At 52.4% G+C, this 57,671-nt stretch carries 37 protein-coding genes and 1 tRNA gene (2 of these 38 running past the window's edge); 31 read left to right on the top strand and 7 right to left on the bottom strand.

Features of this window, described 5'->3' with window-relative positions:
• The 3 genes from ACMV5H_RS00975 to ACMV5H_RS00965 form a co-directional block, all read left to right on the top strand.
• Window positions 1-171, top strand: the final stretch of a protein-coding gene (locus ACMV5H_RS00975) for an SDR family NAD(P)-dependent oxidoreductase (RefSeq protein ID WP_414821315.1). The gene continues 594 nt to the left of window position 1, outside the view; only the last 171 of its 765 coding nucleotides appear in the window; its start codon lies beyond the left edge, outside the window; the stop codon is at window positions 169-171.
• 91 nt (window positions 172-262) lie between these two features.
• Entirely contained in the window at window positions 263-688 is a 426-nt protein-coding gene (locus ACMV5H_RS00970) for an RbsD/FucU domain-containing protein (RefSeq protein WP_021806801.1), read from the top strand.
• Between the two features lie 130 nt (window positions 689-818).
• On the top strand, window positions 819-1,391 hold the full coding sequence (locus ACMV5H_RS00965; protein ID WP_098929790.1) for a type 1 glutamine amidotransferase family protein: 573 nt from the start codon (window positions 819-821) through the stop codon (window positions 1,389-1,391).
• Between the two features lie 32 nt (window positions 1,392-1,423).
• Here the strand turns inward: ACMV5H_RS00965 and ACMV5H_RS00960 are convergent, their stop codons facing one another.
• On the bottom strand, window positions 1,424-2,203 hold the full coding sequence (locus ACMV5H_RS00960; protein ID WP_179251941.1) for a helix-turn-helix domain-containing protein: 780 nt from the start codon (window positions 2,201-2,203) through the stop codon (window positions 1,424-1,426).
• A 115-nt stretch (window positions 2,204-2,318) separates the two neighbouring features.
• On the bottom strand, window positions 2,319-2,639 hold the full coding sequence (locus tag ACMV5H_RS00955) for a FaeA/PapI family transcriptional regulator (protein ID WP_115159720.1): 321 nt from the start codon (window positions 2,637-2,639) through the stop codon (window positions 2,319-2,321).
• Window positions 2,640-3,401: 762 nt separating this feature from the next.
• Here ACMV5H_RS00955 and ACMV5H_RS00950 point away from each other — a divergent pair.
• The 13 genes from ACMV5H_RS00950 to ACMV5H_RS00890 all read left to right on the top strand — a co-directional run bounded on the left by ACMV5H_RS00950 (window position 3,402) and on the right by ACMV5H_RS00890 (window position 35,491).
• Window positions 3,402-3,938, top strand: coding sequence for a fimbrial protein (locus ACMV5H_RS00950; RefSeq protein ID WP_024482986.1), 537 nt, complete (start codon window positions 3,402-3,404; stop codon window positions 3,936-3,938).
• A gap of 69 nt (window positions 3,939-4,007) precedes the next feature.
• Window positions 4,008-4,541, top strand: a complete 534-nt coding sequence (locus ACMV5H_RS00945; protein ID WP_115159719.1) for a fimbrial protein — start codon at window positions 4,008-4,010, stop codon at window positions 4,539-4,541.
• A 122-nt stretch (window positions 4,542-4,663) separates the two neighbouring features.
• Window positions 4,664-7,240: an outer membrane usher protein gene (locus ACMV5H_RS00940; protein WP_373994987.1), complete on the top strand. Its 2,577-nt coding sequence runs from the start codon at window positions 4,664-4,666 to the stop codon at window positions 7,238-7,240.
• An 8-nt stretch (window positions 7,241-7,248) separates the two neighbouring features.
• Window positions 7,249-7,998, top strand: a complete 750-nt coding sequence (locus ACMV5H_RS00935) for a fimbria/pilus periplasmic chaperone (protein ID WP_024482983.1) — start codon at window positions 7,249-7,251, stop codon at window positions 7,996-7,998.
• 64 nt (window positions 7,999-8,062) lie between these two features.
• Window positions 8,063-8,599, top strand: a complete 537-nt coding sequence (locus ACMV5H_RS00930) for a fimbrial protein (protein WP_414821314.1) — start codon at window positions 8,063-8,065, stop codon at window positions 8,597-8,599.
• Between the two features lie 13 nt (window positions 8,600-8,612).
• Entirely contained in the window at window positions 8,613-9,101 is a 489-nt protein-coding gene (locus ACMV5H_RS00925; RefSeq protein WP_021806797.1) for a fimbrial protein, read from the top strand.
• A 14-nt stretch (window positions 9,102-9,115) separates the two neighbouring features.
• A complete protein-coding gene (locus ACMV5H_RS00920; protein WP_115159717.1) occupies window positions 9,116-9,646 on the top strand; it encodes a fimbrial protein in 531 nt (176 codons plus the stop codon).
• A gap of 79 nt (window positions 9,647-9,725) precedes the next feature.
• Window positions 9,726-10,553, top strand: a complete 828-nt coding sequence (locus tag ACMV5H_RS00915; RefSeq protein WP_115159716.1) for an adhesin — start codon at window positions 9,726-9,728, stop codon at window positions 10,551-10,553.
• 580 nt (window positions 10,554-11,133) lie between these two features.
• A protein-coding gene (locus tag ACMV5H_RS00910) for an IS1 family transposase (protein WP_414821313.1) occupies window positions 11,134-11,828 on the top strand; the annotation gives its coding sequence in 2 pieces (ribosomal slippage) (window positions 11,134-11,380 and window positions 11,380-11,828; 696 coding nt in all).
• A gap of 347 nt (window positions 11,829-12,175) precedes the next feature.
• Complete coding sequence (macA, locus tag ACMV5H_RS00905; RefSeq protein WP_115159715.1) at window positions 12,176-13,285, top strand: macrolide transporter subunit MacA; 1,110 nt, start codon at window positions 12,176-12,178, stop codon at window positions 13,283-13,285.
• The gene (macB, locus tag ACMV5H_RS00900; protein ID WP_115159714.1) at window positions 13,285-15,231 is read left to right on the top strand and encodes a macrolide ABC transporter ATP-binding protein/permease MacB; all 1,947 of its coding nucleotides are present in this window, start codon (window positions 13,285-13,287) and stop codon (window positions 15,229-15,231) included. Before macA ends, macB begins: the two co-directional genes overlap by 1 nt.
• A gap of 169 nt (window positions 15,232-15,400) precedes the next feature.
• Complete coding sequence (locus ACMV5H_RS00895) at window positions 15,401-34,762, top strand: amino acid adenylation domain-containing protein (RefSeq protein ID WP_414821312.1); 19,362 nt, start codon at window positions 15,401-15,403, stop codon at window positions 34,760-34,762.
• Between the two features lie 69 nt (window positions 34,763-34,831).
• Window positions 34,832-35,491: a 4'-phosphopantetheinyl transferase family protein gene (locus ACMV5H_RS00890; protein ID WP_414821311.1), complete on the top strand. Its 660-nt coding sequence runs from the start codon at window positions 34,832-34,834 to the stop codon at window positions 35,489-35,491.
• Between the two features lie 44 nt (window positions 35,492-35,535).
• On the opposite strand, the gene ACMV5H_RS00885 is transcribed toward ACMV5H_RS00890, so the two are convergent.
• Window positions 35,536-36,927 (bottom strand): M24 family metallopeptidase, encoded by a 1,392-nt coding sequence (locus ACMV5H_RS00885; RefSeq protein ID WP_414821310.1) that lies wholly within the window; start codon window positions 36,925-36,927, stop codon window positions 35,536-35,538.
• A 367-nt stretch (window positions 36,928-37,294) separates the two neighbouring features.
• Here ACMV5H_RS00885 and ACMV5H_RS00880 point away from each other — a divergent pair, with 367 nt between their 5' ends.
• The 6 genes from ACMV5H_RS00880 to ACMV5H_RS00855 all read left to right on the top strand — a co-directional run bounded on the left by ACMV5H_RS00880 (window position 37,295) and on the right by ACMV5H_RS00855 (window position 42,660).
• Entirely contained in the window at window positions 37,295-38,098 is an 804-nt protein-coding gene (locus ACMV5H_RS00880) for a histidine phosphatase family protein (RefSeq protein ID WP_021806352.1), read from the top strand.
• Window positions 38,099-38,630: 532 nt separating this feature from the next.
• Complete coding sequence (locus ACMV5H_RS00875) at window positions 38,631-39,365, top strand: nucleoside recognition domain-containing protein (RefSeq protein ID WP_414821309.1); 735 nt, start codon at window positions 38,631-38,633, stop codon at window positions 39,363-39,365.
• A 16-nt stretch (window positions 39,366-39,381) separates the two neighbouring features.
• Window positions 39,382-39,843, top strand: coding sequence for a YjiG family protein (locus tag ACMV5H_RS00870; protein WP_115159346.1), 462 nt, complete (start codon window positions 39,382-39,384; stop codon window positions 39,841-39,843).
• Between the two features lie 96 nt (window positions 39,844-39,939).
• On the top strand, window positions 39,940-41,052 hold the full coding sequence (locus ACMV5H_RS00865) for a M20 family metallopeptidase (RefSeq protein WP_094981420.1): 1,113 nt from the start codon (window positions 39,940-39,942) through the stop codon (window positions 41,050-41,052).
• 161 nt (window positions 41,053-41,213) lie between these two features.
• Window positions 41,214-41,747, top strand: coding sequence for a type IV toxin-antitoxin system AbiEi family antitoxin (abiEi, locus tag ACMV5H_RS00860; RefSeq protein WP_115159334.1), 534 nt, complete (start codon window positions 41,214-41,216; stop codon window positions 41,745-41,747).
• On the top strand, window positions 41,740-42,660 hold the full coding sequence (locus ACMV5H_RS00855) for a nucleotidyl transferase AbiEii/AbiGii toxin family protein (RefSeq protein ID WP_115159333.1): 921 nt from the start codon (window positions 41,740-41,742) through the stop codon (window positions 42,658-42,660). The genes abiEi and ACMV5H_RS00855 overlap by 8 nt, the downstream gene beginning before the upstream one ends.
• Window positions 42,661-42,862: 202 nt before the next feature.
• Here ACMV5H_RS00855 and ACMV5H_RS00850 read toward each other — a convergent pair.
• Window positions 42,863-42,938 (bottom strand) — tRNA-Phe (locus ACMV5H_RS00850).
• Between the two features lie 393 nt (window positions 42,939-43,331).
• On the opposite strand from ACMV5H_RS00850, the gene ACMV5H_RS00845 reads away from it, so the two are divergent.
• The 6 genes from ACMV5H_RS00845 (at window position 43,332) to ACMV5H_RS00820 (ending at window position 53,184) form a co-directional block, all read left to right on the top strand.
• Window positions 43,332-44,513, top strand: a complete 1,182-nt coding sequence (locus tag ACMV5H_RS00845; RefSeq protein ID WP_021806306.1) for a NupC/NupG family nucleoside CNT transporter — start codon at window positions 43,332-43,334, stop codon at window positions 44,511-44,513.
• A gap of 68 nt (window positions 44,514-44,581) precedes the next feature.
• The gene (locus tag ACMV5H_RS00840; protein WP_373994982.1) at window positions 44,582-46,525 is read left to right on the top strand and encodes a bifunctional 2',3'-cyclic-nucleotide 2'-phosphodiesterase/3'-nucleotidase; all 1,944 of its coding nucleotides are present in this window, start codon (window positions 44,582-44,584) and stop codon (window positions 46,523-46,525) included.
• A gap of 17 nt (window positions 46,526-46,542) precedes the next feature.
• On the top strand, window positions 46,543-47,844 hold the full coding sequence (locus ACMV5H_RS00835; RefSeq protein WP_037375733.1) for a pyrimidine-nucleoside phosphorylase: 1,302 nt from the start codon (window positions 46,543-46,545) through the stop codon (window positions 47,842-47,844).
• A gap of 116 nt (window positions 47,845-47,960) precedes the next feature.
• Window positions 47,961-49,307, top strand: a complete 1,347-nt coding sequence (locus ACMV5H_RS00830; protein ID WP_414821308.1) for an OprD family outer membrane porin — start codon at window positions 47,961-47,963, stop codon at window positions 49,305-49,307.
• A gap of 484 nt (window positions 49,308-49,791) precedes the next feature.
• Complete coding sequence (gene speF / locus ACMV5H_RS00825) at window positions 49,792-51,954, top strand: ornithine decarboxylase SpeF (RefSeq protein ID WP_414821365.1); 2,163 nt, start codon at window positions 49,792-49,794, stop codon at window positions 51,952-51,954.
• 117 nt (window positions 51,955-52,071) lie between these two features.
• Window positions 52,072-53,184, top strand: coding sequence for a GGDEF domain-containing protein (locus ACMV5H_RS00820; RefSeq protein WP_021806302.1), 1,113 nt, complete (start codon window positions 52,072-52,074; stop codon window positions 53,182-53,184).
• 48 nt (window positions 53,185-53,232) lie between these two features.
• Here ACMV5H_RS00820 and mltC read toward each other — a convergent pair whose 3' ends face one another.
• The 3 genes from mltC to mutY form a co-directional block, all read right to left on the bottom strand.
• The gene (mltC, locus tag ACMV5H_RS00815; protein ID WP_021179656.1) at window positions 53,233-54,309 is read right to left on the bottom strand and encodes a membrane-bound lytic murein transglycosylase MltC; all 1,077 of its coding nucleotides are present in this window, start codon (window positions 54,307-54,309) and stop codon (window positions 53,233-53,235) included.
• Between the two features lie 66 nt (window positions 54,310-54,375).
• A complete protein-coding gene (locus ACMV5H_RS00810) occupies window positions 54,376-54,648 on the bottom strand; it encodes an oxidative damage protection protein (protein ID WP_021179657.1) in 273 nt (90 codons plus the stop codon).
• Window positions 54,645-55,745: an A/G-specific adenine glycosylase gene (mutY, locus tag ACMV5H_RS00805; RefSeq protein ID WP_414821307.1), complete on the bottom strand. Its 1,101-nt coding sequence runs from the start codon at window positions 55,743-55,745 to the stop codon at window positions 54,645-54,647. The genes ACMV5H_RS00810 and mutY overlap by 4 nt, the downstream gene beginning before the upstream one ends.
• Window positions 55,746-55,925: 180 nt before the next feature.
• Here mutY and trmB point away from each other — a divergent pair, with 180 nt between their 5' ends.
• From trmB to glsB, 3 genes are all read left to right on the top strand, one after another.
• A complete protein-coding gene (trmB, locus tag ACMV5H_RS00800; protein ID WP_414821306.1) occupies window positions 55,926-56,645 on the top strand; it encodes a tRNA (guanosine(46)-N7)-methyltransferase TrmB in 720 nt (239 codons plus the stop codon).
• The gene (locus ACMV5H_RS00795) at window positions 56,645-56,971 is read left to right on the top strand and encodes a YggL family protein (RefSeq protein WP_021806298.1); all 327 of its coding nucleotides are present in this window, start codon (window positions 56,645-56,647) and stop codon (window positions 56,969-56,971) included. The genes trmB and ACMV5H_RS00795 overlap by 1 nt, the downstream gene beginning before the upstream one ends.
• A gap of 80 nt (window positions 56,972-57,051) precedes the next feature.
• A protein-coding gene (glsB, locus tag ACMV5H_RS00790; RefSeq protein WP_094981501.1) for a glutaminase B crosses the window boundary here: on the top strand, window positions 57,052-57,671 show its 5' portion. 304 nt of this gene lie beyond the right edge of the window; only the first 620 of its 924 coding nucleotides appear in the window; it begins with the start codon at window positions 57,052-57,054; its stop codon lies off the right edge, out of view.

The raw sequence follows: 57,671 nt of genomic DNA, 5'->3' as shown, positions 1-57,671 counted from the left end.
AACCTGCATACCAGTAAAGAATCTGCCGATGAAACCATCCACGGCATTCCCCTTGGCCGCGCGGGGAGCCCGGAGGACGTTGCTCGGGTGATTAAATTCCTCGCCTCGGAATATGACGGCTTCGTCTCTGGCGCCACCATTGATATTAACGGCGGCATTTACCGTATGTGAGCCTACCCAGCCGCTGATAAACCGCATCAGATTCATTACATAGGGGCGCTGCACATGCTGCGCCCACCTGTCTTCCCTACTGGAAAGCACTATGATCAAGGCCGACATTATTCATCCGCAACTGTTGTGCGCCCTGGCGCTGTGCGGGCATAAAACCCAGATCCTCATCGCCGATGGTAACTATTCGTTCGTCACCAACTCGTCGAAAGAGGCCACCATTGTCTATCTGAACCTGGCCCCAGGAATGATCGCCAGCAGCGTGATATTAGATAAAGTGCTCAAGCACATTAACGTGGAACACGCCTCAATGATGGCCTGGCCGCAGGACTTCACTAACACCATCGCTACCGAATATCAGCAACTGCTGCCTGACGGTTGCCCCATCGATTACCTCAACCGCGAGGCTTTCTATCATGCGGCAAAATCACAGGAGACATTACTGGTGATCGCTAGCGGTGAGATGCGGCGCTTTGCCAACCTGCTGCTGACGGTGGCACCGGTTTCTCTGGCTGATTGAATGCGGGTTATCTTTGCGGGAGGGGCCTCTGTTGGCTACTGACAGAAACTGTCAACAGTGCAGGTTACTCTTGGTTTTTGTGGGTAGGAAAATCCTGAAAATTGCCCCTGATACTGACAAGGACACTCCGATGATACGTGCTATTACCCTCCTGACTGAAAACTTTTCCGATTGGGAAACCGCGTTGATCAATTCGACGGGGCGTGGGTACTACGGTTTTGACTGCCGTTTTGCCACTCCTGGCGCAGCCCAGGTCATCTCTTCAGGTGGCATGCTGGTTACCCCCCATCTGGCAATAGAAGCCATTCAGCCTGATGAAGTCGATCTGCTGATTGTCTGCGGGGGCACTATCTGGCAAACCGCACAGGCACCGGATATCACCGCCTTGGTTGCTGCGGCTTATCAAAGTCACGCTATCGTCGCGGGGATTTGCGATGGCACTCGCGTTTTAGCGCAGGCGGGCGTGCTTGATGAGGTACGCCATACTTCCAATTCGGCAGAAAACCTGTTGAGCCTGAACTATGGCGGTGCGCAACACTATCAGGATGTGCCTTATGCCATCGCCGATCGCCGCGTTATCACGGCACCAGGTACCGCACCGGTCAGCTTTATGGCCGCAATCTTGCGTACTCTGGGTCTGGGGGATGAAAACCTCAATGCCTATCTTGCGATGCATGCTGCGGAGCACCGCAAGCCAGGCTAGTCCACTGTTATAAATAGCTTCCGAGAATCCCCTCACGTTGAGACCGGCTCTCTCTGGACGAGGGGGTCTGGTTGTTTGTGCGCAGACAAGGCCGCATAAGGGCGGTCTTTTCTCTGCCGTACCACTAACTGTGCCGGAGAGATGAGAGTGGTTTCTGCGGGCACCTTTGGTTGCAGTGGCAAACGTGGCAGATTGATTGACGACCGTTCGTTCAGATAGTGTCCTCCCCCCTGCAGCAGCCATTGATACAGCTCCTGATTGCATCTGAAATTGAGTTTGCGCATGGCGTTCTGCTTATGGGCATTGGCGGTTTTATTGCTGATTTGCAAATAGTTGCCGGTATCCTGCCCGTTCATTCCCATGTGTATACAGCGCAACACCTCCTCTTCCCGCGACGTCAAAGGAGACATACATGTGCAATCGTGGCTTGATGCTGTTGGCGATGCGAAGGGCGAAAACAGCACGCTATCCAACCGCTCGTATAATGAGGATAACGGCTGGTGGCGGTACAGCGCCCTGGTATGGCATTGTTCGCAATGCACTCTTGGCTTGAGCTGGTTTTTGTTGCGCCCCTGCTCAGTGATAAAGAATACCATCGGATGATTTTTCCGCTGATGCAAGCGGTAATGCCATGGGTAGCTAGTGACCAGATCGCCCAGGAAAATGATGTCGATATCGCTGCCAACCTGTGTTTCCTCAAGCAGACGGATGTCCTGCTGATGGGCCTGAAAATAGGCTTGCAGCCCCAGGCCCAGACCATAGGTAAAATAACGGTCAGCATCGATTATCATGATGGACAGAGGTTGTTTCATGGCATGAGTTCCTTTCAACCGGCGTGTCTGCCTTACGTGAAACACCATGGCAGACACGGGATAGATAAATGTCAGTAGAAAAAAATCAAACACAAGTCAGAAGGGGGAGGCGTATTTAGCCTTCCGCCGCAACGGGCTGCGCTTCCCTTTTTTCATGATGTTTAGGTGATGGCGAGGGTTCAGCAATATACCAGCGTAAACTGTTATTGACAGCGCCAGAGGTAACATAAGCTTTTTTGTTTTCAACTAATCGCAGCAGATAGTAACGAGCAAGGTATATTGTTGTCTCGGAGTATTCTGCGATTTCCCGTGTCTTGGGCCATTGAACCTGCGGGGGAACGCCTGTGTGATGAATGTCGCGCTTGCAAAGGGTTTGTAGAGCAATAAAAACATTATTTAGCTGCTTTTCACTTTCTTTATTGGTGCGATAAGACATGTCACTACCTCCTTTTAATGCGTCTTGATGGGTGCTATTCGAAATGGAATAATCCTATGCTGCTGGCTTTTGTTGCTAACTTTTCTAGGTGATCACAGGGGAATACTGTCAGAATCATAACCCCCATTTCTTCCTTATGAGGCGTCAGTTTACCATTCTAAGCTATCATGGACTATTGTTTCGTGAAAACCAAATTTACGATCAATGAGTTCGCAAATATCGCATTTTGCAGCATAAAATACTAAGTAATTCGTTTTTGCGACCGGACTCGTCGCAATAAGAATATTCTTGCATATAAATAAGGTTTTTATGGCGAAATTGCTATGTTTGGAAAACAACACTTTCAAAATTTAGAGGTATTTGCAATAATTTTTTGGCGACAGGAGATGAGGTTGTCCGATGGAATGGTGTGAGAATTTTCCTATCATAAATACCCTGATCAATGATTAAATTGGTGTGTGGCTGCTTTATGGTTGAAATTCTATCTATTCAAAGGTGTCGCATAAAGTTGTATTTTAATAATTCGCTTTATTCATCGGATGAAGCGCCGGAAGAGACTTGTCTTTTCTGGTGAGCTATCCCCTTCGCAAATAAAGGGGAAGGAAAAGGATGCCTTCTTTTATACCAAATGAAAGGATGCTGCCGGGTATATCCATTACCGCCAAATAAAACAGCGTTGTTCTGATAGGCACCGTTTTAATTGTGTCGGGCTAGGTATGTCTGGATTTCTCGTTAAATTAACGTTTTAAGGATAAAGAAAACATGAAACTGACTAACATTGCGCTGGCTACGGTTCTGTCTCTGGGTATGGTCTCTCTGGCAAATGCTGATGCGGGTTCGGGCAAGGTAAATTTCGAAGGTAAAATCATTGATGCACCTTGCTCTATCGCTCCAGAAAGCCTGGATCAGACCAAGAGCTTTGGCCAGGTGGCGAATGTGGCTCTGGTGAACGGCGGTAAATCCAGCGTTCTGAACTTCGATATCAAACTGCAAGGTTGCGATATCTCTAGCAAGAACAAGGTACAGGTCACCTTCGCTGGTCCAAATGGCGGCGCAACTGGCACCACCAACACCTTGCTGGCTATCACTGGCGTGGCAAAAGGTGCAAGCATCGCGATGTTTGATGGTTCTAATCAACCTATCACCCTGGGTACTGCGACTACCGTCCAGAACCTGATTGCGGGTAACAACACTCTGAGCTTCTCCGCTTATCTGCAGGGGCATGCCGGTACTACGTTGGCGGATATCGAGGAAGGTGACTTCACCTCGACCACTAACTTTACCCTGGCATACAACTAATAGTCGGTGTGACTGCATGCGGTTTCCGCATGCAGTTTTTGCTGTTCTTGTTGATTACGGGAGCCAGGGATGTCGGTGAATAGTTTTACGGCTACCTCGTTGTTTTTACTGGTGGGTGCGATGACTGCACTGCCGGTTTGGGGGGGCAGCCAGCTCAGCATGAACGGGGCGATAGTGGCCACCGCCTGCGATATTGACACCACCAGCCGAGACCAGACCGTTGATATGGGCACGCTGCCCTTTGATCGGATTGTGAATGATAGTCAGGCATTGTCGCGGCCATTCAGTATCCGGCTGGTGAACTGCACGCTTAAGCACAGCAACAATAACATTCTGGGCAAGCAGCACTTTCGCGTCACGTTTGACGGCCGCAATGTGGATGGGCACTTCGGTGTTGAGGGGGAGGCACGCGGCGTAGCGCTGGTGCTGAACGATGCGTTGGGGAATGAGGCCGTTCCAGGTAAGGCGTTGCCGCCGCAGACGCCGGTGTTGCAGGGCAAAGAAATGCTGCTGAATTACAGCGCACGCATGGTTGCCAACAACCAGCCGTTGCAGACGGGCACCTATAGCGCTCAGGTGCGCTACCAGCTGGAATATCACTGAGCTGCAGGCTGACATGATAACGGATAGTCAGCACGCCTAGACAGATTTACTTCTCCGGCAGGGTATTCCCTTTAATAACAACCATAACGCCCGGGAAAGTTTTAACGCATAAAGGTCAATGGATGATGAGCACCCCACTTGTAGGAGTACAGGTTCCGCGCACCCGCTTGTTGCCGCTGTTGATTGCGCTGGCACTGGTGAATGGCCAGGTTTCTGCCGCCAAACCTATCGAATTCAATACCGACGTGCTCGACGTTCAGGAGCGCGGCAATATCGATTTGGGACGTTTTTCCCGCAGTGGTTACGTGATGCCGGGTGAATACAGCCTGCTGATTAACGTCAACCAGCAAGAACTGCCTGAACAGACGATCCCATTTTATCCCACGGACAAAGATCCAAACGTGACCGAAGCCTGTTTGTCTGCCGCTCTGGTGGAACAAATGGGGCTGAAAGAGGAATTTACCCGCGATCTGGCCTGGTGGCATAACGGGCAATGCCTGATGATCGGTAGCCTCGAGGGGATGACGGCGCGTCCCGAGCTGGGCAGCAACACACTCTATCTCAGCGTTCCGCAGGCTTACCTGGAATACAGTTCTCCCGATTGGGATCCTCCCGCACGCTGGGATAACGGTATTCCTGGGCTGCTGCTGGATTACAACCTCAATGCTCAGAGCCAACGTCAGGATCAAAACGACAACGTCGAGAAAGGCTATAACCTGAGCGGCAACGGTGTGGTGGGTGCTAATGCGGGAAGCTGGAGGCTGCGTGCCAGTTGGCAGACGCAGATTGACCATCAAACCGGCTCTGGGCAGTCCAGCCAGCGCAACTTTGAGTGGACACAGTATACCGCTTACCGGGCGATCGCGCGGCTACGTGCCAAATTGACGGTGGGTGAAGACTTCCTCAACTCCGACATTTTCGACAGCTTCCGTTACACCGGGCTAAGCCTGGTAAGCGACGACGCGATGCTGCCGCCGAACCTGCGCGGCTATGCGCCAGAGGTGAGTGGCGTGGCACGCACCAACGCCCGTGTGGTAGTCAGCCAGCAGGGGCGGGTGTTGTATGAATCCCTGGTGCCTGCTGGCCCGTTCCGTATTCAGGATCTGAGCAACGCGGTATCGGGGCAGATGGACGTGCGGATCGAAGAGCAGGACGGCAGCGTACAGGCGTTCACTATCAGCACGGCGAGCATCCCTTATCTGACCCGGCCGGGCATGGTGCGCTACAAGCTGGCGAGCGGGCGGCCAACAGACTGGCGGCACCGTACGCAAGGGCCGCTATTTGGTAGCGGTGAATTCTCTTGGGGCGTCAGCAATGGTTGGTCACTGTTCGGCGGTGGCGTGGTGGCCGGTGACGAGTACAACGCGTTGGCGGTAGGGATTGGCCGCGACCTGATGGCGTTTGGTGCTCTGTCGTTTGACGTGACCCAGTCGCGGGCGAGTTTGCCGCAGGGGGACACGCTAAGCGGGGGATCCTATCGTCTGCGCTATTCGAAGAACTTTGACCAGATTGGTGGCCAGGTGACCTTCGCCGGCTATCGCTTCTCTGAACGTAACTTTATGTCTATGGGGGAATTCCTGGAGATACGTAACCTCGGAACCCGCAGCCAGAGCAGCAAAGAGATGTACACGGTGTCCTACAGCCAGCAATTCCGCGATATAGGACTGACGGCCAACCTGAACTATGACCACCAGACCTATTGGGATCGGGACGCCAACGATCGCTACAGCCTGTCACTGATGCGCTACATGGATATTGGCCGCTTCAAGAACCTCAGCCTGTCGATGACTGGCTACCGTAACCAGTACAACGGGCAGAATGACGACGGGGTGTTCCTGTCACTGTCGCTGCCGTGGGGTAACAGCGGTTCGATGAGCTACAGCGGCACGCTGGATCGCAATGACAACACCCACCGGGTCAGCTACTCAGACCGGGTCGGGGATCGTGGCAGCTATCAGGTGAGCACTGGCTTTACTCGCAAAGGGCCATTGGCCAGTGGTTTCTATAGTCACGAGGCGGATTGGGCGCAGATTAACGCCACCGCCAGTGCTCAATCCGGGAGCTACAGCACGGTGGGGTTGGCATTGCAGGGCGGGGTAACGGCGACTGCGGAAGGTGCAGCAATGCACCGGGTCGCTATTCCGGGCGGTACCCGTTTGCTGGTCGACACCGACGGTGTAGCCAATATCCCAATCCGTAACTACGGTGCCCCAGTGCGCACCAACCGCTACGGCAAAGCCGTAGTGGCTGACATGAACAGCTATTACCGCAACCGGGTGAATATCGATCTGGATAAGCTGCCGGATAACGCCGAAGCGATGAAGTCGGTGGTGCAGGCCACGCTGACGGAAGGCGCGATAGGCTATCGCCGGTTTGACGTGATAGCGGGTGAGAAGGCCATGGCGGTGATCCGTCTGGCAGATGGCACGATGCCGCCGTTTGGGGCAACGGTGCAGAACCTGAAAAAACGCGATGTGGGGATCGTCAGCGACGCCGGCAGCGTATACCTGAGTGGTATTGAGCGCGGTGAAACGATGACGGTTCACTGGGATGAACAGGCGCAGTGTGAACTGACATTACCGGCGGTATTGCCGGCGAACGGCATGGCTGAACTCTTGCTGCCTTGCCGGGCGATAACCGCGAAAAAAGACTCCACAGACCTGGCCGCAATACAGAAAAAGGCTGAGACAATACAATGAGATACGAAATGACGAAAACCAATACGGGGATGGCGCTGGTCGCCGCAACCTTACTGTGCGCGCTGACCACGCAGGCCCAGGCGGCGATCGCGCTAGATCGTACTAGGATCATCTTTCCTGGCGGCGATAAGTCGGTCAGCCTGAGCGTCAACAATGACAACCCGCAATTGCCCTATCTGGCTCAGGGCTGGATAGAAGACACCAAGGGCAACAAGGTGACCAGTCCGTTAACGGTACTGCCACCGGTACAGCGCATCGAACCGGGTGCCAAGAGCCAGGTGAAGGTACAGGCGTTACCGGTATTGAGTCAACTGCCACAGGATCGGGAAACGTTGTTCTACTTCAACCTGCGTGAAATCCCGCCGAAGAGTGACAAGGCTAACACCTTGCAACTGGCGTTGCAGACGCGCATCAAACTGTTCTATCGGCCAAAAGCGCTGGTGAAAACGGTCACCGAGATGGCGACGCCGTGGCAGGACCAACTGACGTTGACCAAGCAGGGCGACAAGTATGTGGTGAACAACCCGACGCCGTACTACGTGACGCTGGTGGATGCGGGCAGCAGAAAGGGCGTCAGCGCAACGGGTTTTGAGCCGCTGATGCTGGAGCCGAAAAGTAGTGCTCCTTTAGGTATTAGCGCGTCGGTATTAGGGGGATCGCCAGTGCTGACCTACGTCAACGATTATGGCGGCCGCCCAGTGCTGACGTTCCGTTGCGGCGGATCGGACTGCCAGGTGGAACCGGCGAAGAAGAGTTAATTGAAACCGGTCGTGCCAGGTTACAGGGAGAGGGCGCGGGGTCAGGTCTGCAAGGAGAGAACGTATGCAACAATATTATCCTGTTCCTGGCAAACATCGCCGGGGGAGCATGAGATCGAGGGCCTCAGGCTATTGTCTTACCGGGGTGCTATTCAGTGTCTTGCTGACCAGCGTTCCGGTCAGCGCGATGCCGGTGAATATCAGGGGAACCGTTATACTGCCACCGCCCTGTACGATTAATAATAATCAAACCATTTGGGTGGACTTTGGCGATGAGGTGATGACTACCCGGATTGATGGCGTCAACTATAAGCAGACCATTAGCTATAGCCTGAGTTGTGACATCCAGAAATCCAACGATCTGAAAATGAGGATTCAGGGGGGCCCGGCGGGCTTTGGAACCGGATTATTGGGCACCAATAAAGGTGATTTGGGTATCGCTTTGTACTATGGGACGCAACGGTTGAATATCAATACCTGGTTTAACTACACCTATCCCAATCAACCGGTGCTGTATGCGGTGCCGGTCAAGCGTAGCGGGGCCACCTTGACGGGGGGCGAGTTTACCGCCTCCGCCACGTTATTAATTGATTACCAGTAAGGGAGCACAAGACATGCGAATTCTACTGTTATCCCTACTGACCGCGGGTATAAGTGGCTTGTTATCAACCGCATTTGCCGCAGGGGGCGATATGAGGTTTCGAGGAACGCTGCTCGAACCACCGCCTTGTAGCATTAATAGCGGTAATAATATCATCGTTGATTTTGGCCTTAAGGTGGGTGTCAAAAAAGTGGATGGCGTTAACTATATGCAGAACATTAATTATGATCTGGTTTGTGAGCCAAATACCCATGGTTGGGCGTTAAAATTGAAGCTTACGGGGAACCCCGTTTCTTTTGATAACGCCGCGGTGCGAACCAATATTAACGGGCTGGGGATTAAAATCCTGCGTGACGGTCAACCCTTTGTTATTGGCAGTGAAATAACCATCACGCCGACCAGTAAACCCCAGCTTAAAGCCGTACCGGTGCAGCAGGTGGGCATAACCCTAACGGAAGGCGCGTTTGAAGCAATGGCAACGCTGCAGGCTGATTATCAATAACAGGGAGATATATCATGCGATTTTCGGCACTGTTACTATCCCTGACTGTAGGGTTTTGCGGTTTATCCAGCGTATCACTGGCGCTTGATAACGTACGCTTTAGAGGCGCTTTGGTGGCTGACCCTTGCACATTGCGAGTCACGGATGAGAATATCAATATCGATTTTGGTTCCATCGTTGAGAAATACCTTTATATCAACACCCGTACGCTAGGGGTGCCGTTGGTATTACATCTCGATGATTGCGATCTTAGCCTGGGAAATATGGTGAAGCTGACCTTTTCCGGTACGGAAAATAGCAGATTGAACGGTCTGTTGGCGATATCCGGGGCGAGCCAGACCAGCGGTATTGGCATAGGTATTGAAACGCAGCAGGGAAATAAGGTCGCGATCAATACCGGTCGCTATAACCAAGGGCTGATCGCGGGCAATAATACCATTAGCCTGCGGACCTATGTGCAGGGTGAACCCGATGCGATTAGCCAAAAAACCATTAACCCTGGCGACTTTACCGCCAGCGCGACGTTTTTATTGGAATACGAGTAGCCCGTAATACGGCTTACCCTGAAATCGATGGCGCGACTAATAAGTCCGCGGTAGATAAGGGATGATCACAGGGGTAGTTATGCAAGCCATTAAAGCGATACTTTTTGCTGTCACGTTGCTGACAACGTATAGCGCCAATAGCGCGATTTATTCTTATATTACCCGTAGTGAGGGGACACCCGAGAACGCCAAATATTGGTGGACGATTGAATACTGGGATACCGTCGATGCTACACCCAATCCGTGTTATGGCTGGGGGCAATGTACGGTATTTATTGGCCACCGGCACAGTGATGCTGGTGAGGCGGGCCCTGGTGTTTCAGATGGTGGCGAATACCTTGACGGTATCCAGAATTTGCGCACGGTAGGCGACGTAGGGGCGGCTTTTCAGCGTAAGTATTCGCTACCACGCAGTGGAACTCAGAATCACGTTGGCCCAGCGGTGACGCAGGAATGTGTAGGGATGTACTATAAAACGACAGCTGGAACCTCCAGTGCCGGTGGCAGCACCATGATGCCCAGTAGCCTATGCGGGATTGTACCGCCGCCGGTGGGTAAATGTGAATTTACCGAAACCAGCGTTGAACTGACCCACGGCCAAGTCCAACTGCGGGATATCGAAGGGCATCAGGCGAGGCAAACTGGTTATATCCGTTGCACGCAAACAATGGACGTTGTGGTCTACGCTGCGGGAGCGGGCGGAAATGGGATGGTCAACCTCAGAAGCGACGGTAGCCTGAAAAGCCGCCTGACCATTGGCGGGGTGAACGGCGCTACCGGGCTTAGAATACGTGCTTTGGCAGCGACCAAGATGCCAGTGGAGTTTGTATCTACGCTGACTAAAGTGGGGACTGTGGAGGCCGGTGATTTCTTCGGGTCGGCTACCGCTATTCTGACTATGCCATAGTGACTGATATCGGGCGCGGCATGCGGCTGCTTCAACCGCATGCTGCGCCTGTTTAATCCGATCATCAGGTTTTTCTCACCGTAAGCTCCAGCGCCACGTCAATTGGCGTCATATTTTTAACCGACTGTGCTTCTATGACCTGGATCTTCTGCAGGTCAAAAATCTCCTTTTTTGTCTCTCAATCAAGAGCGGGTGCCGGATAATTTGAAAAACGGGATTCAGCTCACTCTTATTCACCCTGTAAAGGGGCTTTCATCTCAACTCAAATGCTTGGTTGAGGTCTGCATCGCGTTGGCATCAATGGTGCCAATAGATAACCCTATTAATAATTATCCTGAATACATCAATTGATAACCAATCATATTGTCTTATGTTTAAGTAAGATGCTTCTTGTTTTGTTTTAAGTAATAACTTAGATATTAAGAATATATGACGGTGAATACAGGATTATTTGCCTGTTTGAGAGAAAATTCCATTTGAACTATCAGAAAGATTAATCAATAATGGTTGCCATTCAAAATTTGGTAATGGCTCCAATTGGTTGAACTTGCTGTATAATGCTCGTTTTTGAGGTTCTCTCATGGCCAGCGTTAATGTTCATTGTCCCCGTTGTCAGTCTGCTCAGATTTACCGGCATGGGCAGAACCCTAAAGGCCGTGACAGATTTCGCTGCCGTGACTGCCACCGCGTGTTTCTCCTAACTTACACCTACGAAGCCCGTAAGCCGGGTGTCAAAGAGCAGATCACCGAAATGGCGTTCAACGGTGCCGGTGTTCGCGATACCGCAAGGACGCTGAAAATCGGCATTAACACCGTCATTCGCACTTTAAAAAACTCGCGCCGCGACGAATAACATCCTCTCCAGTTGCTCATGCTGACGTAGCACTTATCTGCGAACTCGATGAGCAATGGAGCTTTGTCGGCAGTAAAGCCCGGCAGCATTGGCTCTGGTATGCGTACAACACCAAAACAGGCGGAGTCCTGGCCTATACATTTGGCCCCCGCACGGATGAAACCTGCCGTGAGCTGCTGGTTCTACTCACCCCTTTTAATATCGGAATGATAACCAGCGATGACTGGGGTAGTTATCGCCGGGAAGTGCCGAAGGATAAGCATCTGACCGGCAAAATATTCACTCAACGTATTGAGCGTAACAACCTGACACTGCGTACACGCATCAAAAGACTCACTCGCAAAACTATCTGCTTCTCACGCTCTGTTGAGCTGCATGAAAAAGTCATTGGTGCCTTTATTGAGAAATACATGTTCTACTAATTGGAGGCATTACCCAAAATTTCAATCAGTTCTATTATCACTCATGTCAATTTAAACGTATCGGCCCACTACCGATTCGGCACACGATAGGGGGATCAGCGGCTTTGCTATCGGTCCTGCGCCATTGTGTTTTGATAAAAGCCATTCCCGAAGGGGGGGTAAATGGTTTTATTTATAGCTTAAGCATTATAAAACAGAGGTAAGTTATAAGTAATATCAATAATAGGCTCGCTGCACATATTGGCCTTGCTGGAGGGGTATGTATTCACGTGATGGTTTATTTCGATGGCGGCTTTGCGGCTAGAAATTGGCAGGAATAGACGAAATAGTTAGGGAAAAATATCCATATGTTAAAAGGACGAACAAAACGTAAGCTGCTAGGGGGAGGCGCTTTAGTGGCGATTGCCATAGTGGCTTATTGGCATTTCAGCCAACCGCTACCTGCGGAGTTTAAAACGGTTAAGGTTACCCAGCGTGATTTTCAACAGAACGTTTTGGCGACCGGCCAACTGGATGCGGTACGCAAGGTTGATGTGGGGGCTCAGGTCAGCGGACAGCTAGAGAGCCTGAAGGTCGAGATTGGCGATAAGGTGCAAAAAGGCCAACTGCTCGGCGTGATCGATCCCCAACAGGCACGAAACAGCATTCGTGAAGGCGAGGCCACGCTACAGCAACTGCAAGCCCAACTGCAACAGGCACAGGCGGAGCAGCAACTGGCAGAGGTCACCTTGCAGCGTAACCGCGAACTGGCCAAGGTGCAGGCGGTATCGCGCCAGGATCTGGATAAATTGACCACCGAGCTGGCGGTGAAAAAGGCGCAGGTGGCAAACACCCGGGCGCAGATCGCCAAGAATCAGGCCAGCCTGGATACCGCCAAGATCAATCTGGCCTATACCCGCATTGAAGCGCCGATGGACGGTGATGTGGTGCAGATCACCACCTTTCAGGGCCAAACGGTGATTGCCGCGCAGCAGGCACCCAATATTCTGACGCTGGCAGATATGAGCACCATGCTGGTGAAGGCCCAGGTTTCCGAGGCGGACGTCATCCACCTCAAGCCGGGGCTGAAAGCCTGGTTTACCGTGCTGGGCGATCCGAACAAACGCTTTGAGGGCGTGCTGAAAGACATCCAACCAACCCCAGAGAAGGTCAATAACGCTATTTTCTATTACGCGCGTTTCGAAGTGCCAAATCCGCAGGGATTGCTGCGCCTGCAAATGACCGCGCAGGTGCATATCCAACTGGCTGGCGCCAGCGATGCGCTGGTTATTCCGCTGGTAGCGTTAGGGGAGCAGATCGCCGATAACCGTTACCAAGTGGCGGTGCTGCAACAGGGCCAGAAACAGCTGCGGGAGGTAACGATCGGCATGCGTAACAACCTGGATGTGCAAATTGTCAGTGGATTGACAGCCGGTGAAGAGGTGATTGTCAGCCGCGGCGGCGTGGAGGACAGCTGATGGCCGCACTGTTGGAACTGAGTGATATCCGGCGTAGTTATCAATCCGGCGATCAGACCCTGGAGGTATTGAAAAGCGTCAGCCTGCGGATAGAGGCCGGTGAGATGGTGGCGATCATCGGGGCTTCCGGCTCCGGTAAATCGACGCTGATGAACATTCTCGGCTGTCTGGACAAACCCAACAGCGGCATTTACCGCGTGGCCGGGCAGGACGTGGCCACGCTAAATGGCGATGCATTAGCCCAACTGCGGCGCGAGCATTTCGGCTTTATCTTCCAGCGTTATCATCTGCTGCCACATCTGAGTGCGGCGCATAACGTGGAGGTGCCTGCCGTTTACGCTGGGATGAATAACTCGGCACGGCATGCCAGGGCGGCGGCCTTGCTGCAACGCCTTGGGTTAGGGGAACGAATTGCCTATCGGCCAAGCCAGCTGTCCGGTGGGCAGCAGCAGCGTGTCAGCATTGCGCGGGCATTAATGAACGGTGGCCAGGTGATCCTGGCGGATGAGCCAACCGGTGCGCTCGATAGCCACTCGGGTAAAGAGGTAATGACGATCCTCAAGCAGCTATGCGAGCAGGGGCATACCGTGATCATCGTTACCCACGATCCGGCGGTAGCGCAGCAGGCCGAGCGGATTATCGAAATCCACGATGGCGAAATCATTGGTGATTCTCGGCCACAGGGGCAGGGCAAGGCACAGGCCAAATCGTTGGAACTGGCCACACCAGCCCCGTCCTGGCAGCAGATGGCCGACCGTTTCCGGGAGGCGTTGTCGATGGCCTGGTGGGCGATGGCGGCCAACAAGATGCGCACCTTGTTGACCATGCTGGGGATCGTCATCGGCATTGCCTCGGTGATCTCGATCCTGGTGATAGGCGATGCAGTCCAACAGCAGGTGTTGGCTGAGATCAAATCCATCGGTACCAACACCGTGGACGTCTATCCCGGTAAGGATTTTGGTGACGATGATCCAACCCTCCGCCAGGCGTTGAAATATGACGATCTGAGCGCATTGCATGCACAACCTTATATCAGCGCGCTTTCTCCCATGACTCGCAGCAGCATGCGTCTGCGCTTTGGCAATATCGATGTGGCGGCTAATGTGGCGGGCGTCAGCGAGCAGTTTTTCCGGGTGTACGGTATGGAGTTTTCTCAGGGGGCGGCAATTGATGTCCGGCAGGTAGAGTCCCAGACGCAGACGGTGGTGATCGATACCAACACCCAGCGCCGTCTGTTCCCGCAACAAAAAAACGTGCTGGGTGAGGTGATCCTGATAGGCAATATGCCTGCGACCGTGGTGGGGGTGGCGAAGGAAAAGCAAACCATGTTTGGCAGCAGCAAGATGCTCAGCGTCTGGGTGCCTTATACCACGATGGCCAATCGCCTGATGGGCAACGACTACTTCGATTCGATCACCGTGCGTATCCGCGATGGCTATAACAGCCAGGAGGCGGAACAGCAACTGACGCGTCTGTTGACGCTGCGCCACGGCAAGAAAGACTTCTTTACCTACAACATGGATAGCCTGGTGCAAACGGCGGAGAAAACCACCCGTACGCTGCAACTGTTCTTGATCCTGGTGGCGGTGATTTCGTTGGTGGTGGGGGGGATTGGCGTGATGAATATCATGCTGGTCTCGGTCACCGAAAGAACGCGTGAAATCGGCATCCGCATGGCCGTAGGCGCTCGTTCCGGCGACGTCCTGCAACAGTTCCTGATTGAGTCGGTGCTGGTCTGCCTGGTGGGGGGGATTTTAGGGATCGCGCTGTCGTTCAGCATCGGCTTACTGGTGCAGTTGGCGATGCCGGGCTGGCAGATCAACTTCCCGCCGGTGGCTCTGCTGAGTGCGTTCCTGTGTTCCACCGGTATTGGTGTCGTGTTCGGTTATCTGCCTGCGCGCAGCGCTGCGCGGCTCGATCCCATTGACGCATTGGCACGGGAATAATCAGCCAAACCCTAATTTCACCCTGATCCGCGAGCACTGCCGAACCCTCGGCACAATAACGTTCAGGTGATACCTATTGCTGTGAGTCGATACTCACGGTGTTGGCCGTGCTATGACTCAAACCAGCCAAAATATTTATAAATAGAATATCTCAAGGAGTAAAATAATTATGGCGAATAATATGGAAACAACGCTCACCCCTTATCAGACAATTTTTTATTATGAGTGGCTACAAGATCCCGATCGCAGTGATTACAATATTGTGATCGACAATACTATTGTCGGCGAAATAGACAAAAAAAAGTATAACGATAGTTTTGAACAACTGCTTAACGAGCATTTTATTACCCGTCATAACATTGAAGACGGAACTGATGGAGCCTTTTGGGTACCGAGAGAGCCCGTTTTCAATTTAGTCACCTATCACGACACCGCGTTAACTGATGAAGAAATTTATGCGTTAGTCTCTGCCCCCTTTGACTTAAGAAATGGCCCGCTGGTACGGATACATTTGATTTCTCTTGGGGCAGAACGCTACCGTACCTTGTTTATTTTTCACCATATTGTTGTCGATGGCATCAGTACCGAAGAGGTCTGGGACAAGTGGCGTAAACGCTATAATGGCATCGACTATCAGGTGCCATCGCTGCAGGATCAAGGGGTTATGCACCAGCAGCTTTGCCATAATTTCGCCACGCTGCTGCAAGAAAAAGGCGAACAAATGCGTGAGTTCTGGCGCGAGCGTCTGTGCGATCTTGAAGGCGTTGATTTACGCTTTTTACAAACGGGCCGCCAGCTTGCAACCGCGACAACCCGGCGTCAGATCGACGAGTTACTGTTTGGTTTTGATGAAGATATCAGCCGACGTGTAAAGCTGTTACTGCGCAAGTATAAGTTGACCACCTACCTGTTCGGGCAAATGGTCATGGCCCTGCTGTTGCACAAAATGTCAGGGCAAAAAGCCGTTGCGCTCGCTTTCCCGGTAGCGATCTCTGAAGGTAAGGAGCTGCTGTATGGCGCACATATCAATACCTTGGCTATCGATTATCGCTTTGCGGATGATGCGTCGATCCGTAGCGTTATTGCCAGTGTTCATCGTTATTACAAATCATTAAAACAGACAAAAGCCAAATATTTACCTGTCCATGAGATCCTGGCTTGCGGTGATGCCACCGGCGTACTGGATGTTGCTTTTGCCCAAACGTTCCTGCGTGATCATCAGACCCATTTTAGCGGCATCGTCGATGAGTCGGCCAATCACGACTTTCATATTGACCTGGTGAATCAACTGCTGTTTGAACAGGAGACGTTAGCGAATGGTATCAACTATCGCGTCAGGTTTGATCGCAACGTCCTTGATGTCGCATTGGTTGAGAATTTTATTGAGCTCTATCAAGATCTGTTTATTAACATGCTTGATAAGCTGCTTGCGGGTGAAGTAGACACACCAATAAATACCATCACGCTTATTGCGCAGCCGCCACACCACACCCAGCACGTATGCGCTGGCGCTAAAGTCCCTCAACATTCGATTGTCGAACAATTTGAGCGTATGGCCGCGACTTACCCAGCCCGCAACGCCGTTGTCTATGGCAATCAAACGCTGTCCTATCAACAGCTTAATCAACAGGCCAACCGTCTGGCTGATTACCTGAGGTGTGAACTGCGGATCAAGAGCGGCGATTTCGTCGCCCTGTGTCTTGAAAAGTCGGCAGCAATGCCCGTATGTATTCTTGCCGTACTCAAAACGGGGGCCGCCTATGTTCCGCTTAACCCTGGCGAGGCCGGGAACAGATTAAGTTTTATTCTGCAGGATACAAAAGCTAAGGCAATCTTGGGCGATAGCGCCAGTGTAAACTATCTCAATGAGATTGCAGAGCTGCCGCAGGTGCCAATTATTGCCGTTGATAACCCGCAGTTTCAGCGCGATCTGGTTGCTAAGCAGCAGCCAGAGAACCTTGATATCGCCATATATTTGGACCAGTTAGCCTATATTATTTATACCAGCGGCACGACAGGTAAGCCAAAAGGCGTCATGATTGAACACGCGGGATTAATCAATCTGGCGCTGGTTCAGGGCGAAGCGTTTGGTTTGGCACCTGGCGAGGAGTCGGTAAAGCAATGTCTTTGGTATGCCGCCTATGTTTTTGATGCCCATGTCTCTGAGCTCTTTACGGCGATTGCCAATGGCCATGTGATACATATTTTGCCGGAAAACAAGCGCAAGGATTTTGACGCGTTAGCGGAATATATTGCCGATGCTCGCATTGATATTGCCACTATTCCCCCGGCATTATTGGATAAACACTCCCTTTTAGCGCTCTCTACTCTGGTTGTTGCTGGCGAACCTTGTAATCGTGAGATCATGCAACGTTATCGCGCGCAGGGAACAACGGTTATCAATGCCTATGGCCCGACGGAAAGCAGCGTCTGTGCGACGTTGCACTATTACGAAAATGGCGATAGCAACCTCAATATCGGTCTGCCGCTACTGAATCTTGATGTGCATGTTTTAGATCAACACCTGACACCAGTCCCCGTCGGTGTGATCGGCGAGCTTTATATCAGTGGTGTTGGCCTGGCTCGGGGGTATCTGAATGATACGCAGCAGACCGAGCGCGCCTTTATCACCAATCCCTTCCAGAGCGACGAGCAAAAGCAGCGCAATGAAGCGGCACGGCTGTATAAAACCGGCGATCTTGTCCGCCGCTTGGCCGACGGTCACATTGAGTATGTCGGCAGGCGAGACTCCCAGCTGAAGATCCGCGGTTTCAGAATTGAATTAAGCGAAATTGAAATGCAACTGGTGCAAATTCCGCAGATTATCCAATCGGCGGTCATTGCACATAAGCTCCCGACGGGAGCGCTGTCGTTAGTTGCCTACTATGTTGCGGATGTTGCCGTGGGCAAAGAGCAGATTATTGGGCACCTGGCAGATGCTTTGCCTGACTATATGATCCCGATGGCCTATGTTCACTTAACGGCGTTCCCGATGACGGTTAACGGTAAATTAAACCGTAAGGCATTACCGCTGCCCGATCTGAGCGGCCAGGATGACTATGTCGCTCCTGCCGATGAGATGGAAAGGGCGCTATGCCAGATCTATGGTGAGATATTAGGTCAGGAGCCGGGTCATGTCGGAGTAAATGACGATTTCTTTAGGCTGGGCGGCGACAGTATCAGCGCCATTCAGATGGTGAGAATGATCCGTCAAAGGCTAAAAGGGACGGCCAGCGTAAAAGATATTTTCGACTGCAAAACCGTTCGTTTACTCGCCCGGACTATTGTGATGGACGGCGATGAATGTCATATCAAACATCTCTCCGAACCGGGGATGTTGAGCGGCCCTGCACAGTTGCTGCCGATCCAGCAGTGGTTCTTCGATCGGGTCAAACTGGGCACTTTTTCTGCTTATCAGCACTGGAACCAATCCTTTGTCCTGGATGTCCCCCAGCTGGATATTGGCATACTCAACAAGAGCCTGGCGCTGTTATTTGCCTATCATGATGCCCTGAGACTGGTCTTTACGCATGACGGTAACGGGGGGTACAGCCAGCACTATCAATCAGAAGTCGGCGAAATACCGCTGTCGGTTATTGATGAACCCATGGGTGCCGAGCAACAAATCGCGCTATTTGATCGGTGGCAAAGTGAGTTTGATATCTTTGGCGGCAAGCTGTGCCATATTGGCTATATCACAAGCGAAAATGCGCCACGGGCGAAGCTGCACTTTGCTTTCCATCACCTGATTATGGATGCGGTGAGTTGGCATATCATCAAACAGGATCTGGAAAGGATTTATCGCGCGCTGGAAGGAAACGCGGCGGGTATTAGCGATCCCGTTGAGATTTTGGGTGATAAACCCACCAGTTATCGTCAGTGGGCTGCCCAGGTACAGGATTATGCCAACCATCAGGGAGCCAATGAGGAAACGCTTTATTGGCGTACTGTTATTGGCGGCCTAGGTGACTATCGCCAACGGATAGCGCCGCTTTTCACCTCGCCATCGTTGAGCCAACGCGAGTTATCGTTAAACAAAACCTTAACGCAGCATCTGCTGGGTGGGGTACATCATGTGTTCAATACCCAGGTTAACGATCTTCTGTTAGCCAGCTTCGTTGAGATCCTCAATGAGTTTACCGGGCTGCATACCCAGTACCTGACGTTGGAAGGCCATGGCCGAGAAGCGCTCGATAGCAGCGTTGATATCAACCGTACGGTAGGCTGGCTGACCACTATGTACCCGGTCCGCTTGACCAGCGAGGGGGACTGGCGTCAACGGATCGTGACCGTCAAAGAGACCGTTGGCGGGATCCCGCGCCGGGGCGTTGGATTTGCGCCGTTGATGGGGTATGACGCCGACAAGCTACCACCGGTTAGCTTTAACTATTTAGGGCGCTTTGATGAGGTGCAGCAGGAGGGATGGTGCTTCAGCCCGACAAACAGCGGACAAACCGTTGCGCATGAGAATGGCGAAGCGCATCTGCTCAGCGTCAACTGTGGCGTGGTTGGCGGGGAACTGAGAATACGCCTCTCCGGTTACCTGGCAGACGAAGAATTGCAACACCTGGCGAGCCGTTACCAGGAGGCGATTGCAGGCGTTATTGAACGCTTGCTGGCGGAAAGCCGCACTTATCTGACTGCACGAGATATTGACGGGGTAATACCTCAAGCAACACTTGATGCTCTGCAGCGTGATACCGAGCTGGAGTCGGTCTATCTGGCCAATAGTTTGCAGGAAGGCTTTATTTACCACGCGCTATCGCAAGGTGAAGTCGACGATGCCTACCATACCCAGATGTTCTGGGACTATGACAATGCGCTGGATATCGCCTGTCTGAAGCAGGCATGGTTGCAGGCGCAGCAGCATTATCCAACGCTCCGTCTGCGGTTTAATTGGGATGAAGAGTTGGTGCAGATTGTTGATGCGCACGCTGCACTGAACTGGCATTTCTTTGATCTCAGTGAAAAAAGCGAGCAACAACAGCAAGCCTTCTTCTCTGATTTGTCTGCTCAGGATCGAGCTCGGCCTTACGATTTGTCGATCAGCGGGATCTTCCGTGTCTATGTGGTCAAAAATGCGCATGAACGTTACCGCTGCATTTTCAGCTGCCACCACGCCATCATGGATGGCTGGAGTAACCCGCTACTGATTGAAGCGGTGCATAAATTCTATCTGGCGTTATTGCGTGGTGAAACATTACCGCAGGCATGTGACCACGGTTTCCATCAGGTTCAGCGTTATATACAGTCGCACAAAAGCGAGCATTTACCGTACTGGCGGGACTATCTGGCAGCGCAGGATGAACCCGAAGATTTAAATATCTTGCTGTGCGGGCAGGCGAAGCACGTTCAGTTAAATGAATATAAGCACATTAAAACGTCGAAAACACAGCAGCTGATGTTTGATGAACCTGGTTACCAACAGCTGAAATCGTTCACCGCCGAGAACGCGATAACCCTTAATGCGCTATTGCAATATTGCTGGCACAAAGTACTCAGTATTTATTCTGGCAATGCGGCCAGCATCGTTGGCACGGTGGTTTCAGGCCGTAACCTGCCCGTGGATGGTATTGATCAAACGGTAGGATTATTGATCAACACACTGCCGCTGATCGTCGATCATCAGGCTTCTGTGTCGGTCCTCACGGCGATTCAAAACCTGCAGGACGCGATCAACGAGGCAAATACCCGCAGCCATGTCAATCTGGCTCAGCTACAACCGGCAGGAAAACGCCTGTTTAACTCTTTGTTTGTCTATGAAAACTACCCGATGCCCAGTGGGGACATCGATAGCGATTTACGGCTACGTTTCGCCAGTGCTAACGAGAAACAAGATTATCCGTTGGTGGTGACCGTGCTGGAACAGCAGCACCTGGCGTTGAGCCTGCATTATGCCGGTGAACTGTTTGACGATGTGCTGATCGAACAGTTGCTGAACACCATGAGGACGCTGGTAGAAAATATTGTTCAGGGTGCCTCTCAGTCTCAAAGCGAGTTGCCTTATCTGCAGGCGGCGCAGTATCAAACGATGATCCACCAGTGGAATGATACCCGCAGGCCCTACGAGCATGATAAAACCCTCGCCGCGTTGTTTGAAGCACGCGTGGCCTCCTCACCAGATAGCGTCGCCGTAGAATTTAACGACGTGGTGTTAACGTACGCACAGTTAAACCAACAGGCGAACCAGCTAGCGCATTATTTGCAGCAATGTTGCCAGCTGCGCGCCAACGATCTCGTGGGTCTCTATCTTGAGCGCAGTGAGCAGTTGGTCATTGGCATTCTGGCCATACTGAAAGCGGGCGCGGCCTATGTGCCGATGGATCCGGATTCTCCCGATGAGCGTAATGGCTATATTATCGCGGATGCCAAGGTAAAAGCGGTGCTTTGCCAACGGCAGGCTTTGCAAAAGGTAGACCTGATGGCACCCGGCGCCATGCTTATCCCTCTTGACGCACCAGAAACCACCGCGCGTTTGGCGCGCTGTGCGACAGATAACCCATGCAGCAATACCGGTCCCCACGATCTGGCGTACGTCATTTATACCAGTGGCACGACGGGATATCCTAAAGGGACGCTGATAGAGCAACGCTGTGTGAACCGGCTGGTGATTAATGCCAATTATGTTGAGATCGGTGAACAGGATCGCATTCTTGGTATTTCAGGCTATCAGTTTGATGCCTCCATTTATGACATCTTTGGGGCGTTGTTAAATGGCGCCGCATTGGTGATTGCCGATAAGCCAAATATCCTGGACTTGGACCGTCTCTCTCAGCTTATTGTCGATCGTCAGATCAGCAATTTCTTTGCCACGACCGCCTTCTTTAATACGTTGGTGGATGCTGAACTGCCTGGTTTGCAGCAGTTGAACTACCTGCTGTTCGGCGGTGAGCAGGTGTCCGTTAACCATGTTAATCGTTTTAGAACGCTTTACCCTCAGGTTAAGTTGGTGCATGTTTACGGGCCTACGGAAACGACAACCTACGCCACGGCCTATTTGACCAACACGGCGTCGCAGACGTTTGATTACACTGTTCCCATCGGTCGACCAATTAGTAATACCCAGCTGTATATACTCGACGAACAGCTGCGCCCCGTCCCACAAGGTGCGATTGGCGAGCTGTATATCGGTGGCGCTGGCGTTGGGCGCGGCTATCTGAATAATCCGCAGGCGACAGCGGACGCGTTTATTGCCAATCCGTTCCGCAGTGACGCTGAACGCAACCGTGGTGAAAACGCCCGCCTTTATAAAACCGGGGATCAAGGCCGTTACCTGCCGGACGGTAACATCGAATACCTGGGCCGCAATGACTTCCAGGTTAAGATCCGTGGCTTCCGTATTGAGCTGGGGGAAATCGAAGCCCGGCTGATCGACCATCCTGCCATCCAGCAGGCACTGGTCCTGGCGAGCACTAACCCGGCGGGGCATACCTATCTGACGGCGTACTACGTCGCACAGGATCCCTTGGAGCAAGATGTGTTGCGCGCCCATCTGCAACAGGTTCTGCCGGACTACATGGTACCGTCGGTCTTGGTTCACCTGCTATCGCTACCGATGACCGTCAACGGCAAGGTCGATCGCGCCGCCTTGCCGGTCCCCACGTTTGAGGCGCAGGCAGACCGCGTGGCACCAGAGACGGCGACCGAGCAGCAACTGGCCGAGGTCTTCGCCGAGCTGCTCGCCATCCCGCAGGACAGCCTCAGCGTGCTGGACGACTTCTATCGCCTGGGGGGCAACAGCATTCTGGCGATCAAGCTGGTGGGCCGTTTGACCCGCGCGTTAGAAAAAAGCGTGCATGTCTCTGACCTGTTCCGCCTGAGATCCATCCGGGCACTGGCGGCATTTATTGACGGCGAAGCGCAAGGCTGCCAGGTCATCCAGGCACCGTCGATCGCCCGGCCTGAGGAACAGCGGCTGTCGTTTTCCCAGGAGCGCCTGTGGTTTATCGACCGTTATGAAGAAGGCAGCAACGCCTACAACGTCCCGCTTACGCTCAAGCTGCAGGCCGGAACCGATCCGCAGAAAGTGGCCCAGGCCCTGATGAAGGTGGTTGAGCGTCACGAAGTGCTGCGCACCCTGATCCTGTGCGATGACGACGGGCAGGGGTATCAACATATTCTGCCAGCCGAGACATTCTCACTGAGCATATCGCACGAAACATGCGACAGCGTGCAAGCGCTGCATGCACGACTGCACGAGCATCAACACCGGGTGTTTGACCTGGCGCAGGAGTGCCCGATTGCGGCCAGCAGTTATACGCTGGCGGGAGCCCACTACTTCAGCATCGTTATTCATCACATCGCGTTTGACGGCTGGTCGGTGGATCTGCTGTTAAAAGAGTTACTGCACTATTACCGCGTGTTCACCGGAGAGGCCAGCAATGAACTCCCGGCACCGCCGGTGCAGTACCGGGAATTTGCGCTGTGGCAACGCCAACACCTGCAAGGTGCCACGCTGGACAGGCAACTGGCCTACTGGCATGGGCAACTGGCGGACCATGAACCGCTCAACCTGCCGACGGACCATGTGCGTCCACTGCAGTTGGATTACCGCGGCGACGATATCACCTTCCAGCTGGATACGGCGACCAGTGCCGAACTGCGGGCGTTGGCCGCCTCGTTGAACGTCAGCCTGTACACGGTCTTGCTGAGCGGCTATTACCTGCTGCTGGGGGTTTACAGTAACCAGCAGGATATCGTGCTGGGTACGCCGATAGCGGGCAGGCATTACCCTGGGGTGGAAGACACCATGGGGCTGTTCGTCAATACGCTGGTCCTGAGACGGCAGATAGACGTCAGCCAAACGGTCAGAGAATTTATTGGCGAAACGGGGCAGCAGGTCAGTGAAGCGCATACCCATCAGGATCTGCCTTTTGAAAAACTGGTTGAAGTGCTGAAAACGGAAAAGGACAGTTCAAGGCACCCGATATTCCAGGTGATGTTCAGTCTCCAATCGTTTGGCGCCACAGGACGTACCGAAGGAGAAAGCCTGTTTGAGCAGTATGACGCGCAAGAAGGGGCGTATCGGGCGGCGAAGTTCGATTTGACCGTGATGATGGACGACAGTGAAGAGGCGATCGGCGGCGTCTTCAACTATGCGACGGCCCTGTTCAACGGGCAAACGATGCGGAACTACATCGCCACCTACCAGCATATTCTGCGCCAACTGGGTACGCTGTGCAGTCAGGGGCGTTCCCTTGCGGAGCTTCAGTACTTGGATACGGCACAATACGAGCAAATCATCTGCCAGGGGAACCGCACCGAATGCGACTACCCACGGGAGATGACGATCCACGAAATGTTCGAGGCTCAGGTAGAGAGAACCCCAGAGAATATCGCACTGGTGTTTGAGGGGGTGAGCCTGACCTATCGGCAGTTGAATGAACGCGCCAACCGGTTGGCGGCTTACTTGAGAGCGCAGTTTGTTTTACAACCGGACGATCTGATCGGGCTTTGCCTGGAAAGATCGGAGCGCATGATCGTGAGTATCCTGGCGGTGTTGAAGGCCGGTGCTGCCTATGTACCGCTTAGCCCCGATATGCCCGCGGAGAGAATGCTCTGGACGATAGAAAATATCCACTCCCGCGTTATGCTGACGGAGTTGGGAGCGCAAGAGACGCTGGCCACACTGATTGATCCACAAAAGACGGCGCTGCTGTGCGTGGACGATCCTGAGTTGTTAGCGCAGGTTGCCAGCCACCAGGTGGTTAATGTGGCAACCCGAACCAGACCTGACAATCTGATTTATGTCATCTATACCAGCGGGACGACGGGAACCCCTAAAGGAGTGATGATTGAGCATCATTGTGTCGCCAATCTGGTTGAGGCGCAGCGGAGTATCTTTGGCACGGAGATCTGTCAGGTCGGAGAGCCGACAAAAAGTTACCTCTTCTATTCAAATTATACCTTTGATGCGCATGTCCTGGATGTGTTCAGCCCGCTGCTGACCGGCCATTGCTTACATGTCTTGTCTAAAGAGATACGTTTGAATTTCGCTGCGCTTGCTGCATACATCAAACAACATGCCATTGATATCGGCTTTGTGCCTCCTGCGCTGCTAAATAACAATGAAACATTGGCGCTTTCCACGCTAATCCTGGGTGGAGAGGTAGCCAGTAGCAGCGTGATAGAACGCTATAGCGCTCAGGGGGTCAAAATAGTTAACTGCTATGGCCCAACGGAAACCACGGTCTTTGTCACCAGGAACGTTTACCAAACGGGCGATAGCAATACCATCATTGGCCAGCCAATAGGCAATGCTGGCGCTTATATTCTGGACAGTTGTCTACGGCCGCTCCCTGCGGGTGCCGTGGGCGAGCTCTATATCAGTGGAGACTGCGTAGGCCGTGGCTATTTAAATAACCCAGAGGCGACTCATCAGGCGTTTATCGTCAATCCATTGCAAAGCGAAGAAGATAAAGCGCGAGGACGTCACGATCGGCTGTATAAAACGGGGGATTTAGTCCGTTACCTGAACGACGGTAAGATTGACTATATTGGGCGTAATGATGCACAGGTGAAGATCCGTGGCTTCAGGATCGAATTGGCCGAAATCGAAAGCTGTCTGACCCAATATCCACAGATTGAACAGGTTGTGGTCCTGGCGCTGGAGCATGACTCAGGGCAAAAGTACCTGGTGGCCTATTATGTTGCGCCAGACGCATTGCCAGCAGATGTGCTGTCTGAGCATCTGCAACAGCGTTTACCTGCCTACATGATCCCCACAGCGTTTGTTCATCTAACGGCATTGCCCATGAACATGAACAATAAGTTGGATCGCAAAGCCTTACCTCTGCCGATATTAACGGATGAGGTGAACTACGTGGCCCCAGCCAACGAGAGTGAAATGCTGATCTGCCGCGTATTTGCGGAGGTATTACAGCTGAAGGATTATGCGGTGGGGGTCACCGATGATTTCTTCCGTTTAGGCGGGGACAGTATCAGCAGTATCCAACTGGCGAACAAACTCAAAAAGTTATCTGGCCACCATCTCACGGTGAAAGACATCTTTGCCCACAGAACGCCCAAGGCATTGAGCACTTACCTGCTGCAACGTCAGGGCGACAGTTTGCCGGTTATCCAGTCAGAGGCGGGTATGCTGGCGGATGAGCTCCCCTTGGCGCCGATCCAGCGCTGGTTCTTCCAGGCCGTAGAGTCAGGGAAGTTGCCTGATGCTGGGCATTGGAACCAGGCATTTATGGTTAAAGTGCCAACGTTAAACGTTGAGTTACTGCGTTTGAGCGTGGCTAAACTGGTTGAATACCATGATATTTTGCGGGCCGTTTACCCGAAAGATGCCGCTGTCGGTCACTATCGTCAAGCGATAGAGACGCTGCCATTTGATGCGATCAATCAACAGGATTTCACAGCCGATCAGCTCGATGCGCAGTTGACGGCCTGGCAGAACCGTTTTTGCCTGGCAGAAGGGCCACTGTTCCATATCGGTTATATTGCAGGCTACGCTGATGGGACTGCGCGTATCCATGTGGCGGTACACCATCTCAATATTGATGCGGTCAGTTGGCGGATTATCAACCAAGACTTACGCACGCTTTACCAGTTCTTTGCTGCACAAGGCGATAACCTGGATGTGACGGTAGATGCGCAAACTATCCTGGGCCAGAAAGGCACCAGTTACCGCCAATGGGTCAACTCACTGCAAAACTACCCAGCCGTTGCCGTGAGCAACCATAGGGATGAGAGGCATTACTGGGATAACCTGACTAAGGATTTGGACGTCTGGCACCAGCGTTTGGACACCCATCGCGTGGGGACGCTCAATCGTACGATGATAAGCCTGTCGCAAGAGCACACCGGTTGTCTGCTGCGAGACCTTCATCATGTTTATCACACCGAGATGAACGATATTCTGCTGACCGTACTGGCGGATGCGTTGTCGCAGGTGGTTGGTGGTGACAACCAGTATGTCCTGCTGGAAGGACATGGCAGAGAGGCGATGTTTGACGATGTGGATATCAACAATACCGTCGGTTGGTTTACCTGCATGTATCCGGTCAATCTGCGCGTTGAGCATCGGGACCTTGTACGCAATTTACCGCTGATAAAAGACAGGCTGCGAACTCCTCCTCACCATGGCTTAGGCTATGGCGTGCTGGTTGGCTATGATGCGCAGGCATTGCCTGCAGTGACCTTCAACTACCTTGGCCAGTTCGATGGTGATGAACGGGATGGCGAGTGGGCATTTGTTCAGGAATCTACGGGGTTGGCATTATCAGCGAATAACCGCACAACGGACTTCTTAGCGCTGAACGGCGGTGTGCTCAATGGCCAATTACAGTTCCTGGTCGAGGGTGATCTCAGCCCGGAACAGCTCGAACTGTTTGCCACGACTTATCAACAACGGTTAATCCAGTTGATCGACGAGCTTAAGCGGTCATCTCGCTCTTATCTCACCGAGTCTGATGTTAAGGGTGTGGTCTCCGGTGAATTGTTAGCGCGCCTGCAGCAGGATGAAGAGGTGGCGGCGATTTATCCGGCTAACAGCCTGCAACAAGGATTTATTTATCATTACGTCCTGCAGGGCGATATCGACAACGCCTATCGTACGCAAATGGTCTGGCACTATCGCAATGCGTTGGATGTCGAGCTGTTAAAACGGGCGTGGCAATGCAGTCAGGCGAAATATCCGGCGCTGCGGCTAAGATTCTCCTGGCAGGAAGAGTTTGTGCAGATCGTCGATAAGCAAGGCACCTTTGGTTGGCAGTTTATCGATATCAGTAAGCAGGACGAACGTGCGCAAGCAAGCATCGTGGCTGAACTCATCAAGCAGGATCAGCAGACCCATTTCGATTTGTCTGCTAAAGGGCTATTCCGTCTCTATATCGTTAAGTGCGCGGCCGATCACTACATTTGTCTGTTTAATAACCACCACGCGATTCTGGACGGCTGGAGTCTGCCGATCTTGCTCAATGACGTGCACCAAAATTATCTGGCTTTGCAACAGGGAAGCGCGCCGGAGCAAGCCGAAGATCAAAGCTATCTGGAGGCTCAGGCATTGCTACAGACGGTTAGCCAGGAAACCGAGCAATTCTGGCAAAACTATCTGGGTGGCTTAGAGGTGCAAGAGAATCTCACCGGTTTGCTAAAGCCGGAGATGAAACACGTCAATTTAAGTGAATATAAACACCTGCAAGATCCCCAGACGGTATCGACCGCATTGGCTGGTGAGCTTTACCACGGGCTGAAGGCGCTCTCGCGGCAGCATGGCGTGACGTTGAATGCGCTGATGCAGTATTGCTGGCACCAGCAGCTCAGTCTTTATAGCCATGCGGACGTGACGATTGTGGGCATGACGGTGTCTGGCCGTAACCTGCCGGTGGAGGAGATTGAACGCTCTGTTGGTTTATATATCAATACGTTGCCTGTGGTTCTGACACATACCGATGAGGCGATCATCGAGAATGTCAAACGCCTGCAGGCCCATATAAATGACATCAATAGCTACAGCAATATCAGCCTGATCACACTGCAAAAGGCGGGGGTACGGCTGTTCAACTCGCTCTTCGTGTTTGAAAACTATCCGGTGCCAGCCGATAACGGCGAGAGCCTGTTCAAACTCGAGTTTGAGGACAGTGATGAAAAACTGGATTACCCGCTGGGCATCATGGTGTATGAACAGGATGGGCGCATTGAGTTCAAGATCAACTATGCGGGCGAGCTGTTCAGCCGTTCGGCGATTGAAGGCGTGCTGCAAGGAATACGGCTCACCGTACAGCAGTTGATCGCGGACCCGGCCATGGGTCCCCAGAAGTTATCGCTGCTGACGCAGGACAACTATACGCAGCTGGTAGCAAACCAGCCGCGGGTTCAGGTTGCCGTGGAACGAAATAAATTGGTCGGTCAGATGTTTGAAGAGCAGGCAGCCAGAACGCCGGATGCTTTGGCATTGGTATATCAGGATACGCGTTTGACGTATCGCGAGTTAAATCAGCGGGTGAACCAGTTGGCGGCTTATCTGCAGGCGAACTTTGCGATACAGCCTGACAGCGCGATTGCCCTCTATTTTGATAAGTCGACCCATATGGTCATTGCCATGCTGGCCGTGCTCAAGGCCGGGGCGGCCTATGTCCCGATTAGCCCTCAGGCACCGTTGGAGCGCTTGAGCCTGCTGGTCGACGACGTTAAACCGGTGCTGATCCTGACGCAGCAGCATTATGGTGCACGCATCGCTGGCTGTGGTTTCCCTCTGCTGGATATAGATAACCCGCAACTGGCCAACAGGCTGGCGCAGTTCGACGACAGCAATGTACCGTCACGTACGCAGCCAGACGATTTGGCGTATATCATCTATACCAGCGGAACCACTGGCCGGCCAAAAGGGGTGATGATTGAGCATCACTCGTTAATCAACCTGGCGCAAGGGCAGTCGGACCTGCTAGGTATGCCTACGGGCTATGAGCAGGCTGCCAGGCTAAACACGCTGTGGTATTCGGAATATGTTTTCGATGCCCATGCGCTGGATGTCTTCTGTGCCTTGTTGAATGGCCATTGCCTGCATATTCTGCCAGAACAGCAACGTCTCGACTTTATCGCGCTTTCTGCCTATATCAGGGATCACGCCATCGAGTTCGCCTTTATTCCTCCGGCGTTACTGGCGCAAAATGAACTGCTGGAACTGTCCACGCTGGTCGTTGGCGGGGAGTGTATCGACGGGGCGATGATTGACCGCTACTGTGAGGCCGGAGTCCGTTTGATCAACGGTTACGGGCCTAGCGAAACCACCGTTTGGGCGACGGCGCGGCTCTATCAACCTGGCGATGCCAATACCAATATCGGCAAGGCGATCAACAACGTTTGCGTTTATCTGCTGGATCGCCACCTGCGCCCCGTCCCACAAGGTGCGATTGGCGAGCTGTATATCGGTGGCGCTGGCGTTGGGCGCGGCTATCTGAATAATCCGCAGGCGACAGCGGACGCGTTTATTGCCAATCCGTTCCGCAGTGATGCCGAACGTAGCCGTGGTGAAAACGCCCGCCTTTATAAAACCGGGGACCGGGGTCGTTACCTGCCGGACGGGAACATCGAATACCTGGGCCGCAATGACTTCCAGGTTAAAATCCGTGGCTTCCGTATTGAACCGGGGGAGATCGAAGCCCGGCTGATCGACCATCCAGCCATCCAGCAGGCGCTGGTCCTGGCGAGCACTAACCCGGCGGGGCATACCCATCTGACGGCGTACTACGTCGCGCAGGAGCCCTTGGAACGGGAGACATTGTGCGACCATCTGCAACAGGTTCTGCCGGACTACATGGTGCCGTCGGCCTTTGTTCACCTGCTATCGCTACCGATGACCGTCAACGGCAAGGTCGATCGCGCGGCCTTGCCTGTCCCCACGTTTGAGGCGCAGGCAGACCGCGTGGCACCAGAGACGGCGACCGAGCAGCAACTGGCCGAGGTCTTCGCCGAGCTGCTCGCCATCCCGCAGGACAGCCTCAGCGTGCTGGACGACTTCTATCGCCTGGGGGGCAACAGCATTCTGGCGATCAAGCTGGTGGGCCGTTTGACCCGCGCGTTAGAAAAAAGCGTGCATGTCTCTGACCTGTTCCGCCTGAGATCCATTCGGGCGCTGGCGGCATTCATTGATAATACCGCGCAGGGCTGCCAGGTCATCCAGGCACCGTCGATCGCCCGGCCTGAGGAGCAGCGGCTGTCGTTTGCCCAGGAGCGCCTGTGGTTTATCGACCGTTATGAAGAAGGCAGCAACGCCTACAACATCCCGCTGACGCTCAAGCTGCAGGCCGGAACCGATCCGCAGAAAGTGGCCCAGGCCCTGATGAAGGTGGTTGAGCGTCACGAAGTGCTGCGCACCCTGATCCTGTGTGACGACGACGGGCAGGGGTATCAACAAATCCTGCCAGCCGAGACATTCTCACTGAGCATACCGCACGAAACATGCGACAGCGTGCAAGCGCTGCATGCACGACTGCACGAGCATCAACACCGGGTGTTTGACCTGGCGCAGGAATGCCCGATTGCGGCCAGCAGTTATACGCTGGCGGGAGCCCACTACTTCAGCATCGTTATTCACCACATCGCATTTGACGGCTGGTCGGTAGATCTGCTGTTAAAAGAGTTACTGCACTATTACCGCGTGTTCACCGGAGAGGCCAGCAATGAACTCCCGGCACCGCCGGTGCAGTACCGGGAATTTGCGTTGTGGCAGCGCCAACACCTGCAAGGTGCCACGCTGGACAGGCAACTGGCCTACTGGCATGGGCAACTGGCGGACCATGAACCGCTCAACCTGCCGACGGACCATGTGCGTCCACTGCAGTTGGATTATCGCGGCGACGATATCACCTTCCAGCTGGATACGGCGACCAGTGCCGAACTGCGGGCGTTGGCCGCTTCGTTGAACGTCAGCCTGTACACGGTACTGCTGAGCGGCTATTACCTGCTGCTGGGGGTTTACAGTAACCAGCAGGATATCGTGCTGGGTACGCCGATAGCGGGCAGGCATTACCCTGGGGTGGAAGACACCATGGGGCTGTTCGTCAATACGCTGGTCCTGAGACGGCAGATAGACGTCAGCCAAACGGTCAGAGAATTTATTGGCCAAACGGGGCAGCAGGTCAGTGAAGCGCATACCCATCAGGATCTGCCTTTTGAAAAACTGGTTGAAGTGCTGAAAACGGAAAAGGACAGTTCAAGGCACCCGATCTTCCAGGTGATGTTCAGTCTCCAATCGTTTGGCGCAGCGGGACGTACCGAAGGAGAAAGCCTGTTTGAGCAGTATGATGCGCAAGAAGGGGCGTATCGGGCAGCGAAGTTCGATTTGACCGTGATGATGGACGACAGTGAAGAGGCGATAGGTGGCGTCTTCAACTATGCGACGGCCCTGTTCGACGGGCAAACGATGCAGAACTACATTGCGACCTATCGGCATATCCTGCGCCAACTGGGAACGCTGTGCAGTCAGGGGCGTTCCCTTGCGGAGCTTCAGTACCTGGATACGGCGCAATATGAGCAAATCATCTACCAGGGGAACCGCACCGAATGCGACTACCCACGGGAGATGACGATCCACGAAATGTTCGAGGCGCAGGTAGCGAGGACCCCAGAGAATATCGCACTGGTGTTTGAGGGCGTGAGCCTGACCTATCGGCAGTTAAATGAACGGGCTAACCGCTTGTCGGTTTACTTGAGAGAACGCTTTGCTGTCCGCACTGGCGATCTGGTGGCGCTGTGTCTAAACCGCTCTGAGCATATGCAGGTCGCGATACTGGCCATTCTCAAGGCGGGGGGCGCTTACGTACCACTGGATCCGCTGGCACCGGATGACCGGGTGAGCTACATGCTGGAAAACGCCGGTATCGATATCATCTTGACGGCAAACCCTGGCGATGAGAAAGCCGCTGCACTAGCAGCAACCGGCAGAACCGTTATTGATGTCGCCGATCGGGAAACGTCAGCTGATATTGCCCGCTACCCAGGTGAAAACCAGCCTTCATCGGTGCGGTCTAGCGATTTGGCTTACATCATCTATACCAGCGGCACCACGGGCAATCCTAAAGGCGTCATGCTAGAGCATCACAGTGTGATCAACCGTATTGTCTGGATGCACAAACAATATCCGATCACGGCGCAGGATCGTATCTTGCAAAAGACCAACTACACCTTCGATGTTTCAGTGTGGGAGTTGTTCTGGGCTAACTGGTTCGGGGCCTGTACCGTTTTTGCCTCGCAGGAGGCCTATAAAGATAATGTTTATCTGGCAGAACTGATTGAACAGCAGCAGGTAACGACGCTCCATTTCGTCCCTTCAATGCTATCGGCATTCCTTGAAACCCTGGAGGGGCAGAGTGCGTTGCAGGCAAAACTGGGCAGCCTTAACTACCTGTTTTGCAGCGGAGAGGCGTTAAACGTGGGGGAAGTCAGAAAATGCCAGCGTTTACTGCCGCATTGCCAGATCCACAATCTCTATGGCCCAACGGAAGCGACGGTGGATGTGCTGTTCTACGACTGTAACGCACGCTCCATCAAGGATGTGTTAATCGGTAAGCCGATCGACAATACTTCCGCCTATGTGCTGAATGCACAACTGCAACCCATTCCACCGGGGGCAATTGGCGAGTTATTCATTGGTGGCGTCGGTGTCGCTAGAGGTTACATGAATAATAAGCTATTGACGGACAAAGCTTTCCTGAGCAATCCATTCCAGAGCAATGAGGAAAAGCGACGGGGTTACAATGGCCGGATGTATAAAACTGGCGACGTGGTTCGCTATTTAGCCGATGGCAATATCCAATATCTGGGCCGCAATGATTTCCAGGTTAAAGTGCGCGGTTACCGTATTGAGCTGGGCGAAATCGAGACGCGCCTGGCCAGTTATCCGGACGTTAATCATGCGGTGGTGATCGCCAGTGAGCGTGGTAGCAACGATAAATATCTGGTGGCCTATTATGTTGCAGCGCAGGAAATTTCCACCGAAAAGCTATGCGCTCATCTGCGGGAAACCCTGCCAGATTATATGGTGCCTAGCGTATTCGTTCATTTGACGGCGCTGCCGGTGACCTCAAACGGTAAATTGAACAGAAGGTTGTTACCTGAACCGCAAATAACCCATTCCGTGTCCTACGTGGCGCCGGAAAACAAGGTTGAAAAAACATTGTGCGAGTTGCTTGCTGATACGTTGCAAGTGTCATTTGAGGCAATCAGCATGGAGGATAACTTCTTTGCACTGGGCGGCAACAGCATCCTGGCGATGAGGCTGAACAACCGGATTAATCAGGTGCTGAGGGTGAAAATTCGTCTGCTTGATATTATCAATGCACGCACCTTAGGCGAGTTATCGCAAGTAATTACACAGGCTCAAGGGAAGTCCTTTGAGGTGATCGTGCCATTTAATACGGTAACGCAAAAGCCGCAGATGTTTATGGTTCACCCTGGGATGGGAAACTGTTCTGTCTATCAATCCTTGGCCAATAGGTTGAGTGAGCGCTACTGCTGTTATGGGGTTGACTCATACAACTTCTATCATGAGCAGAAGATCGAGCGGCTCGATGAGTTGGCACGTTATTATCTGGAGCATATCGATCGCATTCTTGATGTCAGCCAACCGGTCACTTTATTAGGCTGGTCGTTGGGCGGGAAGATTGCACTGGAGATCGCGGCCTATTTAGAAGCGCGTGGGGTTAAGGCGATCACTGTCTATCTGCTGGATACCTGGTTGTTAAGTGAAGATCATTATCTGCGCAATGAGTCATCCTTTAACCTGGACTCTATGATGGCGCGGTTACAAATCCCACATTATTTAAGACATAATGTCGAATCGGTTGTCGTCAGCGATAAGCTGTTGAATATACAGCCACTCTCTGCCGTATTAAAACATACGCAGATCGTGTTGTTTAAGGCGACAGAGGAGATAGATAATGAGGGGTATCAACAATACCGGTTTAACAACGTTGATACTGGTGTTGAAAACATCGCCCAGCTACAGCTGTTTGAAATAGCAGCCTGTCACTTTACCTTGCTGGAAAAGGAGGATGAGTTGATTAGCCACATCCGCTAATTGCTTTCTTGGCGCTGGGCAGGGGTTTTATTACCTGCCCAGCATGCTATTGGTGAAGGGCTAAACAACATGACCAATTATATCTACTGCTCTCGTATTGACGAGCTAAGCAGCGAACTGCTTTATTCGCAGCGGGATTATCTTGATAAAGACCAACGGATCCTATTCGATCGGTTTAGATTTGATGACGATAAACGTCGGTCATTATTAGGGAGAATGCTGCTACGTTATGCATTAAAAAAACATGAAGGGTATCAGAGAAGCCACTTTCCTAAACTGCACTATAACCGCTATGGCAAACCTGCTGTGATGGGGATGAAAGGGGGATTTAATCTTTCCCATGCTGGGGACTGGGCTGTGTGTGCCTATACCACGCAAGGGGATATCGGCGTTGATGTGGAAAAGAGAGTCCCCATTGACATACATGACTACCAGGATGTGCTCACTCCTGAGGAGTTTACACAACTCGTTCAGGGGGGAAACGTTGATTTCTTTCGTCTGTGGTCGTTGAAAGAAGCCATCATAAAAGCGGATGGCCGGGGTTTTGCTTTATCTCCGACCACGTTTACCTTACCTCACCCTTTTGCCAATGGCTTAACCGTCGACGTGGCTGAAAAGCGTTGGTACTTGTACTCACAGGATATTGGGGAGGAATATGTCTTATCCAGCGCCTCAACATCCTATGAAACCGGACTGTTTTCGTTAGCCTTTGACACGCTGTTGGCCTGATTTACTCGTTGCCGTTCTCTGCCAAAGCCATACGGGCTGCACGCTCAGCTCTGGCAGACAAAGGCGTTGTCTTTGTCCAGCAAATAAGGGCGCAAATAGGCAACGGTGCTGCACATCGGCAAGATATCCGCTGACAGCGTTATCCCCAACGTTTCGATCAGGTATTTTCTACGCTGCTGCATCCGCTGCCATAGCTGCGGATACTGGCGTTGGAGCTCCAACTTCAGCTGTTCATCCGCCAGTAGCACGGTGCTCTCGGCAGAAACGCCACCAAAGTTGGGCACTGAAGGGATAATATCAATCTGCAGGATCATGCCGCTCAACAGCTTTTGCCGAGAGCCTTGATAAATGGGCGAAGACATCCACTCTTCTTCAGCGGTCAGGTGCCCTGGGCACAGCGACCAACCGTACTTTGAGCGCGGTAAGACCGCTTCCACGTGATCAAACAGCTCGCCGCCACGCATGCCAACGCTAATCACTTCAAGCCAGTGGGCATAGGCAGAGAAGTAGGGCTTGGCGACCGCATCCAGATAGTTTTTCGCTTCTGTTGATAACTCACCATTAGCATTTACCGCATAACCCGCCCGGCTGGAGGCCCCGCCGCGATAGCCTACGGTTAGCGAGATCGTATCACCGTACTTCACGGTGTTGTCGGTTGGGAACAGGTTACCTTTAATGAAGCGTGGGCCGCTGGCAGCAATGGTCACGATACTCGGGTGCTGGCCAAAGCGCACCAGGCAATCCCCTAACTGCTGCTCTGTGACGCCTGGGGCCAGCTTATTCATGGCATCTAGAATGCAATCGGAGGCTAATGCAGCACCATACTCGTAGTGGGCCACCTCGTTGGCATTATTGACCGTTCTTACCCCGTGCTTGCCGATAAACAAGTCGGTCTCATTGGATAAACAGGCTTCATCACCAACAATGTTGCGGATGGTATCGACAATAAATGAGGGGAGATCATAGATTTTCTTGTCGATCTCTGGCCCGTTGGTAAACATCTTCCAGCCAACCAGGCCGGTGCGGGCATTTTCCCGAATGCCGGCTTCAACCAGCAGTTCCTTAATCGACTTATCGCTTCTACCGGGTTGATTCGGCAGTGAAAATTGAGAAAGATGCACCGCCTTGGCCTGAATTCGCGCTTTGCTGACCTTATTGAGATTTTCGTTTCCCAGCACCAGCGTCATTTCGCCATCGGCGTTGATAATCAATAAGGCCTCTTCAAAACGGGTGAAAAAGCCGACCAGATATTCAAAATTGCCGCCGTGCTCGACATCACAGTAAATCACCAGTTGATCAAGCCCACGCTGCTTCATCCTGCTGAGGATGTTGGCTTTTCTTTGTTGGATGGTTTCATCCGTTAGTACAACGGGTACGCCAGAACAGTCCTTTTGCGGCTCTGGGATGGTTTTTAAGCTTACTTGCTGGTTTTTCATCTGACCCTCTTTTGCCGAGTGTGAGTTCGTACAGCCTGTTGATGAGGCCATGACGTTGAAAATAGAGTTGAGACTTATCTTTCAGTGTTAAACAGACAACAATCAGCTTAACGTTAATTTGATCACAGTTTCTACTTTTAACGATTTGATTTCTTGCATTCATTTATCAAACTGATAGCGTATTGGACTGTAAATTAGGATTGTTACTGTCTAACAGGCAAAACCTAAACCTCTGGTGGTGTTGGCTATTAGCTAGCACGCCACCAGAGGTTTAGGTTTTTTTTTGCCTTAAAATCAGCTGATACAACAAGCAGGTAGGAGCACACTCCCCGGTAACGGATATATGCTCATCTGCGGAAAGTTAACAATGATACAAACCAACACCATTGAGGAAATAACCATGAAACGGTTTTCACTATTACTTGCTCTATTGTCTTCACTTATTTTTAGTCCGCTGTTGGCTTACGCTGAAACAGCAGGTGATAATACAGTCACCATTTATGTCACCCGCCATGGGAAAACCATGTTTAATACCGTACATCGGGTTCAGGGGTGGGCAGATACCCCATTGACTACCGCAGGCGTGACGGTTGCTGAACAACTTGGCAAGGGGCTGAAAGAGGTTGAATTCAAAAAGGTGTATGCCAGCGATCTGGGGCGAGCTCGTCAAACTGCACGTATTATTTTAGCCGCAAAAGGGCAGCCGTTGGACATCGTCGAAAGTGAGAAACTGCGTGAGTTCTGCTTTGGTATTTACGAAGGCGATCTCGATGCCAATATGTGGGGAGCCATCGCCACCAAGCTTGGCTATGAGTCGGAAAAAGCGCTATTCGGTGATTTTGCCAATGGAAAGTTGCCATTTGACAAGATGTTCGGCGGTGTTGCTCTGGTCGATACCAGCGGTGAAGCTGAAACGTTTGCCACCGTCAAAGCACGTATGCAATCAGAGCTAAAAGCTATCGCTGAAGAAACGGCAGCTCAAGGGGGCGGTAACATACTCCTGGTTTCACATGGAGCCGCTATTCTGGCAATGGTAGCGGATATGAGCTCTACACCCATTGTTGCGCCACTCTCTAATGCTAGTGTTACGCAGATTACTTATAAAAACGGTGAGTTTACCGTGGGTAAACTGGGTGATATGAGCTATGTAGAAAAAGGTGCAAAGCTCTGATTGGGCGGTGAGCTAAAGGAAATTAAATAGAATGCTCTGTATCCATAGACAATCATGCCGTCTATTTTTTATCAAGGCAGGGTCTATGGATATACACGACGGTACCTAGATTAGCAGTGAAAACGCTCTGTCACGTAGTGGCAACCTAATTTGAGGCGTGTGTCTCAAAGTAAATATAATTCTGCTAATTTAATTAAATATTAAAATTCAAGTGACAAAAAAGCACAACCCTGTTGGGCAGAATAATGCATCAGTTGGCAATGTTATGAGCATACTAAATCAGACTATGGTGTGAACACACTTGGTAATATATGAACATATTTTGTCATAACTTCATTAATAAATCGTTATTTTGAACAGAATAAAATGCCAACAACGTCATGCTTTATAAGTTAAATTTATCTTTGCACCGGATTTATTGATCGCCATCAGGATACTCATGTACAAAAAATACGCACAGTAGACCATTCATAAGCCGATGCTGTTATGACTAGCACTGGGTTATTTTGTGACACTCTGATAAGGAAATAGCATGAGCGGACAGCAACAAAATATCACCTCATCTGCAACAGAAACGGCTCCCGTTCGCTGGGGAGCCTACGTGGCGCTACTTTTTGCCATGGTATTCTTTTCCGGGCTTCTCGGCGGTAAAGAATGGTATGGCGTGTTTGATTTCACGACATTGAACGGGTCTTTCGGACGGGTCGTCAGTGGTGTGACTCAAAGCAACGAGGCATTAAACGTCTCCAACAGTACCTTTCGTGGTACCGGCGGTAACGGTGCCATGGACGGTTTTCTCTTCGCCTTCGGCTTGATACCTGCTGTCATGTTTGCCCTTGGCATGATCAATGTACTGGAGCACTACGGTGCGCTGAATGCAGCACGTAAACTGTTAACCCCACTGTTGCGCCCGTTGCTGGGGCTGCGTGGTAATACCGGTTTGGCACTGATTGGCAGCCTGCAGAGCACGGATGTTGGCGCCTCACTAACGCGCAAACTGGCTGATGAGGCACAGATTACAGAGAATGAAAAAGACGTTTTCACCATGTTTCAGTTCTCTGTAGGTGCCATGATCACCAATTTTTTCTCCTCTGGTGCCATTCTGTTCACTTTGGTTGCCGCTGACGGCACCCTGGCTGTTCCCGCCTCAATCGGCCTTTGCATCCTCGTGATGTTTTTTATGAAAATCGTTGGCGCAAATATTTTACGTTTGTTGCTGAAAATGCGTCGTCAAGATAACGCATCTTCTGAAATCCACAAGGCATAGGGAGATCACCATGAGCATGACGACTGAATCCAAACCCATGATCACCGATGTTTTTGTTGCCGGGGCACGTAAAGGTTGGGCCATTGCCACAACCAGTACGTTGCCCAATGTTCTGATGGCCTTTGTGGTGATCAAGGCGCTCACCATCACTGGCGCACTGGATGGACTGGCTTTCATTTTTGCTCCCCTGATGCAGCTGTTCGGCTTGCCGGGCGAGGCGGCAGCGGTCCTGATTGGCGGCTGGATGTCAATGGGCGGTGGGATCGGCGTAGCTGTTAGCCTGTTCGATAGCGGGATCCTGACGGGAGAACATCTGGCTATCCTGGCACCGGCCATCTATCTGATGGGGTCCCAGATCCAGTATGCCGGACGTATCCTTGGGGTCATTGGCACCAACGCCAAACTGATCCCGTTGATGATAGCCATCTCGGTACTGAATGCATTCGGAGCCATGCTGCTGATGCACATTTTTATCTAGTAGCAGTGCGACCTGAAGGGCGAGTGCGAGATCGTACTCTCCTGCGATTTAATTTCAGTGCACGCACAGCCTGCACAAAAGAACAGGGGAAACACCATGCAATTAGACGACTATCTGGCAGAATTGGCCTCCTTGGTTAATGTGGACTGCGGTACCAATACGTTGGAAGGCGTTGCCACCGTTGCTGCCAATATGCATGAGAAATATCAGCAGCTCGGCTGGCACAGCGAAATTGTCGATCTTGGCGATAAAGTGGGGCCCGGCGTTTTTGCTGCCAACAAACCCAATAGTCCACACTTTGATGTGCTACTGGTAGGTCACCTGGATACGGTTTTCCCAGTAGGTACCGTAGCGATGCGCCCTATGAGCATTAAGGAGGATCGCGCCTATGGCCCCGGTGTGGCGGATATGAAGAGCGGGCTCCTTAATATTCTTTGGGCAATGAGGGAACTGTCTGCAGAGGCGAAAGAGCGTCTCTCTATCGCGATTGCCATGAACCCTGATGAGGAGACGGGTTCGGTTTATTCACATGAATGGATTGGCGCACTGGCGAAACGCAGCCGCTGCGTGTTGGTGTGCGAGGCCGCCCGTGCGGATGGCTCACTGGTCAAGGCCCGCAAGGGAATGGCTCGCTACGAGCTGGAATTTCACGGTGTCGCCACCCACGCTGGTAACGATCCTGAGAATGGGCGTTCCGCAATCAATGAAATGGCCCACTGGATACTTCATCTTAACCAGTTAGCCAATGCGCAACTGGGGACGACCCTGAACGTTGGAGTGGTGAGTGGAGGTTCTGCGGCCAATGTAGTTGCGGACTACGCGCAAGCGATAATTGATGTCCGCTTCTGGCAGAACGACGAATTTGAGCGTGTTGACCGGCTAATGCGAACCACGACGCCTCACTGCTTTACTGCCGATGTTCGCCTCAATGTGACATTACAGGCTCATGTGCCCGCCATGTCACCCTCAGAAAAAACCGAACAACTGATGGCGAAGGTGGAGTCTGCGGGGAGGTTGGAGAATATTGACGTTCGCTGGCAGGCCGTCGGTGGCGGTTCTGATGCCAACCATACCGCCGCGCTTGGTATCCCCTCACTGGATGGTTTTGGTCCAATTGGCGCTGGCTTCCATAGCCCGGCAGAATATCTGGAGTTGTCCAGCATCGAACCCCGAGTGCGTCTCTTGCGTCGGGTGATTGAAACGCTTTGACCTCTTCTGCGCAACGATGAACAAATTCAGAAGCAGAATAGTGCCTTCATCTTTACTACAAAGACACAGATAAGTGTTATTTTTGTATAGATAACCGTGCTAAACTCTCTTGTGTGTACAAAAAATACTCATGTAAAGGTCTTTCATGTAAAGGTGTGGCAATGAACAAACTGACAGCCATCAACAAACTGGATGAGTTCAGCCGTAACGGGCGTTACGTTTTTCATTTGCGAGACTTTGGCAAAATCTTTCCCGATGAGTCGGAGCGGGCACTGAAAGCGTCAATTAAGCGTTTGGTGGAAAGCGACATTCTCACGCGTGCGGTCTATGGTGTGTATGTTTACAATCGTGCCACACAGGATAGTTATATTCTTGAGCACATTGTTAAAACCCTGCGTCGGGGTGAGTATAGCTATGTCAGTCTGGAATCCGCGCTGTCGCAATATGGGGTAATCTCGCAAATCCCAATTGATCGCTTAACGGTCATGACTACCGGGCGAAGTGGTGAATATCAAACGCCATGGGGCGTTATTGAATTGACCCATACGGCACGTTCCGTCAATGATATTCTGGCCGGGACGATTGAAACGAAATCCCCCATCCGCTTTGCTAAAAAAGAAACGGCAGTCAGAGATTTGCTCCGGGTTGGGCGCAATACTCATTTAATTGATAACACGGAGCTGACGAATGTCTAAACGTATCATTTTTGACACTCTAGTTACAGAGGCAATTCGGCAGAATGGACTGGCGGCGCTCCGGCCTGTGGTGGAAAAAGAACTGCTGCATTACGATATATTGTTCTGCCTGTCAGAAGCTGGATTATTGAAGAGCCTGACGTTTCAGGGGGGAACTTCACTCAGGCTATGTTACAACTCAAACCGTTTCAGTGAAGATCTGGACTTTGCCGGAGGAACTGAATTCTGTTCGGCTGATCTGGCTGAAATGAAAGAGTGTATTGAGGATTACCTCGGTAACCGCTACGGACTGGAAGTGACGGTTAAAGAACCGAAAGAGCTGCGTAATGAGCCAGCCTATGCGGAAGTCAACGTTGATAAATGGCAGATTTCGGTCACTACCGCACCCGAACGACGCGATATTCCCTGGCAGCGTATTAAGATTGAAGTAGCCAATGTTACCGCCTACACTCGCACGGTCAGGCAACTGGTGCGTAACTACTCCGTATTGCCGGACGGATACAGCGATATATTAATTAACGTTGAAACATTAGACGAAGTGATGGCGGATAAACTGCTCGCTTTCCCTGCTTCGACTAAGCATATTCGCTATCGGGATATGTGGGATCTGGTGTGGCTTAAGCAACAGGGGGCAAGTTTAAATTCGGCGCTGGTGAGTAAGAAATTGTCGGACTACCATGTTGAGAATTTTAGAGAGAAACTCCAAGCGCGAATTGACTCTCTGACAAGTATTATCTCTGGGGTTGAATTTTACCAAGAGATGAAACGATTTATTCCCGCACCTGTTTATCAAAATACTCTAGGAAAAGATGGTTTTTCGTTATTTTTGCAGAGTGCTTTGGTTGAGCTTTTAACCCAGTTGAGAAAGGAGTTATATGAGACTGGTAATACGATGGACTCGTTTGTTTTGTGATGGCTTTCTGGAAAGATCTCTCTCAATGATAGAAAAAGGGTGCCTGGACTCGGACAAATCCGTCTGGAACAGATTTAACAATGCTATGCGTTGACCTGAAAGGGGAAGCTACGGGGATGTAGCTCATAATCGAACGTAGTTCGATAGAGAGTCCACATTTCAGAAAGCAAAGAACCCGCCATAGGCGGGTTCTTCTAAATGATGGTGCCCGGACTCGGAATCGAACCAAGGACACGGGGATTTTCAATCCCCTGCTCTACCGACTGAGCTATCCGGGCAACGGGGCGCATTAAACCGTATTTGGCCCTGTGTCGTCAATGGGTTTCTGTCACAAAGCCGAGCGATTGCTCTAATTTCAAGCAAGGGCAGGATTACCTTCCTGCGCCAGCATTCTCCCTTATCCCCCAAGCGCCGAAGCCAGCGACCAAAAAACTCCCCCCAGCAATGTTCATCTCTGTCTATTCCATAACCGATTCAATGTTAGTGATAAGTACAACATGTTACATATATGTATTTTAAGGCTATTGTGATTTTTAAATGTGATCTGTGTAACTTTAATAACATATTCTCTGTGTTATGTTTCGATAATAACATCATCAGTTCTCGGCATGTGCCAGGGTACAAGGCTGGTCAACAGAACGTAAAGGTTCGCAGATAATTTTGGGGAAAAGATGAAATATATCATAGGGATAGTGTGTATCGTTACTATCTGTATTTTGGCACTTTTAGTGAGCAACGATCGCAAAAACATCCGCTATCGTCCGATTTTCGTCATGCTGGCCTGCCAGTTTTTGATGACCGCACTGCTGCTGAAGACCGACGTAGGTAATAAAGTGATTGGCGTGATTGCCGAGGTATTTGGCAATTTACTCTCCTACGCCAACGAAGGGGTGAACTTCGTCTTTGGTGGTTTGGTGAACCATGGCGAGATCTCTTTCTTTCTGTCCGTTTTGCTGCCTATCGTGTTTATCTCCGCGCTGATCGGCATCCTGCAACACTGGCGCATTCTGGGCTTTATCATCAAGTACATCGGCCTGGCGCTGAGCAAGGTCAACGGCATGGGACGCTTGGAGTCCTATAACGCGGTGGCTTCGGCGATCCTCGGCCAGTCTGAAGTGTTCATCTCGGTAAAAAAACAGCTCGGCCTGCTGCCGGAGCACCGCCTGTATACGCTGTGTACCTCGGCCATGTCGACGGTATCAATGGCGATTGTGGGCGCTTACATGGTGATGCTTGATCCGCGCTATGTGGTGACTGCCTTGGTGCTGAACCTGTTTGGTGGCTTTATCATGGCGTCGCTGATCAACCCTTATCAGGTCAAGCCTGAGGAAGACATTCTGGATGTCATTGAAGGGGAGAAGCAGAGTTTCTTCGAAGTCTTGAGTGAATACATCCTCGATGGTTTCAAGGTGGCGATTATCGTTGGCGCGATGCTGATCGGCTTTATTGCGCTGATCACCATGGCTAACGCGTTATTCACCGCTGCATTTGGCATTTCCTTCCAAGGCGTGTTGGGTTACGTGTTCTCTCCATTGGCTTTCCTGGTGGGCGTACCATGGCACGAAGCGGTGCAGGCCGGTGGCCTGATGGCAACCAAGATCGTCAGCAACGAATTTGTTGCCATGCTCAACCTGTCGCAGGGTGACTACAACTTCTCTGAACGCACCATGGCGATTATCTCGGTGTTCCTGGTGTCGTTCGCCAACTTCTCCTCTATCGGCATTATCGTCGGTGCCATCAAGGCGTTGGATTCCAAGCAAGGTAACGCCGCAGCCCGCTTTGGCCTGAAGCTGCTTTACGGCTCCACGCTGGTCAGCTTCCTGAACGCCGCCGTCGTAGGTTTCTTCTTTTAATTAGCTCAAGGCCACATCGAGAGGTTGTGGTCTGCTAACGCTATAACAATAAGGAATATGTGATGAAAATGACTTCTCCCCTCAAGCTATCGTTATTGGCCCTGTTGGTTGCAGGCGCTGCGCATGCCGCAACGGTGGATCTCCGTATCATGGAAACCACCGACGTTCACGGCAACATGATGGATTATGACTATTACAAAGATAAAGCCACCGCTCAGTACGGCTTGGTGAGAGCGGCCACGTTGATTGATGCTGCCCGTGCGGAAGCGACCAACAGCGTGCTGGTCGATAACGGCGATATCATCCAGGGCAGCCCGATGGCGGACTATGCTGCAGCCAACCTGAAAAAGGGCGATGTACATCCGGTTTATCAGGCGATGAACACTCTGGATTATGCGGTCGGCAGCCTGGGCAACCACGAGTTCAACTACGGGCTGGATTACCTGAAAATGGCGATTAGCGGGGCCAAATTCCCGTACATCAACGCCAACGTCTATGACGCCAAGACCAACAAGCCGTATTTCAAACAGTACCTGATCGTAGACACGCCGGTAAAAGATACCGAGGGTAAAGAGCATAAGCTGCGCATCGGTTATATCGGCTTTGTACCACCACAGGTAGTGCTGTGGGACAAGGACAAGCTGTCGGGCAAGGTGATTGCCAAAGATATTACCGAAACCGCCAAGGAGCTGGTGCCACAGATGCGTAAGGAAGGGGCGGATATCGTGATTGCTATCGCCCACTCCGGCATCTCTGCCGATCCTTACAAGGCGCTGGCAGAAAATTCGGTCTACTACCTCACGCAGGTTCCAGGCATCGATGCCATTACCTTTGGCCACTCTCACGGTATTTTCCCAAGCAAGGATTTCGCCGCTATTCCTGGGGTAGATCTTGAAAAGGGGACGGTCAACGGCGTACCTGCCGTGATGCCGGGCCACTGGGCGGATAACCTGGGGGTGATCGATCTGGTGCTGGAAGGGGAAACCAATAAGTGGAAGGTGGTCTCCAGCCGTGCAGAGGCTCGCCCAATCTTTGATAAGAAGAATGACAAATCGCTGGTCGATGCCAAGGCCACGCTGGTGAAAACGTTGGAACAGGCGCATAACGACACCCGTGAATTCGTTAACAAGCCGATTGGCACCATTGCCGAAGACACCAATACCTATCTGTCATTAGTGCAGGACTCCTCGGCCATCCAGATCATCCGTGCGGCGCAGAAAGCCTACGTTGAGCACTTTATTCAGGGCGATCCGGATCTGGCTGATATCCCGGTGCTTTCTGCTGCGGCACCGTTCAAGGCGGGTGGCAGGAAGAACGACCCGGCGGCCTTCGTTGATATGCGTAAAGGGCCTCTGAGTTTCCGTAACGCGGCCGATCTTTACCAGTATTCCAACACGCTGGCGGCAGTGAAAGTGAAAGGCAGCGATCTGAAAGAGTGGCTGGAGTGCTCTGCGGGCATGTACAACCAGATCGACGTGAAAAGCGATAAGCCACAGTCACTGCTTAACTGGAACGGCTTCCGGGCCTACAACTTCGATATGTTTGACGATCTGAGCTATCAGATCGACGTGACCCAGCCTGCGCGTTATGACGTGGATTGCAACGTGATCAATCCTCAGGCCCAGCGTATCAAGTCGCTGACCTATAAAGGTAAGCCGGTGGTGGCTGACGCGCCATTCCTGGTTGCCGTGAACAATTACCGGGCATTTACCGGCAAGTTCGCCGGCACGGGTGAAAAAAATATCGTTATCTCCTCGCCGGATGAAGTGCGCACTATCGTGGCCAATTACATCTCCGAGCAGACCAAACAGCATGGCGCATATAAGCCAGAGGTAAAAAACAACTGGCGGATCGCGCAAATTACTGCGGATAAGCCGTTGGATATCCGCATCGAGACTTCACCAAGCCAGAATGCGGCTGATTACATTAAACAGTCCGCTCAGCATCCAATGACGCTGGTAGGAAAAGACGATATCGGCTTTGCCGTTTACAAGATCGATTTACAGAAATAAAGATCCGGGGAATGACAATGAGAATGGTTGATATCATCGCCAAAAAGCGCGATGGAAAAGAGCTGACTACGCAAGAGATTGAGTTTTTTGTTAACGGCTACACCCGGGGAGATATTCCTGATTACCAGGCCAGTGCGCTGGCGATGGCGATCTTCTTCCAGGATATGAACGACCGTGAGCGTGCCGATCTGACGATGTCGATGGTGAACTCCGGTGACGTGATCGATCTCTCGGCGATCGAAGGCGTCAAGGTAGACAAGCACTCCACTGGCGGCGTGGGTGATACCACCACGCTGGTGCTGGCACCGCTGGTAGCGGCGCTGGATATCCCGGTGGCGAAGATGTCGGGCCGTGGCCTGGGGCACACCGGTGGCACTATCGATAAGCTGGAAGCGGTGGCCGGTTTCCACGTGGAAATCTCCAGCCAACAGTTTATCGAGCTGGTGAACCGCGACAAGGTGGCGGTAATTGGCCAGACCGGTAACCTGACCCCTGCGGATAAGAAGCTGTATGCGCTGCGTGATGTGACCGGTACGGTGAACTCTATTCCGCTGATTGCCGGTTCGATCATGAGCAAAAAGATCGCTGCGGGTGCAGACGCCATCGTACTGGACGTGAAAACCGGTGCCGGTGCATTTATGAAAACCACCGAAGATGCCGTTGAGCTGGCCACGGCGATGGTGCGCATTGGTAATCACGTGGGCCGTAATACCATGGCGGTGATCTCCGATATGTCGCAGCCCTTGGGCTACGCCATCGGTAATGCGTTGGAAGTGAAGGAAGCCATCGATACGCTGCGTGGTGAAGGACCGGAAGATCTGACCGAGTTGGTCATGCAGTTGGGTAGCCAAATGGTAGTGCTGGCGAAAAAGGCCGACACGTTACCGGCTGCGCGCGCCATGCTGCAAGAGGTGATCGATAACGGCAAGGCGCTGGCCAAGTTCCGTGACTTCCTGGCCAACCAGGGCGGCGATGCTTCAATGGTGGATCATCCAGAGAAGCTGCCGCAGGCTAAATACCTGATTGAGGTGCCGGCCAAGCAGGCGGGTGTGGTCGCCAACATTGTGGCCGACGAAATCGGTGTGGCAGCCATGTTGCTCGGTGCCGGTCGTGCCACCAAGGAAGATGACATCGATCTGGCCGTGGGCCTGATGATGCATAAAAAAGTCGGCGATCGGGTCGCCATCGGTGACTCACTGGTGACGATCCATGCCAACCGCCCGGATGTGGAGAACGTCATGGCGAAAATCTATGACAGCATCACCCTTGCCGATAAGGCGCAAGCGCCAAAACTGATCCATACCATTATTACAGAATAATACTATTAGCCGTGTGTCACCCTGGTTGCAGGGTGACACATTTTTTTCATTATCTAGAAATAATTTGATTGAATTAAAATAATTCTGGGTGAGCAAATAGAAAACGGAATTTTTCTATGTATCAAAGTAATAAATTCAAAATAAAAAAACCACTGGCACTGTTTGCACTGATGTTCTCTTTACCCCTCTGCGCAGAGGAAATAAGAGTAAGCGATCATCTCTTCTCAAGCTTTATTAATGATAGCCACGCAGACCTTTCTTTCCGTAACGTGTTTAAAAATTTAAGCACCGAGGATTATGGGGAGCGCTCCATCCAAACGGCCTGGGGGCAGGGGATCACCCTTGATTATCAGTCCGGTTATTTTGCGGATATGTTGGGAGTCGACGCTTCTTATTATGGCGTGATTAAACTGGCCGCCAGCGATGATTTCTGGGGCCGTAGCGTGTTGTATAACGACAACGGTCAGGCCAAAGGTTTCAACAAGATTGGGCAGCTCTATCTGAAAGGGCGTTTGGGTGATGATGATACCTATCTTCACCTTTATTCCGGTTGGCAGCAGATTAAAAAATGGGGCGCACTCAATAACTCCACACGTGCCATTCCAAGTACCTATCTGGGCTTGCGTGGCGAAGCGGCAACCGGGCCAGTGCGGGTACGCGGTGCCTACGTAACTCGCTATAGCGACAGGGACTCTCCGGATAAGATCCATTTCCTCACTGCGGATAAAAAGGAGATCAGCAGCATTGCGACCGGTGAATTGAGCTATAGCGATCACGGCTATAGTGCGCTCTATTTCCTGGGTGAAAGCCATAATTATATGCAACGGCACGGGGTGGAACTGGGTTGGCAACCGGCGTCCTGGGCAGAAAATCGCCTCAAGTTTGCCACCCAGCTGTATTACAACCATGGTCTGCAAGATTGGACCCGCATGTCCACCCGTCACAAGACGTTCGATGACGATGCCTACCATTATGCGATGTACGCCGAATGGCGCGCCGAGCGTTGGAAGCATAAGGTTGGAGCTTCATACACCCGGGCCTCACTCGATAATGGTAACGGGTTGGGGCGCTTTGAGTGGCACCTGGCCAAACACAGCCGCGGCACCTTTAACTCAATGGCCGACAGTTGGGGTAACGACTATGTGGGCGATAAGGAAAAGATGCTGGCCTGGACCTTCGGCTATGCCGTTACGCCAGAGGTTGAGCTGGGGATGGTCACCAACTATGGCTGGGGGATGAAGTACCGTGGGCATAGCATCGAGCGTGGTGAAACCCTGGTTTACTCCCGTTGGACGCCGTCGCAGCCTGCGCTGAAGAATCTGGCGCTCCAGCTGTCCGGTGGCCCATCCTGGAACTACCAGAGCCAGAGCAACCAGCCTAAGCTGACCTCGGATGGCAAGCCGATGCGCGCTCAGAACCACTCGATTGAATTCCAGGTGGATTACAAGTTCAACCTGTTCTAATCAACTCCTGCCTAGCCGTGTGGTTTTCCACACGGCATCAATAAATAATTATGCATTAATAGTAACTATTAACCGGCTTGAACCCTCGAAAAAAACGTGTAATCATTGCGCGAATTTCCCACTTCATCACAGAGGAGTACAGGCATGACGGCTTTAACCACCTCGGCGCAGCTGCGCTCCAGAAGTCTGATGACGCCCTCACTCCGTGTTTCCTTAACGCCATTTATGCGAACACCGCTTCCTCTTATGCGGTAAAGCTAGCCAATGCTCGCTGTTAGGCATGATTAAAAATAGAGCTGCGGCTCTGATTTTACTGATGTCTATCGGACGCTGCCGATCCCAGTCCCCGATAGTTGTCTGATGCCTACCCGCATCGGCCGGTCATGGTTGCGCCTTGGCTCATCACTTTGCCGGGATAACCAGGGTTATCTCATTATGTGCCCAGTGGCACACCCTCATCCTTAACCGTTTGAGACTCAGCATGATGAAAGAATTGAAGATAGCAACCAGCGCCAGCCTGGTAGCCAGCATTGAAACCCTGCGCGAAATTGTGCGCGTGGGGCAGACTGACTATACCGATGTGGCGGCGGCCGTGGTCTCCGTTAGCGATGTGGATGCCGGTATTCTGGCAACGCTCAAAGCGACCGGCTTTGAGATCCCGACGTTTGTTGCCGTTGAGGGGGATGAACAGCTTTCCCCGGATCACCTGCCGTTGATTACTGGGGTATTTGCCTTGGCTGCCGCGACCAAAGCGTTTTACATGGCGCAGTTGGAGGCCGCCGCCGATGCCTACGAGCAGGCGCTGTTACCGCCGTTCTTCAAAACGCTGAAAACCTACGTGGAGATGGATAACTCAACCTTTGCCTGCCCGGGCCATCAGGGCGGCGAGTTTTTCCGCAAGCACCCGGCAGGGCGCAAGTTTTTCGAGTTTTACGGTGAAACCATTTTCCGTTCGGACATGTGCAACGCCGATGTGAAGCTGGGCGATCTGCTGATCCACGAAGGCTCGGTCAAGGATGCGCAAAAACACGCGGCGAAAGTGTTCAACGCCGATAAAACCTACTTCGTGCTGAACGGCACTTCGGCCTCCAATAAAGTGGTGACCAACGCGCTGCTGACGCGTGGCGATCTGGTGCTGTTCGATCGCAATAACCATAAATCCAATCACCACGGCGCGTTGATCCAGGCCGGAGCGACTCCGGTGTATCTGGAAACCGCGCGTAACCCGTTTGGTTTTATCGGCGGCATCGATTCTAAATGCTTTGATGAGGCTTACCTGCGCGAGCAGATCCGCCATGTTGCCCCGGAAAAAGCCGCTGCGGCACGGCCTTTCCGCCTGGCGATCATTCAGCTCGGCACCTATGACGGCACCATTTACAACGCCCGTCAGGTGATCGATACCATCGGCCATCTGTGCGATTACATCCTGTTTGATTCGGCCTGGGTGGGGTATGAAGGTTTTATCCCGATGCTGAAAGAGTGCTCGCCACTGCTGTTGGAACTGGATGAGCACGATCCGGGTATTTTCGTCACGCAATCGGTGCATAAGCAGCAGGCAGGATTCTCGCAGACTTCGCAGATCCATAAGAAAGACGATCACATCAAAGGCCAGAAACGCCACTGCAACCATAAGCATCTCAACAATGCGTTTATGCTGCATGCTTCAACCAGCCCGTTTTATCCGCTGTTCGCCGCGCTGGACGTCAACGCCAAGATGCATGCCGGTGCCGCTGGCCGCCGCATGTGGATGGAGTGCGTCAAGCTGGGGATCGACACGCGTAAACAGTTGCTGGCACGCTGCTCGCAGTTGCGGCCCTTTATTCCGCCGCAGGTGGCAGGCAAGGACTGGCAGGACTACGATACCGACCTGATCGCCAACGATGCACGCTTCTTCAACTTTGTACCGGGCGAGCAATGGCATGGTTTTGCAGGCTATGCACAGGGGCAGTATCTGGTCGATCCCTGCAAGTTGCTGCTGACCACGCCGGGGATTGATGCGGCCACCGGTCAATACACCGAGTTCGGTATCCCGGCGACCATTCTGGCCAACTTCCTGCGTGAGAACGGCATCGTGCCAGAGAAGTGCGATCTCAACTCGATCCTGTTCCTGCTCACCCCGGCGGAGAACCCGGCGAAAATGGAGCATCTGGTGGATATGCTGGTGCAGTTCGAGCGTTACGTCGAGGCAGATGCGCCACTGAGTGAGGTCTTGCCGACGGTATATCGCAAGAATCAGCAGCGTTATGCAGGCTACACCATTCGTCAGCTGTGCCAGGAGATGCACGATCTGTACGTCAGCTTCGACGTGAAGCAGTTACAAAAAGAGATGTTCCGTCAGGATCATTTCCCGCCGGTGATGATGAATCCGCAGGATGCCAACGTCGAGTTTATCCGCGACAACGTTGAGCTGGTGCCGATCGCTCAGGCTGCTGGGCGCATCGCGGCAGAGGGGGCCTTACCTTATCCACCGGGCGTGCTGTGCGTGGTGCCAGGCGAAGTGTGGGGCGGCGCGGTACAGCGTTACTTCCTGGCGCTGGAGGAGGGCATCAACCGCTTGCCTGGCTTCTCACCGGAGTTGCAGGGCGTGTATATCGAGAAAAAAGATCACGGCTGGAAACGGATTTTTGGCTATATGATCAAGCCGTAAAACCTCATCTGACTAACCGAATTGTATGGGTGCGGCATGCTGCGCCCGTCTATCTTGCATGACAAAGGCGGATGTCACCACTACATTGAGTAGAGTGGTATGACAATGAGTCCAATAATGAAAGATCGAAAATACGCCGCCTGGGTCGCCAAAGAAAAAAGGAAGTCCACGTTTCACAGTTTTGACTGGTTTTTGCTGGTTAACGCCTTGTTCTCTTTCTACCTGTTCCTACAGCGTCTGGGGTCAGGACTTTACGAGTCGTTAAGCCATTTGCTACGTTCAGCTCCGGCGATCACTGGCGTGATGCTGGTCGCCTTCGTCACCTATATGGTGTTGAGGGTGTTACGGCCATACGGTGAGAAAGCTCGCTGGTGGGGGCTGATAGTCAGTGTGACGGTTTTGTCGCTATGCTGGTGTGCTACCTTTCATCACCTGATCGTCATGGGCAATGTGACCATAGTCTACCCCTTGCTGATTGGCTTGGTGTTTGCCTCACTGATCCCCTTTTACCTCTCTCCCTTGCTGCTGTGCCTGTTTACGGTACCGATACTGGCGATGTCCATCAGCGAGAATATTTTCCTGCGCGGTGCAGCCTCACTGGCGAACGTGTTCTCTTATTTACTGATGCTGTTTTTGATCTACTCGGCCAAACGTATGTTGGAGAAATGGTTTATGTTGGCTATCGAGCGGGAAAGGGAGAACAAGCAGCTGATCGAGCGTCTGGGTAAACAGGCCAACCGCGATCCGCTGACTGGGCTGGCCAATCGGCGTTATTTCAGCAACTACTTTGACGAGGTGTTTTCTCGGGAGGTGGAGAGTCGGGAGCCTTTCGCCATCATCCTGCTGGACGTGGATTTGTTTAAAAAATATAACGACCATTATGGCCATCAAATGGGGGATGAGTGTCTGATCCGTCTGGCCGAGTGCTTTGAAAATAGCGTGCGTCGTTCACAGGATCTGGTGGCACGTTACGGTGGTGAGGAATTCATTATTCTACTGCCAAAATCCGATCGTGCCGAGGCGATAGCGGTGGCCGAAAGGATCAAGACCTTGGTTGCGGCGATCGCGATCCCTCACGAAGGTTCCGATGTTGGGCAATGGGTCACGGTGAGTCAGGGGATTGCATTATGGCGCGCCGGAGTGGGGCGTGAGCAATTGGTCGAGATAGCCGATAAGGCTCTGTATCAAACCAAGGCTAATGGGCGCAACGGCTATACGTTGGCTGAGTAGGAGGCAGGGGGAATGGCTTTCCCCCTGTCCTGCCTTTCTTATCAGCGATTACTTCCGCCGATAGTTTTTCTGTGCGTTATTCACTTTCACCAGATAACGGCGTGATTCACCCGCAGGATGCTTGGTGGTCAGAGTCTGATAAATATCACCAGGCTGCATGCTGTTGATGATGGTTACCGCTTTGGCCTTGTCACTATTGAACACCCGCAGCACGCTGCCAGCTCCTCCGTTGTATGCGGTGATCACCGCATAACGGCGTGAGGTCGGGTTCTGAATGCCGCCCAGGTAGTTATTCTGCAAGATGGCCAGATAGGCGGTACCGGTATCGATGTTGTTCTCCGGATCAAACAGGTAGCTGCGGCTTGGCGTGCCCCATTTACCTTTGCTCTGGAACACGTCTTTACCGGCAGTATGCTGCACCACCTGCATCAGGCCCAGCGCGTCTGAACCGCTTACCGCATACGGGTTAAAGCTGGATTCGGTCTGCATAATCGCCAGGATCAGCGACTCTTCGACGCCGTATTTCTCAGACGCCTGGCGAACCATCGGCAGATATTTGTGTGCACGTTTGTCCAGGTGGTTAGGCACCAGTTGCATAGTCACCGAGTAGATCACGTGCAGGCCCGAGGTGCGCCTCTTTAGTTTGTTTTGCAGCAGGTAATCGGCGAAGTGCGCCGCCCGCCATTCCCAGCGGATGGGTTGGCCCTTGTTATCCAGCACCTGGCCGTACAGGAACGGCTCTTTGCTGATCTGGATATCATTGGCGTCGGAATAGAGGTCGATCGAGCCTGGATCGTCACCCATCAACAGGGTGCTGATCACCGCCTGGCGAAGATGAGCCGCAGGATCGGTAGTGGCGATGGTTTCGATAGTGATGGTGCCCGAATCAAAGTTGATGTGGCTACGAGTCTGATATTGGTCGGTATATTTGACGTAGTCTTTTGGTCCTGCGATCAGAACTTCGCTCAGCCCCCAGATGTTCTCAATATTGTGGGCAAATTGGCCCATCAAAATATCAAAGGCATTGGTGTCTTTGACATAGGCTTCCGTGACCACGTCGTTTTTTTTGCCGGAACAGGAGATCAGCAAAGGCGCTATCACTAGCAAAGCTAACATTTTCTTCATCTTGTTAAAGCCGTATACGCGAAGAATTAAACAGGGGGAAAGGGCCAGTGACTGGCCCGGGAAATCTTATTCGCTCGGTGGCGTATAGCCTTCGATGTGGACCTCATGCCCTTCGAACAGGAAGCGGATCATCTCTTGTTCCAGCAGTTTGCGGTCATCCACGTTCATCATGTTGAGCTTTTTCTCGTTGATCAGCATGGTCTGCTTCTTCATCCATTCTCCCCAGGCTTCCTTGGAGATTTCGTTGTAGATGCGCTTACCGACTTCCCCAGGATAGAGCTGGAAGTCTTGCCCATCGGCGTCACGCTGCAGGAAGGTACAAAAAATGGTTCTGCTCATGCTAATTCCTCGTCAATGGCGCTGTTGCCAAATAAACCGGGTTGGGTCGGGGACTGTTTGGCCAACTGCTGTAGCAGGCGCTCAACCGGCGCGGCCAGCCCGACCGAAGGGGGCTGCGTTAAGTTATACCAGAGACCGGCACCCTCATCCATGGCGCTACCCGCTTTGTCGATGTTCAGCCACATAGGCACAATATCCAGATGGAAATGGCTGAAGGTATGGCGGAAGGCGGTCATTTGCTCTAAACGGCTGCCTTGCAGGCCGCGTTGTTGCAGCCAGAGTTCAAGATCGATCCGCGCGCTAAACTGTGGGAAGCAGAATAGCCCGCCCCACAGGCCAGTTCCTGGGCGCTGTTCCAGCCAGACGCCATCGCCCTGTTGCAGCATCAGGAAGTAGGCGGTTTTTTCCGGCAGGGTTTGCTTGGGCTTTTTGCCTGGGTAGTTGGCCCAACTGCTGTTGCCGTTGGCGATGCAGCCGACATTGAGTGGGCATAGCTCACATTTTGGTTTGCTACGGGTGCAGACCATCGCTCCCAGATCCATCATCGCCTGATTGAACTGGCCAACCCCTTTTGCCGGTGTGACCTCTCCGCTGATTTCCCACAGGCGATTTTCCACCTCTTTCTTACCCGGCCAGCCAGCTATGGCATAGCAACGGGCCAGTACACGCTTGACGTTGCCGTCGAGGATCGGGTAGTGCTGCCCCTGGGACAGAGAGAGAATGGCACCGGCGGTTGAACGGCCTACGCCAGGCAGCGCGACAATTTCTTCAAAGGTTGTCGGGAACTCACCGCCGTGCTGTGCGACAATGGTCTGCGCCGCTTTATGCAGGTTTCTGGCGCGGGCATAATAACCAAGCCCGGTCCACAGATGCAGGACTTCATCCTGCGGCGCTTCGGCCAAGGCTCGCACGTTCGGAAAGCGTGCCATAAAGCGCTGAAAATAAGGAATAACGGTGGCAACCTGAGTTTGTTGCAGCATCACCTCAGAGAGCCATACTTGATAAGGCGTTTTATCGAGTTGCCACGGCAGCGTTTTGCGGCCATAGCGTTGGTACCAGTCAAGCACTACGTGCGAGAACTGTTGTGCTTGCATCATGAGCGAGTTCGCTATCCGGCAGATAAATAATGATGCGCGATTGCAGCATAGAGTGATGGTGCTGTAAACCGGAACTTTCCGCAGTAGCACATCCGGTATGATGATGAACGCTTGCTAAAGCAAGGTATCTTTGCATAATGCGCGTTCCCCTAATTGGCAGCCAAATAGACAGAAAGCACTATGATTAATGACGTCATCTCCCCAGAATTTGATGAGAACGGCCGCGCGATGCGCCGTATCCGCAGTTTTGTTCGCCGCCAGGGGCGGTTGACCAAAGGCCAGCAGCAGGCGCTGGACAACTATTGGCCGGTGATGGGCGTGGAATATCAGGCTGAACCTGTCGATATCGCCGCGCTGTTTGGCCGTGAAGCGCCAACCGTGCTGGAGATTGGTTTTGGCATGGGGGCATCCTTGGTCACCATGGCGGGCAACAACCCGCAGCAGAATTTCCTGGGGATCGAGGTTCACTCGCCGGGCGTGGGTGCCTGCCTGGCCGATGCCCATGAGGCGGAGTTGGCCAACCTGCGGGTGATGTGCCACGATGCGGTAGAAGTGTTGCAGAATATGATCCCGGACGCTTCACTGGATATGGTGCAGCTGTTCTTCCCGGATCCGTGGCACAAGGCGCGCCACAACAAACGCCGCATCGTACAGACGCCGTTTGTTGAGCTGGTGCAGCGCAAATTAAAAGTCGGTGGCGTATTCCATATGGCCACCGATTGGCAACCCTATGTGGAACACATGCTGGAAGTTATGAGCAGCAGCGCAGGCTATCGTAATCTCTCCGAGAGTAATGATTACGTACCGCGCCCGGACTCGCGTCCGCTGACAAAATTTGAATTACGTGGCCAGCGTCTGGGACATGGCGTTTGGGATTTGATGTTTGAGAGGATGGAATAATGGCTAAGAACCGTAGTCGTCGTTTACGTAAAAAGTTGCATATCGAAGAGTTCCAGGAACTGGGCTTCTCCGTCGCCTGGCGTTTTGCTGAAGGGACTGCCGTTGAAGATATCGACAGCACCCTGGACGCGTTTATCGAGGAAGTGATCGAGCCGAACGGCCTGGCGTTTGACGGTAGTGGCTATCTGCAGTGGGAAGGTTTGATCTGCCTGCAGACGATTGGTCATTGCACCGACGAACACCGTGAGCTGATCAAAAACTGGCTGGAAGCACGCAAGCTGAACGATGTGAAAACCAGCGATCTGTTCGACATCTGGTGGGATTGATCCCGTCCGATTAGCATTGCCGAAGGTGCCTTAATGGCACCTTTGTTTTATCTGGTGTCCTTTCTGGAGTAGTGAGCGCGGTGGTAACAACATTAGATAACGCGTTGCTGGAAGAGATCCTGCAACAGGTTCGCCCGTTGATTGGGCAAGGCAAGGTTGCAGACTATATTCCTGCGTTGGCAGAAGTCGCCGCCGATCGGCTGGCGATCGCCGTCTGTACTGTTGACGGTGAGCTGTTTCAGGCCGGCGACGCGGCGGAGCGCTTTTCGATCCAGTCGATCTCCAAGGTATTGAGCCTGACGCTGGCGCTAACGCGTTATCAGGAAGGTGAAATCTGGCAGCGGGTGGGGAAAGAGCCCTCTGGCCTGCCGTTTAATTCGTTGCTGCAGTTGGAGATGGAACAGGGCAAACCGCGCAACCCGTTTATCAACCCAGGAGCGCTGGTGGTATGCGATATGCTGCAAACCCGGCTTAGTGCTCCCAAGCAGCGGATGTTGGAAGTGGTGCGCCAACTGGCAGGTGTTGATGACCTATCCTATGACATCCGCGTGGCGCGCTCCGAATTTGAGCATTCCGACCGCAATGCCGCCATCGCCTATCTGATGAAGTCGTTCGGTAACTTCGACAATGACGTACTGACCGTGCTGCAAACCTATTTTCACTACTGCGCGTTACGGATGAGCTGCGTTGAGTTGGCACG

The organism is Serratia sp. N21D137, from assembly GCF_047530005.1.
Lineage (GTDB): Bacteria > Pseudomonadota > Gammaproteobacteria > Enterobacterales > Enterobacteriaceae > Chania > Chania fonticola_B.
Note: the sequence above shows the minus strand (reverse complement) of the source record. Positions and strands in the feature narration are given on the sequence as shown.

Bases quoted from the DNA above. Each gene is read 5' to 3' on its own strand.
- ACMV5H_RS00970 (WP_021806801.1), top strand. From the start codon at position 263: ATGATCAAGGCCGACATTATTCATCCGCAACTGTTGTGCGCCCTGGCG.
- ACMV5H_RS00965 (WP_098929790.1), top strand. From the start codon at position 819: ATGATACGTGCTATTACCCTCCTGACTGAAAACTTTTCCGATTGGGAA.
- ACMV5H_RS00960 (WP_179251941.1), bottom strand. From the start codon at position 2,203: ATGAAACAACCTCTGTCCATCATGATAATCGATGCTGACCGTTATTTT.
- ACMV5H_RS00955 (WP_115159720.1), bottom strand. From the start codon at position 2,639: ATGTCTTATCGCACCAATAAAGAAAGTGAAAAGCAGCTAAATAATGTT.
- ACMV5H_RS00950 (WP_024482986.1), top strand. From the start codon at position 3,402: ATGAAACTGACTAACATTGCGCTGGCTACGGTTCTGTCTCTGGGTATG.
- ACMV5H_RS00945 (WP_115159719.1), top strand. From the start codon at position 4,008: ATGTCGGTGAATAGTTTTACGGCTACCTCGTTGTTTTTACTGGTGGGT.
- ACMV5H_RS00940 (WP_373994987.1), top strand. From the start codon at position 4,664: ATGATGAGCACCCCACTTGTAGGAGTACAGGTTCCGCGCACCCGCTTG.
- ACMV5H_RS00935 (WP_024482983.1), top strand. From the start codon at position 7,249: ATGACGAAAACCAATACGGGGATGGCGCTGGTCGCCGCAACCTTACTG.
- ACMV5H_RS00930 (WP_414821314.1), top strand. From the start codon at position 8,063: ATGCAACAATATTATCCTGTTCCTGGCAAACATCGCCGGGGGAGCATG.
- ACMV5H_RS00925 (WP_021806797.1), top strand. From the start codon at position 8,613: ATGCGAATTCTACTGTTATCCCTACTGACCGCGGGTATAAGTGGCTTG.
- ACMV5H_RS00920 (WP_115159717.1), top strand. From the start codon at position 9,116: ATGCGATTTTCGGCACTGTTACTATCCCTGACTGTAGGGTTTTGCGGT.
- ACMV5H_RS00915 (WP_115159716.1), top strand. From the start codon at position 9,726: ATGCAAGCCATTAAAGCGATACTTTTTGCTGTCACGTTGCTGACAACG.
- macA (WP_115159715.1), top strand. From the start codon at position 12,176: ATGTTAAAAGGACGAACAAAACGTAAGCTGCTAGGGGGAGGCGCTTTA.
- macB (WP_115159714.1), top strand. From the start codon at position 13,285: ATGGCCGCACTGTTGGAACTGAGTGATATCCGGCGTAGTTATCAATCC.
- ACMV5H_RS00895 (WP_414821312.1), top strand. From the start codon at position 15,401: ATGGCGAATAATATGGAAACAACGCTCACCCCTTATCAGACAATTTTT.
- ACMV5H_RS00890 (WP_414821311.1), top strand. From the start codon at position 34,832: ATGACCAATTATATCTACTGCTCTCGTATTGACGAGCTAAGCAGCGAA.
- ACMV5H_RS00885 (WP_414821310.1), bottom strand. From the start codon at position 36,927: ATGAAAAACCAGCAAGTAAGCTTAAAAACCATCCCAGAGCCGCAAAAG.
- ACMV5H_RS00880 (WP_021806352.1), top strand. From the start codon at position 37,295: ATGATACAAACCAACACCATTGAGGAAATAACCATGAAACGGTTTTCA.
- ACMV5H_RS00875 (WP_414821309.1), top strand. From the start codon at position 38,631: ATGAGCGGACAGCAACAAAATATCACCTCATCTGCAACAGAAACGGCT.
- ACMV5H_RS00870 (WP_115159346.1), top strand. From the start codon at position 39,382: ATGACGACTGAATCCAAACCCATGATCACCGATGTTTTTGTTGCCGGG.
- ACMV5H_RS00865 (WP_094981420.1), top strand. From the start codon at position 39,940: ATGCAATTAGACGACTATCTGGCAGAATTGGCCTCCTTGGTTAATGTG.
- abiEi (WP_115159334.1), top strand. From the start codon at position 41,214: ATGAACAAACTGACAGCCATCAACAAACTGGATGAGTTCAGCCGTAAC.
- ACMV5H_RS00855 (WP_115159333.1), top strand. From the start codon at position 41,740: ATGTCTAAACGTATCATTTTTGACACTCTAGTTACAGAGGCAATTCGG.
- ACMV5H_RS00845 (WP_021806306.1), top strand. From the start codon at position 43,332: ATGAAATATATCATAGGGATAGTGTGTATCGTTACTATCTGTATTTTG.
- ACMV5H_RS00840 (WP_373994982.1), top strand. From the start codon at position 44,582: ATGACTTCTCCCCTCAAGCTATCGTTATTGGCCCTGTTGGTTGCAGGC.
- ACMV5H_RS00835 (WP_037375733.1), top strand. From the start codon at position 46,543: ATGAGAATGGTTGATATCATCGCCAAAAAGCGCGATGGAAAAGAGCTG.
- ACMV5H_RS00830 (WP_414821308.1), top strand. From the start codon at position 47,961: ATGTATCAAAGTAATAAATTCAAAATAAAAAAACCACTGGCACTGTTT.
- speF (WP_414821365.1), top strand. From the start codon at position 49,792: ATGAAAGAATTGAAGATAGCAACCAGCGCCAGCCTGGTAGCCAGCATT.
- ACMV5H_RS00820 (WP_021806302.1), top strand. From the start codon at position 52,072: ATGAAAGATCGAAAATACGCCGCCTGGGTCGCCAAAGAAAAAAGGAAG.
- mltC (WP_021179656.1), bottom strand. From the start codon at position 54,309: ATGAAGAAAATGTTAGCTTTGCTAGTGATAGCGCCTTTGCTGATCTCC.
- ACMV5H_RS00810 (WP_021179657.1), bottom strand. From the start codon at position 54,648: ATGAGCAGAACCATTTTTTGTACCTTCCTGCAGCGTGACGCCGATGGG.
- mutY (WP_414821307.1), bottom strand. From the start codon at position 55,745: ATGATGCAAGCACAACAGTTCTCGCACGTAGTGCTTGACTGGTACCAA.
- trmB (WP_414821306.1), top strand. From the start codon at position 55,926: ATGATTAATGACGTCATCTCCCCAGAATTTGATGAGAACGGCCGCGCG.
- ACMV5H_RS00795 (WP_021806298.1), top strand. From the start codon at position 56,645: ATGGCTAAGAACCGTAGTCGTCGTTTACGTAAAAAGTTGCATATCGAA.